This is a genomic window from Sphingomonas sp. 179-I 2A4 NHS (genome assembly GCF_045369135.1).
GTDB lineage: Bacteria > Pseudomonadota > Alphaproteobacteria > Sphingomonadales > Sphingomonadaceae > Sphingomonas.
This window is the reverse complement of the sequence record NZ_JBIQFL010000005.1, coordinates 224,197-279,624: the sequence shown is the minus strand read 5'-3', so window position 1 is coordinate 279,624 and position 55,428 is coordinate 224,197. Positions and strand designations below refer to the sequence as shown.

60 protein-coding genes (2 of these 60 cut by a window edge) are annotated in these 55,428 nt (G+C 66.3%); 30 read left to right on the top strand and 30 right to left on the bottom strand.

Annotation, left to right across the window (positions count from 1 at the left end):
* Together metK and lnt are read right to left on the bottom strand one after the other, a co-directional pair.
* On the bottom strand, window positions 1-614 hold the 5' portion of the coding sequence (metK, locus tag ACH0CP_RS11650) for a methionine adenosyltransferase (RefSeq protein WP_406888551.1). Its footprint begins 598 nt before the window's first position; the window shows 614 of its 1,212 coding nt (coding positions 1-614); it begins with the start codon at window positions 612-614; the stop codon falls past the left edge of the window.
* A 55-nt stretch (window positions 615-669) separates the two neighbouring features.
* Entirely contained in the window at window positions 670-2,196 is a 1,527-nt protein-coding gene (lnt, locus tag ACH0CP_RS11645) for an apolipoprotein N-acyltransferase (protein WP_406888899.1), read from the bottom strand.
* Window positions 2,197-2,390: 194 nt separating this feature from the next.
* Here lnt and ACH0CP_RS11640 point away from each other — a divergent pair, with 194 nt between their 5' ends.
* The gene (locus tag ACH0CP_RS11640) at window positions 2,391-2,834 is read left to right on the top strand and encodes a VOC family protein (RefSeq protein WP_406888900.1); all 444 of its coding nucleotides are present in this window, start codon (window positions 2,391-2,393) and stop codon (window positions 2,832-2,834) included.
* Window positions 2,834-3,136, top strand: coding sequence for a polyhydroxyalkanoic acid system family protein (locus ACH0CP_RS11635; protein WP_294444118.1), 303 nt, complete (start codon window positions 2,834-2,836; stop codon window positions 3,134-3,136). Before ACH0CP_RS11640 ends, ACH0CP_RS11635 begins: the two co-directional genes overlap by 1 nt.
* Window positions 3,137-3,160: 24 nt before the next feature.
* Here the strand turns inward: ACH0CP_RS11635 and ACH0CP_RS11630 are convergent, their stop codons facing one another.
* The 3 genes from ACH0CP_RS11630 to ACH0CP_RS11620 are packed head-to-tail and all read right to left on the bottom strand — an operon-like array spanning window position 3,161 to window position 6,068.
* Window positions 3,161-4,174 carry an inorganic phosphate transporter gene (locus ACH0CP_RS11630; protein ID WP_294444116.1) on the bottom strand — a complete coding sequence of 338 codons (1,014 nt, stop codon included), beginning with the start codon at window positions 4,172-4,174 and terminating at the stop codon, window positions 3,161-3,163.
* 13 nt (window positions 4,175-4,187) lie between these two features.
* Entirely contained in the window at window positions 4,188-4,838 is a 651-nt protein-coding gene (locus ACH0CP_RS11625; protein WP_294444115.1) for a DUF47 domain-containing protein, read from the bottom strand.
* A gap of 33 nt (window positions 4,839-4,871) precedes the next feature.
* Entirely contained in the window at window positions 4,872-6,068 is a 1,197-nt protein-coding gene (locus ACH0CP_RS11620) for a penicillin-binding protein activator (protein ID WP_406888553.1), read from the bottom strand.
* 10 nt (window positions 6,069-6,078) lie between these two features.
* On the opposite strand from ACH0CP_RS11620, the gene rsmI reads away from it, so the two are divergent.
* From rsmI to ACH0CP_RS11595, 5 genes are all read left to right on the top strand, one after another.
* Window positions 6,079-6,912 (top strand): 16S rRNA (cytidine(1402)-2'-O)-methyltransferase, encoded by an 834-nt coding sequence (rsmI, locus tag ACH0CP_RS11615; protein ID WP_406888555.1) that lies wholly within the window; start codon window positions 6,079-6,081, stop codon window positions 6,910-6,912.
* 177 nt (window positions 6,913-7,089) lie between these two features.
* Window positions 7,090-7,797, top strand: a complete 708-nt coding sequence (locus tag ACH0CP_RS11610) for a VIT family protein (RefSeq protein ID WP_294444112.1) — start codon at window positions 7,090-7,092, stop codon at window positions 7,795-7,797.
* Window positions 7,798-7,842: 45 nt separating this feature from the next.
* Window positions 7,843-8,223 (top strand): YraN family protein, encoded by a 381-nt coding sequence (locus ACH0CP_RS11605; protein ID WP_294444111.1) that lies wholly within the window; start codon window positions 7,843-7,845, stop codon window positions 8,221-8,223.
* A gap of 124 nt (window positions 8,224-8,347) precedes the next feature.
* Entirely contained in the window at window positions 8,348-9,301 is a 954-nt protein-coding gene (gene gshB / locus ACH0CP_RS11600) for a glutathione synthase (RefSeq protein WP_406888557.1), read from the top strand.
* A gap of 147 nt (window positions 9,302-9,448) precedes the next feature.
* The gene (locus ACH0CP_RS11595; RefSeq protein ID WP_406888559.1) at window positions 9,449-10,060 is read left to right on the top strand and encodes a DedA family protein; all 612 of its coding nucleotides are present in this window, start codon (window positions 9,449-9,451) and stop codon (window positions 10,058-10,060) included.
* A gap of 61 nt (window positions 10,061-10,121) precedes the next feature.
* Here ACH0CP_RS11595 and thiS read toward each other — a convergent pair whose 3' ends face one another.
* Window positions 10,122-11,129, bottom strand: a complete 1,008-nt coding sequence (thiS, locus tag ACH0CP_RS11590) for a sulfur carrier protein ThiS (RefSeq protein WP_406888561.1) — start codon at window positions 11,127-11,129, stop codon at window positions 10,122-10,124.
* Window positions 11,130-11,308: 179 nt separating this feature from the next.
* Between thiS and aroQ the strand changes: the two genes are divergently transcribed.
* The 10 genes from aroQ to bfr all read left to right on the top strand — a co-directional run bounded on the left by aroQ (window position 11,309) and on the right by bfr (window position 20,508).
* Window positions 11,309-11,740, top strand: a complete 432-nt coding sequence (gene aroQ, locus ACH0CP_RS11585) for a type II 3-dehydroquinate dehydratase (protein WP_406888563.1) — start codon at window positions 11,309-11,311, stop codon at window positions 11,738-11,740.
* A gap of 35 nt (window positions 11,741-11,775) precedes the next feature.
* The gene (gene accB / locus ACH0CP_RS11580; RefSeq protein ID WP_406888565.1) at window positions 11,776-12,255 is read left to right on the top strand and encodes an acetyl-CoA carboxylase biotin carboxyl carrier protein; all 480 of its coding nucleotides are present in this window, start codon (window positions 11,776-11,778) and stop codon (window positions 12,253-12,255) included.
* 1 nt (window position 12,256) lies between these two features.
* Complete coding sequence (accC, locus tag ACH0CP_RS11575; RefSeq protein ID WP_294444105.1) at window positions 12,257-13,606, top strand: acetyl-CoA carboxylase biotin carboxylase subunit; 1,350 nt, start codon at window positions 12,257-12,259, stop codon at window positions 13,604-13,606.
* Between the two features lie 49 nt (window positions 13,607-13,655).
* Complete coding sequence (locus tag ACH0CP_RS11570; protein ID WP_406888567.1) at window positions 13,656-14,345, top strand: hypothetical protein; 690 nt, start codon at window positions 13,656-13,658, stop codon at window positions 14,343-14,345.
* A gap of 11 nt (window positions 14,346-14,356) precedes the next feature.
* A complete protein-coding gene (arsC, locus tag ACH0CP_RS11565) occupies window positions 14,357-14,677 on the top strand; it encodes an arsenate reductase (glutaredoxin) (protein ID WP_406888568.1) in 321 nt (106 codons plus the stop codon).
* Window positions 14,674-16,110, top strand: coding sequence for a phospholipase D-like domain-containing protein (locus ACH0CP_RS11560; protein WP_406888571.1), 1,437 nt, complete (start codon window positions 14,674-14,676; stop codon window positions 16,108-16,110). The genes arsC and ACH0CP_RS11560 overlap by 4 nt, the downstream gene beginning before the upstream one ends.
* Window positions 16,111-16,172: 62 nt before the next feature.
* Window positions 16,173-18,395, top strand: a complete 2,223-nt coding sequence (gene purL, locus ACH0CP_RS11555) for a phosphoribosylformylglycinamidine synthase subunit PurL (protein WP_406888573.1) — start codon at window positions 16,173-16,175, stop codon at window positions 18,393-18,395.
* Between the two features lie 28 nt (window positions 18,396-18,423).
* Window positions 18,424-19,674 (top strand): DUF418 domain-containing protein, encoded by a 1,251-nt coding sequence (locus ACH0CP_RS11550; RefSeq protein WP_406888575.1) that lies wholly within the window; start codon window positions 18,424-18,426, stop codon window positions 19,672-19,674.
* A gap of 79 nt (window positions 19,675-19,753) precedes the next feature.
* Entirely contained in the window at window positions 19,754-19,924 is a 171-nt protein-coding gene (locus ACH0CP_RS11545; protein ID WP_294444922.1) for a bacterioferritin-associated ferredoxin, read from the top strand.
* A gap of 98 nt (window positions 19,925-20,022) precedes the next feature.
* Entirely contained in the window at window positions 20,023-20,508 is a 486-nt protein-coding gene (gene bfr, locus ACH0CP_RS11540; RefSeq protein WP_406875730.1) for a bacterioferritin, read from the top strand.
* 45 nt (window positions 20,509-20,553) lie between these two features.
* On the opposite strand, the gene ACH0CP_RS11535 is transcribed toward bfr, so the two are convergent.
* The 7 genes from ACH0CP_RS11535 to ACH0CP_RS11505 all read right to left on the bottom strand — a co-directional run bounded on the left by ACH0CP_RS11535 (window position 20,554) and on the right by ACH0CP_RS11505 (window position 26,397).
* Window positions 20,554-20,988, bottom strand: coding sequence for an Hpt domain-containing protein (locus ACH0CP_RS11535; RefSeq protein ID WP_406888576.1), 435 nt, complete (start codon window positions 20,986-20,988; stop codon window positions 20,554-20,556).
* A gap of 81 nt (window positions 20,989-21,069) precedes the next feature.
* Window positions 21,070-22,422 (bottom strand): ribosome biogenesis GTPase Der, encoded by a 1,353-nt coding sequence (der, locus tag ACH0CP_RS11530; protein WP_406888577.1) that lies wholly within the window; start codon window positions 22,420-22,422, stop codon window positions 21,070-21,072.
* Window positions 22,423-22,453: 31 nt separating this feature from the next.
* Window positions 22,454-23,776, bottom strand: a complete 1,323-nt coding sequence (locus ACH0CP_RS11525; protein ID WP_406888579.1) for a PQQ-binding-like beta-propeller repeat protein — start codon at window positions 23,774-23,776, stop codon at window positions 22,454-22,456.
* Window positions 23,776-24,522 carry a tetratricopeptide repeat protein gene (locus ACH0CP_RS11520; protein ID WP_294444917.1) on the bottom strand — a complete coding sequence of 249 codons (747 nt, stop codon included), beginning with the start codon at window positions 24,520-24,522 and terminating at the stop codon, window positions 23,776-23,778. Before ACH0CP_RS11520 ends, ACH0CP_RS11525 begins: the two co-directional genes overlap by 1 nt.
* 68 nt (window positions 24,523-24,590) lie before the next feature.
* Entirely contained in the window at window positions 24,591-25,451 is an 861-nt protein-coding gene (panB, locus tag ACH0CP_RS11515; protein ID WP_406888581.1) for a 3-methyl-2-oxobutanoate hydroxymethyltransferase, read from the bottom strand.
* 23 nt (window positions 25,452-25,474) lie between these two features.
* Entirely contained in the window at window positions 25,475-25,915 is a 441-nt protein-coding gene (locus ACH0CP_RS11510; RefSeq protein WP_406893915.1) for a hypothetical protein, read from the bottom strand.
* 128 nt (window positions 25,916-26,043) lie between these two features.
* Window positions 26,044-26,397: an ArsC family reductase gene (locus ACH0CP_RS11505; RefSeq protein ID WP_406888586.1), complete on the bottom strand. Its 354-nt coding sequence runs from the start codon at window positions 26,395-26,397 to the stop codon at window positions 26,044-26,046.
* 279 nt (window positions 26,398-26,676) lie between these two features.
* Between ACH0CP_RS11505 and ACH0CP_RS11500 the strand changes: the two genes are divergently transcribed.
* On the top strand, window positions 26,677-27,441 hold the full coding sequence (locus ACH0CP_RS11500; protein ID WP_406888588.1) for a Crp/Fnr family transcriptional regulator: 765 nt from the start codon (window positions 26,677-26,679) through the stop codon (window positions 27,439-27,441).
* A gap of 111 nt (window positions 27,442-27,552) precedes the next feature.
* Complete coding sequence (locus ACH0CP_RS11495; protein ID WP_406888591.1) at window positions 27,553-28,170, top strand: GFA family protein; 618 nt, start codon at window positions 27,553-27,555, stop codon at window positions 28,168-28,170.
* A gap of 589 nt (window positions 28,171-28,759) precedes the next feature.
* Here ACH0CP_RS11495 and ACH0CP_RS11490 read toward each other — a convergent pair.
* Complete coding sequence (locus ACH0CP_RS11490; RefSeq protein WP_294443936.1) at window positions 28,760-29,197, bottom strand: acetyltransferase; 438 nt, start codon at window positions 29,195-29,197, stop codon at window positions 28,760-28,762.
* A 155-nt stretch (window positions 29,198-29,352) separates the two neighbouring features.
* Window positions 29,353-29,979: a glutathione S-transferase family protein gene (locus ACH0CP_RS11485; protein ID WP_406888593.1), complete on the bottom strand. Its 627-nt coding sequence runs from the start codon at window positions 29,977-29,979 to the stop codon at window positions 29,353-29,355.
* A 202-nt stretch (window positions 29,980-30,181) separates the two neighbouring features.
* On the opposite strand from ACH0CP_RS11485, the gene aqpZ reads away from it, so the two are divergent.
* Entirely contained in the window at window positions 30,182-30,916 is a 735-nt protein-coding gene (gene aqpZ, locus ACH0CP_RS11480) for an aquaporin Z (protein ID WP_294443934.1), read from the top strand.
* Between the two features lie 62 nt (window positions 30,917-30,978).
* Here aqpZ and ACH0CP_RS11475 read toward each other — a convergent pair whose 3' ends face one another.
* The gene (locus ACH0CP_RS11475; protein ID WP_294443933.1) at window positions 30,979-31,935 is read right to left on the bottom strand and encodes a manganese catalase family protein; all 957 of its coding nucleotides are present in this window, start codon (window positions 31,933-31,935) and stop codon (window positions 30,979-30,981) included.
* Between the two features lie 243 nt (window positions 31,936-32,178).
* Here ACH0CP_RS11475 and ACH0CP_RS11470 point away from each other — a divergent pair, with 243 nt between their 5' ends.
* On the top strand, window positions 32,179-32,835 hold the full coding sequence (locus ACH0CP_RS11470; protein ID WP_294443931.1) for a YoaK family protein: 657 nt from the start codon (window positions 32,179-32,181) through the stop codon (window positions 32,833-32,835).
* A gap of 9 nt (window positions 32,836-32,844) precedes the next feature.
* Here the strand turns inward: ACH0CP_RS11470 and ACH0CP_RS11465 are convergent, their stop codons facing one another.
* The 9 genes from ACH0CP_RS11465 to ACH0CP_RS11425 form a co-directional block, all read right to left on the bottom strand.
* Window positions 32,845-33,384: an MAPEG family protein gene (locus ACH0CP_RS11465; protein ID WP_294443929.1), complete on the bottom strand. Its 540-nt coding sequence runs from the start codon at window positions 33,382-33,384 to the stop codon at window positions 32,845-32,847.
* 163 nt (window positions 33,385-33,547) lie between these two features.
* Complete coding sequence (locus ACH0CP_RS11460) at window positions 33,548-34,369, bottom strand: hypothetical protein (RefSeq protein ID WP_294443928.1); 822 nt, start codon at window positions 34,367-34,369, stop codon at window positions 33,548-33,550.
* Between the two features lie 88 nt (window positions 34,370-34,457).
* Window positions 34,458-34,664, bottom strand: coding sequence for a hypothetical protein (locus ACH0CP_RS11455; protein ID WP_406888595.1), 207 nt, complete (start codon window positions 34,662-34,664; stop codon window positions 34,458-34,460).
* 343 nt (window positions 34,665-35,007) lie between these two features.
* Complete coding sequence (locus ACH0CP_RS11450) at window positions 35,008-36,384, bottom strand: YeiH family protein (RefSeq protein WP_406888597.1); 1,377 nt, start codon at window positions 36,382-36,384, stop codon at window positions 35,008-35,010.
* Window positions 36,385-36,718: 334 nt separating this feature from the next.
* A complete protein-coding gene (locus tag ACH0CP_RS11445) occupies window positions 36,719-37,138 on the bottom strand; it encodes a GNAT family acetyltransferase (protein WP_406888599.1) in 420 nt (139 codons plus the stop codon).
* Entirely contained in the window at window positions 37,135-37,995 is an 861-nt protein-coding gene (gene bla / locus ACH0CP_RS11440; protein WP_406888601.1) for a subclass B3 metallo-beta-lactamase, read from the bottom strand. The genes ACH0CP_RS11445 and bla overlap by 4 nt, the downstream gene beginning before the upstream one ends.
* 69 nt (window positions 37,996-38,064) lie before the next feature.
* Complete coding sequence (gene leuD / locus ACH0CP_RS11435; RefSeq protein ID WP_406888603.1) at window positions 38,065-38,682, bottom strand: 3-isopropylmalate dehydratase small subunit; 618 nt, start codon at window positions 38,680-38,682, stop codon at window positions 38,065-38,067.
* Window positions 38,679-40,091 carry a 3-isopropylmalate dehydratase large subunit gene (locus ACH0CP_RS11430; RefSeq protein WP_294443937.1) on the bottom strand — a complete coding sequence of 471 codons (1,413 nt, stop codon included), beginning with the start codon at window positions 40,089-40,091 and terminating at the stop codon, window positions 38,679-38,681. The genes leuD and ACH0CP_RS11430 overlap by 4 nt, the downstream gene beginning before the upstream one ends.
* On the bottom strand, window positions 40,088-41,269 hold the full coding sequence (locus ACH0CP_RS11425; protein ID WP_294443922.1) for a CaiB/BaiF CoA-transferase family protein: 1,182 nt from the start codon (window positions 41,267-41,269) through the stop codon (window positions 40,088-40,090). The genes ACH0CP_RS11430 and ACH0CP_RS11425 overlap by 4 nt, the downstream gene beginning before the upstream one ends.
* 136 nt (window positions 41,270-41,405) lie before the next feature.
* Here ACH0CP_RS11425 and ACH0CP_RS11420 point away from each other — a divergent pair, with 136 nt between their 5' ends.
* From ACH0CP_RS11420 to ACH0CP_RS11405, 4 genes are read left to right on the top strand one after another with little or no spacing between them, the layout of a single operon-like run.
* Complete coding sequence (locus tag ACH0CP_RS11420) at window positions 41,406-42,338, top strand: hydroxymethylglutaryl-CoA lyase (protein ID WP_406888605.1); 933 nt, start codon at window positions 41,406-41,408, stop codon at window positions 42,336-42,338.
* Entirely contained in the window at window positions 42,335-43,015 is a 681-nt protein-coding gene (locus tag ACH0CP_RS11415) for an isochorismatase family protein (protein ID WP_294443920.1), read from the top strand. The genes ACH0CP_RS11420 and ACH0CP_RS11415 overlap by 4 nt, the downstream gene beginning before the upstream one ends.
* The gene (locus ACH0CP_RS11410; RefSeq protein ID WP_294443919.1) at window positions 43,015-43,938 is read left to right on the top strand and encodes a polysaccharide deacetylase family protein; all 924 of its coding nucleotides are present in this window, start codon (window positions 43,015-43,017) and stop codon (window positions 43,936-43,938) included. The genes ACH0CP_RS11415 and ACH0CP_RS11410 overlap by 1 nt, the downstream gene beginning before the upstream one ends.
* Window positions 43,938-44,861, top strand: coding sequence for a polysaccharide deacetylase family protein (locus ACH0CP_RS11405; protein ID WP_406888607.1), 924 nt, complete (start codon window positions 43,938-43,940; stop codon window positions 44,859-44,861). Before ACH0CP_RS11410 ends, ACH0CP_RS11405 begins: the two co-directional genes overlap by 1 nt.
* Before the next feature lie 49 nt (window positions 44,862-44,910).
* Here ACH0CP_RS11405 and ACH0CP_RS11400 read toward each other — a convergent pair whose 3' ends face one another.
* From ACH0CP_RS11400 to ACH0CP_RS11385, 4 genes are read right to left on the bottom strand one after another with little or no spacing between them, the layout of a single operon-like run.
* Window positions 44,911-45,768: an alpha/beta fold hydrolase gene (locus ACH0CP_RS11400; RefSeq protein ID WP_406888609.1), complete on the bottom strand. Its 858-nt coding sequence runs from the start codon at window positions 45,766-45,768 to the stop codon at window positions 44,911-44,913.
* Window positions 45,769-45,773: 5 nt separating this feature from the next.
* Window positions 45,774-47,237, bottom strand: coding sequence for an aldehyde dehydrogenase (locus ACH0CP_RS11395; RefSeq protein ID WP_406888611.1), 1,464 nt, complete (start codon window positions 47,235-47,237; stop codon window positions 45,774-45,776).
* 10 nt (window positions 47,238-47,247) lie between these two features.
* Window positions 47,248-48,000, bottom strand: a complete 753-nt coding sequence (locus ACH0CP_RS11390; RefSeq protein WP_406888612.1) for a hypothetical protein — start codon at window positions 47,998-48,000, stop codon at window positions 47,248-47,250.
* Window positions 47,997-49,187 (bottom strand): FAD-dependent oxidoreductase, encoded by a 1,191-nt coding sequence (locus ACH0CP_RS11385; protein ID WP_406888614.1) that lies wholly within the window; start codon window positions 49,185-49,187, stop codon window positions 47,997-47,999. Before ACH0CP_RS11385 ends, ACH0CP_RS11390 begins: the two co-directional genes overlap by 4 nt.
* Before the next feature lie 209 nt (window positions 49,188-49,396).
* On the opposite strand from ACH0CP_RS11385, the gene ACH0CP_RS11380 reads away from it, so the two are divergent.
* From ACH0CP_RS11380 to ACH0CP_RS11370, 3 genes are read left to right on the top strand one after another with little or no spacing between them, the layout of a single operon-like run.
* On the top strand, window positions 49,397-50,584 hold the full coding sequence (locus tag ACH0CP_RS11380; RefSeq protein WP_294443913.1) for a class I SAM-dependent methyltransferase: 1,188 nt from the start codon (window positions 49,397-49,399) through the stop codon (window positions 50,582-50,584).
* A 41-nt stretch (window positions 50,585-50,625) separates the two neighbouring features.
* Window positions 50,626-51,948, top strand: coding sequence for an MFS transporter (locus ACH0CP_RS11375; protein ID WP_294443912.1), 1,323 nt, complete (start codon window positions 50,626-50,628; stop codon window positions 51,946-51,948).
* A 30-nt stretch (window positions 51,949-51,978) separates the two neighbouring features.
* Window positions 51,979-52,746, top strand: a complete 768-nt coding sequence (locus tag ACH0CP_RS11370; protein WP_294443911.1) for an IclR family transcriptional regulator — start codon at window positions 51,979-51,981, stop codon at window positions 52,744-52,746.
* Between the two features lie 14 nt (window positions 52,747-52,760).
* Here the strand turns inward: ACH0CP_RS11370 and ACH0CP_RS11365 are convergent, their stop codons facing one another.
* Window positions 52,761-53,729, bottom strand: coding sequence for an alpha/beta fold hydrolase (locus ACH0CP_RS11365; protein WP_406888617.1), 969 nt, complete (start codon window positions 53,727-53,729; stop codon window positions 52,761-52,763).
* A 163-nt stretch (window positions 53,730-53,892) separates the two neighbouring features.
* Here ACH0CP_RS11365 and ACH0CP_RS11360 point away from each other — a divergent pair, with 163 nt between their 5' ends.
* Together ACH0CP_RS11360 and ACH0CP_RS11355 are read left to right on the top strand one after the other, a co-directional pair.
* The gene (locus ACH0CP_RS11360; protein ID WP_406888618.1) at window positions 53,893-55,317 is read left to right on the top strand and encodes an FAD-dependent oxidoreductase; all 1,425 of its coding nucleotides are present in this window, start codon (window positions 53,893-53,895) and stop codon (window positions 55,315-55,317) included.
* Window positions 55,317-55,428 carry the 5' end (the start) of an alpha/beta fold hydrolase gene (locus tag ACH0CP_RS11355; RefSeq protein ID WP_294443908.1) on the top strand. The gene runs 740 nt beyond the window's last position, so the window shows 112 of its 852 coding nt (coding positions 1-112); the start codon lies at window positions 55,317-55,319; its stop codon lies off the right edge, out of view. Before ACH0CP_RS11360 ends, ACH0CP_RS11355 begins: the two co-directional genes overlap by 1 nt.

Below are 55,428 nucleotides of genomic sequence, written 5' to 3'. Positions count from 1 at the left end.
TCATAGCCGGCGGCATGCTGCGTCGACACGACGATCGCGGTGCAGGCGACCGGCTTGCCGTCCTCGAAGCGCAGCGTGACTTGGCTCTTGGCGTCCGGCTCCAGGAACGGCGCCGCGCCCGAGTGACGATCGTCGGCCATGCGCTGCAGGATGCGGTGGCTGTAATACAGCGTCGCCGGCATGAGGTCCGGCGTCTCGTCGCAGGCGAAGCCGAACATGATGCCCTGGTCGCCCGCGCCTTCGTCCTTGTTGCCGCTCGCGTCGACACCCTGCGCGATCTGTACGGACTGGCCATGCAGGTTGTTCTCGAACCGGAAGGTCTTCCAGTGGAAGCCCTCCTGCTCATAACCGATGCGCTTCACCGTATTGCGCACGGTCGCCTCAATCTCTTCTTCCGCGCCCGGCGCCCAGGCGCCGTTCTCGTAGACGCCCTTGCAGCGAATCTCGCCCGCCAGGACGACCAGCTGCGTGGTGGTCATCGTTTCGCAGGCGATGCGCGCCTCAGGATCCTTGGACAGGAAAAGGTCCACGATCGCGTCGGAAATCTGGTCGGCAACCTTGTCCGGGTGGCCTTCGGAGACCGATTCGCTGGTGAAGAGGTACGACTGGCGCATGTTCACTCCGCCTGAATGAGGTGAGATAACGATATAAAGATAGCTTTATATGTCCCTAGTCCGCGCGACGTCGGATGGCAATGGCCACGGCAGCAAGACCGAATGCCACGATCACCGCCAGCCAGTTGCCGAGCCTAGAAAACAGGGTCGGCGGCAGCGGCTCCGGCATCGGCACCTCGATCGCCCCCGCGGTCTCGTGCGGCACGGTGCCGATCAGGCGCCCGTCAGCTCCAATCACCGCCGAAATACCGTTTGGCGTTGCTCGGATGATCGGCAGCCCTTCCTCGATCGCCCGCATCCGCGCCTGCGCCAGATGCTGCGGCGGGCCCCATTTACCGAACCAGGCATCGTTGGACGGGTTGAACAAGGCACGCGGCCGGTTGGCGCGATCCACCACCTGGCCGGAGAAGATGATCTCGTAGCAGATCTGGATGCCGATCGGCCCGAAGCCCGGCACGGTGAGCGCACGCGGCCCCGGCCCTTCCGCGAAATCCATCGATCCCGGCACCAGGCGATCGAGCCCGATCGGCTTCAGCAACCACGGCATCGGGAGATACTCGCCGTAGGGGACAAGGTGCGCCTTGTCGTAGCGGCCCACGATCCGCGCACGATGATCGACGGCAAACACGGAGTTTGTGGCGGTAACTGCCCTGCCCATCTGGTCGAACTGCAAGGCCGTGCCACCTGTCATCAACAGGTCGCGCGGCCCCAGCAGCCGCGCCATGCGCCAGCGCAGCCAGACCGGGTCGCTCATATAGGCGTAGTCGGGATAGCCATCCTCGAAATAGTCGCGGACCACCCCTTCCGGCCACAACACCAGGCGCGGCGCCGCGCCCGGCCTGCCGGACAGTTCAGACAGCTTGGCGAGCATCATCTCGCCATCGCTCTCGCCCCGCTCGTCCTGCGGAACGTTGGGCTGAACCGCGCGGACGCGCAGCGCGTCAGGCTTGGCCGGCGCGTCGATTCCGCGATAGCTAACCAGTTGCAGTCCGCCGAGAATCGCGCCGGCCACAACCCCGGCCACCGCGGCCCAGCGCAGCGGCAGGAGGAGCAGCAATCCTGCGCCCAGCACGGTCAGACCGGACAGCGCATAGGTGCCGATCCATGCCGCCAGCGCTGCGACCGGCTGCACCGGCACCCAGATGACGCCGAGCGGATCCCAGGCGTAGCCGGTGAACATCACGCTGCGCAGCCACTCCGCCACGATCCACGCCGCGGCGAAGATCAGCACATAGCCGGCATCAATGCGCGGCCGGCGAAAGCGCCAGGCAACCCAGGCAGCAGCAGCCGGATAAACAGCGAGGTACAGCGCCAACGCCAGCGGTGCGGCGTACCCCAGCACCGGCGGCATCTTGTCCTGGAAATCAAAGGCGTGCTGGAACCAGTTGTTGTTGATCGTGAAGTGGCCAACGCCAAAGGTCCAGCCCTGCCACAGTGCGGCCTTGCCGCTTGGCGCGCGGTGGATCAGCCACATGAAAAGCGCGAGCGACGCGACGGTCAGCGGCCACAGCTGCAACGGCGCAAAGCCGCACGCCGCGGCCACACCCAGCAGCAGCGACAGAAGAGCAGGCTTGCGAGACAATCGAGACAAGAACGACAACCGAAACCTCAGCGTCAGCGGCGCGCGCCGGAACAATGCCGCAAGGGCAGGATGCAAAACCCTTGAAGCAGCGCACCTCCCCCGGCAAGCCGCCCCTCCCTCAGGTATGATCCCGCGTGCCGATCGCAAGCTTCGTGGCGGGTGACGGCCACATCCACACGGTGTATCACCGGGCCATGACACTCAGGCCATTCCACCTCGCCTTTCCCGTTCACGATCTTGCCGAGGCCCGCACCTTCTACGGTGACGTGCTTGGGTGCCGCGAAGGCCGGTCGAGCGACCGCTGGATCGATTTCGACTTTTACGGCCACCAGATCGTCGCACACCTCAACGAGGCGGTGCGGCCGGCGGGTGCCAGCAACCCGGTGGACGGTCATGACGTGCCGGTTCCCCATTTCGGCGTCGTGCTGACGATGGATGATTGGCAGGCACTGGCCGACCGTGTCGCCGCCGCGGGAATCAGCTTCGGGATCGAGCCGCACGTGCGCTTCAAGGGGCAGCCGGGGGAGCAGGCCACGATGTTCTTCCGTGATCCCTCGGGCAACGCGCTTGATTTCAAGGCGTTTGCAGACGACGCGCAATTGTTCGCGACCGCGTTCGCGGCGAAGGAGACGTATTGATGACTGCCCCGATCGAGGTCGATATTCCCCACCAGCTCGGCGTCGCCGCCGCCAAGGAGCGGATCGGCAGCAGCTTCGGGAAACTGGCAGACTTCATCCCCGGCGGCGCCGTGACCGAGCATCGCTGGGATCGCGATACGCTTCATTTCACCGTCGAGGGTCTCGGGCAGCGCGTTGCGGCGCGGCTCGACGTGTTCGAGGCGAAGGTGCACGCCACCTTCGAACTGCCCGCGTTCCTGGCGATGTTCTCCGATAAGATCCGCGCGAAGCTCCAGAAGGAAGCGCCGAAGCTGCTCGAATAGCAGCGGCGGCGCGTCCGCCCCGGATCAGAACAACAGCGTCAGCGCGTAGAAGCCGGCCCCCACCACGGCGGATGCCGGGATGGTGATGATCCAGGCGATCACCACGCTGCTCGCCGTGCCCCAGCGCACTGCCGAGGTGCGCCGCGCAACGCCGGCGCCGATGATCGCACCCGTGATCGTATGCGTGGTCGACACGGGAATGCCGAGCGCCGACGCGGTGAACAGCACGATTGATCCGCCGGTCGAGGCGCTGAACCCCTGGTGCTGCGACAGCTTGGTGATGCGCGAGCCCATCGTCTCGATGATCTTCCACCCGCCAGAAAGCGTGCCGAGCGATATCGCCACGTAGCAGGCGATCGCCACCCAGTGCGGCACTTCGAATTCGCCGCTGAGATAGCCCGTGGAATACAGCAGGACGGTGATGATCCCCATCGTCTTCTGCGCGTCATTGAGGCCATGGCTCAGCGAATAGGCGGCGGATGAGATGAGATGGAGCGAACGGAAGCTGCGCTCCGCCTTGTTCGCGGTCGCACGCCGCAGCGCCCAGCTGCTCGCCAGCATCACGAACATCGCCAGGATCATGCCCAGCGTCGGCGAGATGACGATGGCCGCCAGAGTCTTGGTCAGGCCGCCGAGCTGCACGCTGTTCACGCCCGCATGCGTGATGCCTGCACCAACCAGACCGCCGATCAGCGCGTGGCTCGATGAAGAAGGAATACCCTTCCGCCAGGTCACCACGTTCCAGAACATCGCGCCGCCCAGCGCGCCGAAGATCACTGCGGGCGTAACCGCGTTCTGGTCGATCAGCCCCTTGCCGATCGTTTCTGCGACCGCGTGGAGGCTGGGAAAGGCAAGCGTCAGGAAATATGCAGCGAAATTGAAAAAGGCGGCAAAGATCACCGCCTTGACCGGGGATAGCAATCGCGTCGCGACGACGGTCGCGATCGAATTGGCCGCATCGTGAAGGCCGTTGAGAAAATCGAACGCCAGCGCGACGATAATCAGGCCGATCAGAAGCGGGAGCGCGAGCTCATGCATGGTCGTCGATCGCTCAGGCGTGATCGATGACGATACCGTCGATCTCGTTCGCGACATCCTCGAAGGCATCGGAGATCTTCTCCAGATGCTTGAAGATCTCGCGATCGATCACGAAGCGCATCGGATCCCCGCCACTGGCGCGGTGATGCTCGAACAGTCGCTTCAGGCCCTGTTCGTGCAGGCCGTCGACTTCTCCTTCGAGCCGAACGAGCCGCTCCGTCAGCACATGCAGGCGGGGTCCATTGCGCGCCACATCACGCAGCAGCGGCATCGCCTCGACGGTGACTTGCGCCGCTTCCAGCATCAGCTTCGACATCGCGTGCATGTCCGGCTCGAAGCTGCGGACGTCGTAGAGGCTGACCGCAGTCAGTGCCGCGTCCATCGCATCCATCGCGTCGTCCATGCGGACGATCAGGTCGGTGATGGCACTGCGATCGAACGGCGTCAGAAACGTGACGCGGACGGTCTGCAGCACGGTGCGGGTGATGTCGTCGGCCTGATGCTCGAGGTCCTTCACCTGCGCGATCAGCGCTTCCCGGTCGGCCTCGCCCGCGAACAGGCGGGTCGTGGCTTCCGCCGCCTGCAGCGTCACCGCGGCGTGGGCGTCGAACAGCTCGAAGAAATTACCGCGCTTCGGCAGGAGGCGCTGGAACCAGGCGAACATCAAGTAATCCTCAGAAGAATACGTGTCGGTTGATCAGCGACCGAAGCTCGCCGGCGCCGGAGACACGACGGCCGAACTGCCGCCGCGAATCTCCTGCACCTCCAACGCGCGCTCAGCCACGCCGTCGCGGCCGAAGCGGAACGCGCCGTCGATCCCGGCGTATCCCTCGCCCGAGCGCAGGCGCACCTCCGGGAAAGGTGCACCGACGCGCCAGTCGCGCGAAATACGGGCGGTCAGCAGCACCGCGTCATAGCCGAGGCTTGAAAGCCGATACGGCGCGGTGCCGAAGCGCGCCCGGTACTTGGCAGCGTACTGCCGGTAAAGACCATTCGACACGCTGGCGAACCAGGCGCCGTTCAGCGCCGGGCGCGTCGCGACGCTGCTGTCGCTGTTCCACAGCTCCGTACCCAGAATCTTTGTATCCGGGCTCGACTTGCGCAGCAGCGGCACGGCCGTCGCCGCCGTTGCGCTCGAATCGGCGATCAGAACGGCGTCGAACGGCGCATCCTTCGCCATCTTGGTGACGGCAGCGCCGATTGAGCCGTTGTTGCGATCATAGGTCTGCAGCGCAACCACCCGGCCGCCGGCCGATTCGACCGCGCGCAGGAACACCGTCGACGCGCGCGTGCCGTAAAGCGCGTTTGGCACCAGCCCACCGAAGTTGGTGACGCCGCGGCTGCGGGCATAGGCCACCACGCGCTCGATCGACTGGCTCGGCGTGTATCCCATCAGATACACGCCATCCCCGGCCACGCTGGTGTCGTTCGAGAAGGAAATGACGGGGACGCCTGCCTTGCGTGCGATCGGCCCCACCGCGCGAACGTCATCCGACAGCAGCGGGCCGAGGATCAGCTGCGCGCCATCGGCGATCGCCTGCTGTGCCGCCACGGCAGCACCGGTCGCGGTGTCGTAATTGGTGACTCGCACCTGCTGGTTGCCGGTGTCGAGCAGCGCCAGCTGGGTCGCATTGGCCAGGCTCTTGCCGACGCCGGCGTTGGTGCCGGACAGCGGCACCAGCAGCGCGACGCGGTTGCGCGCCGTATCGCGCGGGATGCCAGCTTCCACCGCGTCCGGGCGTGGTGCAGGCGGCGGCGCCTTCTTGGCCGGGGGCGGCGGTGCGGGCCCGCGGGGCACCACCGTCGAGCATGCGGACACGAGCAGCGCGGCAGCGACTGCAAAGCCACGGACGATCCTGCTCGCCCGTTGCGGATTGGTTACGGCCTCTGCCATTACACCCCTCGTGGAACCTCTAAGCCCCGGCCTCTACATCGTCGCCACCCCGATCGGCAATCTCGGTGACTTGTCGCCGCGCGCCGCAGACATCCTCTCGCGCGCCTCGGTGATCGCTGCGGAGGACACTCGGGTCACCGCCGGCCTGCTTCGCCACATCGGCACGAAGCGGCCGATGACACCCTATCACGATCACAACGCCGATCACGTCCGCCCGCACCTGATCGCTCGCATGGCAACGGAGGCGGTCGCGCTTGTCTCGGACGCCGGCACGCCACTGATTTCGGATCCCGGCTACAAGCTGGTGCGCGACGCGCGGGCGGCGGGCCACACGGTGGTGACGATACCCGGCCCCTGCGCCGCCGTCGCCGCGCTTACCCTCGCCGGCCTTCCCACCGATCGATTCCTGTTCGCCGGCTTCCTCCCGTCCAAGGCGAAGGCGCGCACGGAAGCGATTGCTGAACTGGGCGCGATCCGCGCAACGCTCATCTTCTACGAAAGCGGTCCCCGGCTCGGCGCCACCCTGACGGCGCTTGCGGAACAGCTCGGGGATCGAGAGGCGGCGGTGACGCGCGAGATCACCAAGCGCTTCGAAGAGGCTGTCACCGGCACGTTGTCGACCCTCGCGGCGCACTATGCCGAAGCGCTGCCGAAGGGCGAGATCGTGATCGTCGTCGGCCCGCCCGGCGAAGCACCGCCTGCCAGCATCGAGGACGCCGATGCAGCGCTGGCGGACGCGCTGACGCGGCTACCGGTCGCCAAGGCCGCTGGCGAGGTCGCCAAGAAATTCGGGCTCGACCGCAAGGAACTGTACGCCCGCGCTCTCACCATGAAAGACGAATGAAGCACCCGCAGGGCGCAACGTTATACAAGCTGAAAAGAAGGTTGCCTTCACCTCAAGGTCAGCAAGGCAGAAGCGCGCAACGATAACTTGCGCACTCTCTGCTCGCACGAACCTTCCTTTGCCGCTACGCCCAGCATGCCCGCCCCCGCGGCCGGCGATACGGACGGGTAAGGCGCCATGCGAACGCGCGCAAAGGAACCGCACAAGGAAACCCATCTGGTCACCCGAGTCGGGTGGCTGCGGGCGGCGGTGCTGGGTGCGAACGACGGCATCGTCTCCACCTCCAGCCTGATCCTCGGCGTCGCTTCCGCGGGCTCGAGCCACGCCGCGGTACTGACGGCTGGCGTCGCGTCACTGGTTGCCGGTGCAATGTCGATGGCAGCTGGCGAATATGTCTCGGTCAGCTCGCAGGCGGATACCGAACGCGCCGATCTGGCGCGCGAGCGGCGCGAACTCGTCACCTCGCCCGAAGCAGAGCTGCAGGAGCTCGCCGCCATCTATGTCAGCCGCGGTGTCGAGCCCGATACCGCCCGCACCGTCGCACGGCAGATGATGGCGCATGATGCGCTGGAGGCGCACGCCCGTGACGAACTGCACATCACCGATGATACCGTGGCTCGCCCCGTGGTCGCCGCCATGGCCTCGGCCGCCAGCTTCACCGTCGGCGCCGCGCTGCCGCTCGCACTCACTGCCGCGCTGCCGCTCCCGATCATCGCGCCGGGTGTCGCGGTCGGATCGATCCTGTTCCTCGCGCTGCTTGGTGCGATCGGCGCCCGCACGGGCGGCGCATCCATGCTTCGCCCCGCGATGCGCGTCGTCTTCTGGGGCGCGCTCGCCATGGCGCTGACCGCCGGCGTCGGCAAATTGTTCGGGGCGACGGTTTGACGACACCGGGGTTGCGCTGGACGAGCGCTCAGGCACATTCCGCTCGTGCCTGCTTCCCCGCCCAGCCGTAACAGCGAGGCCCGCCGCGCCGCCGATGCGGCCGGGCGGCGCGGTGAGCGTTACGCTGCCTGGTGGCTGCGACTACGCGGCTGGAGGATCCTCGATCAGCGCGTGCGGACCCCAGCCGGCGAGGTCGATCTGGTCGCCAAGCGCGGCAACCTCGTCGCCTTCGTCGAGGTGAAGACGCGTGCCTCCGTCGCCGAACTTGATTTCGCGATCGATCACCAGCGCCTCGCCCGCGTCGCCGCGGCGGCTGAGATTCTCATGTCCCGCTATGCCCTCAATGGCGAGGACGTCCGCGTCGACGTTGTCCTTCTCGCCCCGGGCACCCGCCCGCGCCACATCGAGAATGCGTGGATCGGGTGACAAGCCGGGGCCATCCCCTTACCTGAGCCCTTTCCGTGCTGACCTGGTCGACGCACTGTTTGTTCTACCGCTCACGAGGTGAAGGCCGAATCCTCGGCCGCCTCGGGGCGAACGGAGGTTGCTCGTGGCTCTCACCGTCGCGGTCCAGATGGACCCACTCGAATCGATCAACATCGCAGGCGATTCGAGCTTTGCGCTCATGCTGGCGGGTCAGAAGCGCGGGCACCGCATGTTCCATTATGCGGCGGAGGATCTGAACTGGTCGGATGGCCGGCTCTGGACCCGTGCGCGCCCCGTCGAGGTGCGGCGCGTCGAGGGTGATCATTTCACCGCGGGCGATCCCGTCAGCCTAGATCTCGGCGGAGAGGCCGATGTGGTGCTGATGCGCCAGGATCCACCGTTCGACCTCGGCTATATCACGGCCACCCATCTGCTCGAGCGAATCAGCGATCGCACCCTGGTGGTCAATGATCCGGCAAGCGTCCGCAACGCGCCCGAGAAGGTGTTCGTGCTCGATTATGCGCGCTTTATGCCACCGACTCTCGTCACCCGCTCGCTTGATGAAGCGCGCGCCTTCCTGAAGCAGCACGGCGCGATCGTCGTGAAGCCGCTCCACGGAAATGGCGGCAAGGCGATCTTCCGCGTCGGGCCGGAGGGTGAAAACCTGTCCGCGCTGATGGAGGTGTTCAACCAGGCGTGGCGGGAGCCGCACATGGTGCAGGCCTTCCTTCCGGACGTGGCGAAGGGCGACAAGCGGATCGTGCTGGTCGACGGGGAAGTCGCCGGCGCGATCAATCGCCTGCCGGGCGAAGGCGAGATTCGCAGCAACCTCGCGGTCGGCGGATCGGCGGAGAAGACCGAACTGACAGGGAAGGAGCGCGAAATCTGCGCCGCCCTTGGGCCCGAGCTCAAGAAGCGCGGCCTGATCTTCGTCGGAATCGATGTCATCGGCGGCCAGTGGCTGACCGAGATCAACGTCACGTCCCCCACCGGCATCGTCGCGATCGAGAAGTTCGACGGAACGGATGTCGCCAGCCTCATCTGGGATGCCATCGAACGCAGGGTGGCGGATAGATAAGGCCGCGCCGGACGTTTCATGATTAATCAGCCCGCGCTCCTGGCGGTGCGGGACGAACGCCAGCGATCCCTTCGATCGCCGGCGAAGGATCGGAACGCGCCTCGGACCAGACCGGGACGCTCGCCATTCAACGAGAACAAGGTGCCAATGACTGACATCATCATCGACTGGATCGCACGGGGCGGATATTTCGGCATTCTGCTGCTGATGGCGCTGGAGAACATCATCCCGCCGATCCCGTCGGAAGTGATCATGGGCCTGGGCGGCATGGCAGTCGCGCGCGGCGAGATGACGCTGCCGCTGCTGATCTTCTGGGGCACCGTCGGCACCACGCTCGGCAATCTGTTCTGGTACGAGATCGGCCGCCGCATGGGCATCCTTCGCTTCCGTCCGTTCGTGGAGCGGCACCAGCGCTGGCTGACGATGGATTGGGAGGATGTCGCCCGGTTGGACCGGTTCTTCCACCGGCACGGCCACTGGGTGATCTTTGTCTTCCGCTTCCTGCCCACGTTCCGCACCGTTATTTCGCTGCCGGCAGGCATGGCGAAGATGCCGATGTTGAAGTTCCTCGCGTTCACCTTCGTCGGCAGCGCGATCTGGAATGCGGTGCTGGCCGGCGGCGGCGTCGTGTTGGGCACGTATTTCACCCAGCTGGAGCGGTTCGTCGGCCCGGCCGCGGTCGCGGTCACCGTCCTTATCGTGATCGGCTATCTCTTCCGCGTCGCCACGTGGAAGCCGCGGAGCGAGCGGGCCAACTGAGGCCCGCCGCATTCATCCGCGCAATCCGCTTTGCCAGGAGCAGATGGCGCGGCCACCCAGGTCAGATAAGGCCCGCCAGCGGCGACGACGGGTCGGCGTAGCGGCGGATACCCATGCGGCCCGCGCGATAGGACAGGCGCCCCGCCTCCACCGCCGACTTCATCGCCGCCGCCATCAGGATCGGGTCCTTCGCTTCGGCGATCGCCGTGTTCATCAGCACACCGTCGCAGCCAAGCTCCATCGCCACCGCCGCATCGGACGCCGTACCGACGCCAGCATCGACCAGCACCGGCACCTTGGCGCCCTCCACGATCAGGCGGATCGTCACCCGGTTCTGGATGCCGAGGCCCGATCCGATCGGCGCGCCCAGCGGCATGATGGCCACCGCACCCGCCTCTTCCAGCTGCTTCGCCGCGATCGGATCGTCGACGCAATAGACCATCGGCTTGAAGCCCTCCTTCACCAGGACTTCGGTCGCCTTCAGCGTCTCGCGCATGTCGGGGTACAGCGTGCGCGCCTCGCCCAGCACCTCAAGCTTGACCAAATCCCAGCCGCCCGCTTCCCGCGCCAGCCGAAGCGTGCGGATCGCCTCGTCGGCCGTGAAGCAGCCGGCAGTATTGGGCAGGTAGGTGAAGCGCTTTGGATCGATGAAGTCCGTCAACATCGGCGCCTTGGGATCGCTGACGTTCACGCGGCGCACCGCAACCGTGACGATCTCCGCGCCCGACGCCTCGAGCGCCGCGGCGTTCTGCGCGAAGTCCTTGTACTTGCCGGTGCCGACGATCAGCCGCGAACGGAAGGTCTTGCCCGCAACCGTCCAGGTGTCGCTGTCGACCCGCGCGGCATGATCGCCGCCGCCGACGAAATGCACGATCTCCAGATCGTCCCCGTCCTCGACCACGACGTCCTTCAGGGTGGAGCGCGGCACCACCTCGAGATTGCGCTCAACCGCCACCTTCTCCGGCACCAGGCCGAGTTCGGTCGCCAGCTGGGCCAGCGTGATCCCGGCGACGACGCGGCGGTGCTCGCCGTTCACGGTGATGGAGATGGTTCCGTCGGAATGCGGCATGGGATCCTTTTGCGGGCGGGGAACCGCCCCCTCTTTGCGGGCTGCGCTGTCTGAACCCTGCCCCTTCCCTCGCCCGTTCGAGGAGGAAGCGGCAGCCCGGCGATCGGCAGGGCCCAGGGGATCGGAGATTTGCGTTCCAACTAGGGCTGACGCAGACAGCGTTCAAGAAAGGAAGCGCCTTGTCCCTCGTCTTCGTCCTGAACGGCCCGAACCTGAACCTGCTCGGCACGCGGGAGCCCGAAATCTATGGCCATGACACGCTGGACGATATCGCCGGCCAGCTCGAGGATCGTGCACAGGCGCTCGATCTCGAAATCGATATGCGCCAGTCCAATCATGAAGGGCATCTGGTCGATTGGCTGCACGAGGCGCAGGCCCGCAATGCCAAGGCAGTGATCCTGAATGCGGGCGCGTTCACGCATACATCGATCGCGGTTCACGACGCGATCAAGTCGATTCGCACGCCAGTGATCGAAGTTCATTTGTCGAACCCGCACAGCCGCGAAGAATTCCGTCATGTCTCGTTCGTGGGTCGTGCCGCACGCGGAACTATCGCCGGCTTCGGTGCGATGTCATACATGCTCGCGCTTGAAGCTGCCGCGCGCATCTGACAGAGCGCGCGCCCTGTTCAGGGAAGGGGTCGAACATGGCCGATAAGGATAATGGGGTGATGAAGGTCGACGTCGATCTCGTTCGCCAGCTTGCCGAGCTGCTCGATGCGACGCAGCTCACCGAAATTGAAGTGGAAGACGGTGATCGTCGCATCCGCGTCGCGCGTGAAGTGATGCATGCCGCTGCGCCGACCGTCTATCATGCGCCGCCCGCCGCGCCGGCGCCCAGTGCAGTCGCAGCGCTGCCGACGACGGACGCTGCCGCCCCCTCGCCCAGCAACGCCAATGCGGTCCGCTCGCCGATGGTTGGCACTGCCTATCTCGCCGCCGAGCCGGGCGCTGCGCCGTTCGTCACGGTCGGTCGCCAGGTCCAGGCTGGCGACACGCTGCTGATCGTCGAGGCAATGAAGGTGATGAACCCGATCACCGCGCCCAGCGCTGGCACGGTGACGGCGATCTTGGTCGACAATGGCCAGCCGGTCGAGTTCGACCAGCCGCTGGTGGTCGTCGAGTAATATGCCCGAAATCAAGAAGCTCCTCATTGCCAATCGTGGTGAGATCGCGCTGCGAATCCACCGCGCCTGCCACGAAATGGGGATCAAGACGGTCGCGGTGCATTCCACCGCTGACGCGGATGCGATGCACGTCCGCCTTGCAGACGAGGCGATCTGCATCGGCCCGCCGTCTGCGGCGGAGAGCTACCTCAACATCGCCAACATCATTTCCGCGGCCGAGATCTCGGGCGCGGATGCGATCCACCCGGGCTACGGCTTCCTCAGCGAGAACGCGAAGTTCGCCGAGATCGTCGAGGCGCACGGGCTGATCTTCGTCGGGCCCAAGCCCGAGCATATCCGCACCATGGGCGACAAGGTGGAGGCAAAGCGCACCGCCGGCGCGCTTGGCTTGCCGCTCGTCCCCGGCTCGGACGGCGCGCTGACCGATTCGGCGGAGGCCAAGCGCCTCGCGCGTGACATCGGCTATCCGGTGCTGATCAAGGCGGCATCGGGCGGCGGCGGGCGCGGCATGAAGGTCGTGCCGTCCGAGGATCAGATGGAAACGTTGATGGCGCAGGCCGGCAACGAGGCGAAGTCCGCGTTCGGCGACGCCACCGTCTACATGGAAAAGTACCTCGGCAATCCACGGCACATCGAATTCCAGGTGTTCGGTGACGGCAAGGGCAATGCGATCCATCTCGGCGAGCGTGATTGCTCGCTGCAGCGCCGCCACCAGAAGGTGCTGGAGGAGGCTCCCTCGCCCGTCATCACGGCCGAAGAGCGCGAGCGGATGGGCGGCATCGTCGCCCGCGCGATGGCCGACATGGGCTATCGCGGCGCCGGCACGATCGAGTTCCTGTGGGAGAACGGCGAGTTCTACTTCATCGAGATGAACACCCGCCTTCAGGTGGAGCATCCGGTGACGGAGGCGATCACCGGCCTCGATCTCGTCCGTGAGCAGATTCGCGTCGCCGAGGGCCACCCGCTGACGCTGCGGCAGGAGGATGTCATCTTCCGCGGCCACGCCATCGAATGCCGCATCAATGCCGAGGATCCGCGCACCTTCGCGCCGTCGCCCGGCCTCGTCTCGCTGTACCATGCGCCCGGCGGCATGAACGTGCGCGTCGATTCGGGTCTCTACGCCGGCTATCGCGTGCCGCCTTATTACGACAGCATGGTCGCCAAGCTGATCGTGTACGGCACCACGCGCCAGGGTGCGCTCCGGCGCCTGCGCCGCGCGCTGGAGGAATTCGTGATCGAGGGAATCACGACCACCATTCCCTTGCATCAGGCCCTGCTCGACGATCCCGAGTTCCAGGAAGGCGATTACACCATCAAGTGGCTGGAGGAGTGGCTCGCACGCCAGGCGTGACGGCGCTCTTCACTTGACCTAAGCCTCTCTCCTACGGGGGAGAGGCTTCATGTTCATCGGGCATTACGCACCGGCATTGATCGCCGCGGCCTGTCCCAAGGCCCCCCGTCTCGGCGCCCAGTTCGTCGCAGCACAGCTCGTCGATTTCGCGTTCTTCGGTTTCGTCGCGCTCGGCATCGAGCACGCGCGTCTCGTGCCAGGCTTCACGGTGATGAACGCGCTCGACCTTTACGACATGCGCTACACGCACAGCCTCGCCGGAACGCTTCTGTTCGCGCTCGGCTGGCTCGCGATCGCGCGGCTCGCCGGCAGCGCCTGGGTGACGGCGATGATCGGTGCCGCGGTCGTGGCATCGCACTGGTTCCTCGATCTTCTCGTCCACGCGCCGGATCTCACGATCGCCGGCTCCGGCAGCCGCTACGGCTTCGCGCTCTGGAACCACCCAATGATCGAGATGCCGCTGGAGATCGCCCTCACCGCCGCTGCGCTCGGCTTCTATCTCGTGAGAACAAGGCCGCACGGCCGCGCCGGCATTCTCGCCCCGTCAATCCTCTCCACCGCGCTGGCGTTCGTCCAGGTGATCAACTGGGCCGAGCCACAGCCTGATCGCGTCATCGATCCTGCGCCACTCGCCCAATCGCTGCTCGCGCTCGCGGTCTTCACCGCTCTTGCCCTGCTCGCCGCGTGGACGGGTCGCAGCCGCATCCCAAGGCTTGGTCCGCGGCTGCGGACGCTATAGACGATGGCGCCATGAACGCGACGATCTGGCATAACCCCCGCTGCTCCAAGTCGCGGGAGGCCTTGGCTTTGCTCCGCGATGCCGGGATCGAGCCGATCATCGTCGAATATCTCAAGGAGCCGCCCAGCCGCGCCGAGCTCGCGCGCCTCTATGCCCGCGCCGGCATCGCCCCGCGCGACGCGATGCGAAAGGACGCGCCCAAGGTGGCGAACGACGAAGCCGCGCTCGACGCCATGGCCGCCGACCCCGCGCTGATCGAGCGCCCGCTGATCGAGACCGACAAGGGCGTCGTCCTCGGCCGGCCGCCAGAACGCGTCCGCGACATCCTGTGAGCCTTCCGGAAAAGGCCCGCTGGCGTGTCGAGCGGGCGAGCCGTGCCGCGGTCATCGTCGATGCGGATCCCTATTTCCGCGTCGCGCGCGAAGCGATGATGAATGCGGAGCATCAGATCCTGCTGGTCGGCTGGGATTTCGACGCGCGAATCAAGCTCGCCTGGGACAATGAGCCGCCGGGCGTGCCCGCCACCGTCGGCGATTTCATCAGCTGGCTGGTCCACCGCAAACCGGGTCTCAGCGTCCACATCCTGCGCTGGGACAAGGGCGCGCTGAAGACGCTGTTCCGTGGCAAGACGCTGTGGACGCTCACCAAGTGGCGCTTCTTGCGCAAGCGGATCCACCTGAAGCTCGATGGCCATCATCCGATCGGCGCCTCGCAGCATCAGAAGATCGTCGTGATCGACGATTGCCTCGCCTTCTGCGGCGGCATCGACATGACGGACGAGCGCTGGGACACGCGCGCTCACAGCGACGACGACGAACATCGCCGCTCGCCCAGCGGATCGCCCTTCAAGCCATGGCATGACGCCACCACCGCGCTCGAAGGCCCGGTCGCGGCCGCGCTCGGCGAACTCTGCCGGGCACGGTGGGAGATCGCCGGCGGCCGCCCGATCGAGCCCCCGCCCCCCTCGAACGCCTGCTGGCCCGAGAGCCTGGAGCCGCACTTCCGCGAGGTTGATGTCGCCATCTCGCGCTCGCAGCCCGAACATGGCCCACAAGAGGCCGTGCTCGAGATCGAGGAACTCTACCTCGCGCTCATCGCCCGCGCGAAGCGGCGCATCTATGCCGAAAGCCAGTATTTTGCCTCGCGCCGCGTGGCCGAGGCCATGGCAAAGCGCCTTGAGGAGCCGGACGGGCCCGAGATCGTCATCATCAACCCGGTGACCGCGCAGGGCTGGCTGGAGCCGATCGCCATGGACACGGCGCGCGCGCGCCTGTTCCAGGCATTGAAGCAGCGCGATCGACACGATCGCCTGCGCATGTATCACCCGCACACCGCTGGCGGCGTCCCGATCTACGTTCACGCCAAGGTGCTCGCGATCGATGACGATCTGATCCGAGTCGGCTCGTCGAACTTCAACAATCGCTCGCTCCGCCTCGATACCGAGTGCGACGTCACGATCGAGCATGAGGGCGACTGCATTTCAGCCATCCGCGACGATCTGATCGCCGAGCATCTCGGCGTGGAGCCGGCGGAAGTGACCGCGCAGGTCGCCGCTCACGGCCTGATCGGCGCGATCGAGCGCCTGCGCGGCGAGGGAAAGACGCTCGTGCCCTACGAGGTGCCGAACCTCTCGGAGGTGGAGAAATGGCTCGCCGACAACGAGATCCTCGATCCCGAAGGGCCAGAGGGAATGTTCGAGCCGCTGACACAGCGCGAGGGGCTCGTCGCGCGGATCAAGCGGCGCCGCCTCGCACGGCGGCACTGATCGACGCGCGCAGCGCCGCCGATGTGGTGACACCGGCGGCCACCAACGCTATCGGCGCGGGCATGACCGCCATCACGCCAGAAGTCGTCGCCGAACACGGCCTGTCCCCCGAGGAATATGATCGCGTCCTCCACGCGCTCGGCCGTGAGCCGAACCTGGTGGAACTCGGCATCTTCTCGGTGATGTGGTCGGAGCATTGCTCGTACAAGTCGTCGCGGATCCACCTGAAGAAGCTGCCCACGGAAGCACCCTGGGTGATCTGCGGCCCGGGCGAGAATGCCGGCGTGATTGACATCGGTGATGGCCAGGCCGCGATCTTCAAGATGGAATCGCACAACCACCCCTCGTACATCGAGCCGTATCAGGGCGCGGCGACCGGCGTCGGTGGCATCCTGCGCGACGTGTTCACGATGGGCGCACGCCCGATCGCGAACATGAACGCGCTTCGCTTCGGCCGTCCCGATCACCCCAAGATGCGTCACCTCATCTCGGGCGTGGTCCATGGCATCGGCGGCTATGGCAATTGCGTTGGCGTACCGACCGTGGGGGGCGAGGTGAACTTCCACCCCGCCTATGACGGCAACATCCTCGTCAATGCGATGACGGTCGGCGTCGCTGACCAGGACAAGATCTTCTATTCGGCCGCCAGCGGCATCGGCAATCCGATCGTATATGTCGGCTCCAAGACCGGCCGCGACGGCATTCACGGCGCCACCATGGCCTCCGCAGACTTCGGCGAGGACGCGGAGGAGAAGCGCCCGACGGTGCAGGTCGGCGATCCCTTCACCGAAAAGCTGCTGATCGAGGCCTGCCTCGAACTGATGGCCTCCGACGCGATCGTCGCGATCCAGGACATGGGCGCCGCCGGCCTCACCTCCTCCAGCGTCGAGATGGCGTCCAAGGGCGGCGTCGGCATCGAGCTGATCATGGACGACGTGCCGCAGCGTGAGGAGGGGATGACCCCCTACGAAATGATGCTCTCCGAATCGCAGGAGCGCATGCTGATGGTGCTGAAGCCGGGCCGCGAGGCCTTTGCCGAGGCGATCTTCCGCAAGTGGGAGCTCGATTTCGCGGTCATCGGCCACGTCACCGATACCGGGCGCATGGTGCTCAAGTGGAAGGGCGACACCGTCTGCGACATCCCGCTCGCCCCGCTCGCGGACGAGGCGCCGCTCTACGATCGCCCGCACGTCCCCACCCCGCCCGCCAAGGCGCTGGTGAACGTGCCCGAGTGCAAGGACATCGCCGCCGATCTCGTTACGCTGATGGGCTCGCCCGACATCGCGTCGCGCCGCTGGATCTGGGAGCAATATGACCACATGGTCGGCGCCGACACGGTGCAGCGCCCCGGCGGCGACGCCGCGGTTGTGCGCGTCCACGGCACCGACAAGGCGCTGGCGATCACCACCGATTGCACCCCGCGCTATTGCTACGCCGATCCGGTCGAGGGCGGGAAGCAGGCCGTCGCCGAAACCTGGCGCAACCTCACCGCGGTCGGCGCCAAGCCGCTCGCGATCACCAACTGCCTCAATTTCGCCAACCCGCAGCGCCCGGAGATCATGGGCCAGATCGTCGGCTGCCTCGACGGCATGGCGCAGGCGTGCCGCGCGCTCGACTACCCGATCGTCTCCGGCAACGTCTCGCTCTACAACGAATCGAAGGCGACCGGCGGCGGTTCGGCGATCCTTCCCACCCCCGCGATCGGCGGCGTCGGCCTGATGGCGGACTGGTCGAAGAGCGCCACGATCGCCTTCAAGGGCGCGGGCGACGTCATCCTCGCGGTCGGCACCCGCCGCGGCGATCTCGGCCAGTCGCTCTGGCTGCGCGAGGTCCATGGCCGCGAGGAAGGCCCCCCGCCCCGCGTCGATCTGGCGCAGGAGAAGGCGACCGGCGATCTCATCCGCACCGCGATCGACCTCGGCCAGCTCTCCGCCGTTCACGACGTCTCCGACGGCGGCATCGCCGTCACGCTCGCCGAAATGGCGCTCGCCGGCAACATCGGCGCGATGATCGATCGCAAGCAGCCGTTCGGCTGCGCGGCAAGCTTCTTCGGTGAGGATCAGGGCGTCTACATCATCACCGTCCACGATCACGCGCTGGCCGATTTCCTCCAGGCCGCGCTCGAGGCCGGTGTTGAGGCGGAGCCGCTGGGCCGCACCGGCGGCAAGCGCCTGATCTTCGAGCGGCCGGATCGCGACGATGTCGTCACGCTCGACACGCTGCGTGCGGCGCACGAGGGCTTCTTCCCGAAACTGATGGGCGGCGAGGTGTCGCTGGAGGGCTGATCCGCCCGCCGGCACCCCGCCACGCCCGATGCGCGCCGTCCCGACCGAAGCGTCCGCCCGGCTCGTCACGCTTGACGTGATCCGCGGCGTCGCGGTGATGGGCATCCTGCTGCTCAACATCGTCGATTTCGCGATGCCGAGTTACGCCTATGTCGATCCCACCTTCTATGGCGGGGCGACAGGGGCGAACTGGTGGGCTTGGGCGATCGCCTTCGTTCTTGCCGACGGCAAGATGCGCGGCCTGTTCACGATCCTGTTCGGCGCCTCCACGATGCTGATCGCGGAGCGCGCACTCGCCGCCGGCCAAAGCCCGGCGCGCGTCCATTATGCGCGCATGATCACCCTGTTCCTGATCGGTATGGTGCACGCCTATCTGATCTGGTCGGGCGACATCCTCGTTCCGTATGCGATCGGCGGCGCGATCATCTTCGCCGCGCGACGCTGGCGAACCGAGGCGCTGCTCGCCCTGGCCACGATCATCATGCTCCTGCAACTCGTCGCCGGCATCGCCGATCACGCCGCCGCACGGCACTTCGAGGCGCGCGCCACCGCGGCTGATGCGCCCGTGGCGCTGCAGGACAAATGGTCGCGCTATACGGGCGGCATCGCGGAACTGCGCGCCGAAATCCCGGCGGAGATCGCCGCTTTCCGCGGCGGATGGTCGGATGTGCTGCCCGCCCGCATTGCCCGCACCTATGAGGCGCAGACCGAGGTCATGCCCTCGCTGCTCCCGGAAACGATCGCACTGATGCTGCTGGGCATGGCGCTGTTCCGCAGCGGCTTCTTCGCTGGCGAATGGCCGCGCCGGCGCTACCGGCAGCTGATGCTGCTCGGCTACGGCATCTGCCTGCCGCTGTACCTCCCGCTCGTCTGGTGGATCTCCAGCACGAACTTCGATCCGCTCACCTTGCTGCTGGCAGATCCGCTCCACCTCGTCCTGCTGCGCCCGGGCCTCGCGCTGGCCTATGCAGCGACGATCATCCTCCTGATGCAGCGCGGGCCAGCCGGCGCCCTGACCCGGCGGATCGCCGCGGTCGGGCGGATGGCGTTCAGCAACTATCTCGCCACCAGCCTCCTCTGCACCTTGCTCTTCTACGGCTACGGCCTCGGCTGGTTCGGCCGTCTCGAGCGGTGGCAGCTCTATCCCATCGTCGCCGTGATCTGCGCCGCGATGCTGCTTTGGTCGAAGCCATGGCTCGACCGGTTCGCCTACGGGCCGTTCGAATGGCTGTGGCGCAGCATGGCCCGGCTCAAGCTGCAGCCGATCACGCACCGCTAATTTGCGAATAAGACGCAAAAGGACTTGCGACACATTCGCATTAGCCCTACCCCATGCTCAGCCGTGAGGGGAGATCAACATGGTCGTTTGCGTCTGTAATGCCATCCGCGAAAGCGACGTCCGCAACGCTGCACGTTCCGGATCGAAGACGGCATGTCAGGCCTATCGCTCGCTCGGTCGCCAGCCCAAGTGCGGCCAGTGCGTCACGTTCGCGCGAGCCATTATCGATGAAGAGCGCGCTGCTGCGTAGCGTTCGCAATCCCAGGAATCCGCAGAAATCCGCCATTTTTTAGATGGCGCTCACGCCCCACCGACGATACAAGCCGGCCCCGTAACGGAGGCACTGCAATGAAGGGCGACGCACGCGTCATCGAGTTCTTGAACGAAACGCTCAAGAACGAACTTACCGCGATCAACCAGTATTGGTTGCACTATCGCCTGCTCGAGCACTGGGGCGTGCGCAAGCTCGCCGAATTCGAGCGGCACGAATCGATCGACGAGATGAAGCACGCCGATTGGCTGGCGGAGCGCATCCTGTTCCTCGATGGCCTCCCCAATTTCCAGCTGCTCGGCCGCCTGCGCATCGGCGAGACCGTCGAGGAAGTGCTGAAGGCCGATCTCGCCATGGAGATCGAGGCCGTCGCGCAGCTTAAGGCCGCGATCGCCTATTGCGAGGAAGTGAAGGATTTCGTCAGCCGCGATCTCTTCACCAAGATCCTGCTGAGCGAGGAAGAGCATGTCGACACGCTCGAACGGCAGTTCGAGATGATCGAGCGCATGGGTCTGCAGAATTATATCCAGCTCAACGCCCAGCCGGAGCAGGCGGACGGCTGATCGTCCGGTGCCGGCCGGTGGCCGGCGCCTTTCACCGGGGCACGATCAGGATCGGCCGAACGTCCCGCCAGCCGGGCGTCGGCCGAACCCGGTCACTGGCCGGCGTGCAGCCATCGGGCCGGCTTCACGCTCCAGCAGCGCCAGCGTTTCATTGAACAGCGGCCGCAGCCGAGCGACGTCCTCCACCGCGGCCTCAGGCGTCTCGCGCGCCTCGACGCAGTCGCGCGCAATCACCTCGATCGCTTCAGCCAGATCAGCGAGCGGCGTCGCCCCGAACTGGCCCGCCTCGCCCTTCAGCGTATGCGCTGGAATCACAATCGCCGCGGCATTGAGCGCGCGCATGCCCGCCTCGATCGCCGCAACGGATTTCACTCCGTCCTCGCGGAAATAGCCGAGGATCCGCACGAAGTCGGCACCAAGCTCCGCCCGCGCCTTCGCAAAGGCTGCCCAGTCGACCAACGCGCTGCCTTCGAACGACACGATCCCATTCCCCTGCGCGCTGTGGATGACCACAGCGCAAGTAAGATCATCTATCGCCGTGAAGTAAATAGCGGGTAAGCGTCAGCTACTGTAAGGGTTCTTAGGTGCTCGCAACGTCAGACGGACCGGAACGGCACCAAATCCAAGATCTTTACGCATCGAATTGACCAGATAGCGTTCGTAGCTCGCCGGCAATTGGTCGACGCGCGTGCCGAAGATCACGAAGCTCGGCGGCCGTGTCTTGACCTGCGTCACATAGCGCATCTTGATCCGCTTGCCGCCCGGCGCGGGCGGCGGATTGGCTTCGATCGCCCGTTCGAACCAGCGGTTGAGCTCGCCCGTCGGCACGCGGCGCGACCATGCCTCCCGCGTTTCGAAGGCTGCGCCGATCAGTTGGTCAATACCCTTGCCGGTCATCGCCGATACGGTGATCAGCGGCACGCCCTTCACCTGGCTCAGGCCATCACCAAGCGCCGCCTTCACGCCGTTGAACAGTGACGAGGGGTCTTCGGCGACATCCCATTTGTTCAGCGCGATGATCAGCGCGCGCCCTTCCTCCAGCACGCGATCGGCGATGCGCAGATCCTGCGATTCAAGGCCAAGCGTCGCATCCAGCAGCAGCACGACGACTTCGGCGAAGTCCACCGCGTGCAGCGCATCGGCGACGGAAAGCTTTTCCAGCTTGTCCTGCACCTTGGCGCGCTTGCGCATCCCCGCGGTATCGATCAGCCGCACAGGCCGCCCGCGCCATTCCCAGTCGATCGCGATCGAATCGCGCGTGATCCCCGCCTCGGGCCCGGTGATCATGCGATCCTCGCCCAGCATCCGGTTGACCAGCGTCGACTTGCCCGCGTTCGGCCGCCCGACGATCGCAAGCTTCAGCGGCGCGTCAGGGTTCTCCCCCTCGTCATCCGCCTCCTCGTCCTCCGCCTCCTTGTCGAGATACGGAAGCAGCGCGTCGAACAGGTCGGCGACGCCTTCGCCATGTTCGGCCGACAGCTGGACGGGATCACCAAAGCCCAGCGCCAGCGATTCCAGTATGCCTTGTTCGCCGGAGCGCCCCTCCGCCTTGTTAGCGACCAGCACGATCGGCGTGGTCGATCCCCGCAGCCAGCGCGCGATCTCCTCGTCCAGCGGCACGATCCCGGCACGCGCGTCGACCATGAACAGCGCGACGTCCGCCGACGCCACCGCCGCCTCGGTCTGCAGGCGCATACGGCCCGGCAGCGAGTGCGCGTCATGGTCTTCGTAGCCCGCGGTGTCGACGACGCGGAAATCCAAGCCCAGGAGGTGCGCATCGCCCTCGCGCCGGTCGCGGGTCACGCCGGGGCGATCATCCACCAGCGCCAGCTTCTTGCCGACGAGACGGTTGAACAACGTGGACTTGCCGACATTAGGGCGGCCGACGATCGCGACGGTGGGGAGACGTGCCATCGCGCCCCCCTACCCGCTCGCCGCCCCCGCGTCACCTGTACGCGGACATGCGTCCCTTATGATCGAGCGTGTACAGGGTCTGGTTCGCCACGATCGGCGGCAAGGTGAAGCTGTCGGACGCTTCGATCGTCACCTGCACGCTGCCGTCGGCCGGCGACACGCCGACCAGTTCGCCGCGCGAATTGGTCAGCCACAGCCGGTCACCGGCGAGAACCGGGCCGAACCAGGTGTAGGGGTTCGATTTCTTCTTCTCGTTCTTGTACGCGCGCAGCTGGCCGATCCAGCGGACCTTGCCGTTGGCGCGCGACAGGCACACCAGCCGCGCATCATCGGTCACGACGAACAGCCACTCGCCCGCGATCCACGGCGTCGTGATGCTGGCGAAATTCTGCTCCCACAGGCGTTGGCCGGTTGCGATCTCGATCGCCACCATGCGTCCGCCCTGCCCCACGGCATAGACGCGCCCGTCAGCGATCACCGGATCCGCGTCGATATCGGCCAAGCTCGAAACCGAGGTGGAGATGCTGGTGCGCGACAAGGCGTCCTGCCACAGGGTGCGGCCGTTCTCGTAGCGATAGGCATTGAGCTCGCCCGAGGAGAAGCCGGCGACGATCGTGCCCGCTGCCGCAGCCGGTGCCGCGACGCCGAACACGCCCTGCGTCTCGACGCTGGCGGACGCGGTCCACTGCACCTTCCCGTCAGCCTCGCCCAGCGCATAGAGCTGGTTGTCCTGGCTCAGCACATAGATCTGGCCGTTGGCGATGGTCGGCGCGCCGCGCAGCGGCCCGCCCGGCTTGGAACGCCACACTTCGCTGCCATCGGCGGCGTTCAGCGCCACCACGTCGCCAAGCCCGCTCGTCGCATAGACGCGGCCGCCGTCGACGCTGGCGCCGCCGCCGAACAGCGCGGACTTGTTCGATTCGTCCTTGGCCAATGCCGTGGACCAGATCGAGCTTCCGGTGTCCGCGTTGAACGCATGCACCCGCGCCTCGACGTCGACGACGAAGAGCTTGCCGTCCGCAATCACTGGCGTGCCGCCGAGCTGCTGGCGGTTCGATCCGCCGTTGATCGACGCGCCCCAGATCCGCGCCGGCGATCCGCCAAGCGCCAGATGGCCCATGTCCTTCGCGGCATTGCCGCCCGGCTGGGTCCACTCCGCGTTCACCTCGGCCGCCGGCAGCAGCACCTGCACGCCCGACAGCGACGGATCCACCTCCGCCTCATTCTCCGATACCAGGATCGGCACGCGATTGCCGACCGTCGGCGTCTTCTTTTCCTGGCCCTTGAAGATGCCGCAGGCGCTCAGAGCCATCAGGCTCGCCACTGCGATCGGGGCGGCAATCGACTTTTTCATTACTGTGCCTTGCTCTGTGCCCCGCCCGCAGCCGGGCCGGTGCCGCCATCACTCTTCGTGCCCGCCTCTGCCGGCACGGCGTCGACACCAAGTACGCCCGCCATCTGAACCGCGCGTTGACGGATCGTCGCCGGCACCTTCTCGTCCTGCGCGATCTGCCCGAACAGCTTGCCGGCAAGATCGCGGCGGCCCTGCTTCAGGTAGGCCAGCGCCACCAGTTCACCGGCGCTGCCGAAATAGGGGTTCTCCGGCACCGCCAGCCCACGCAGCCGCGTGACCACCTGGTCGGGCTTGATCGTGTCGAACTCGGCCATCGTCTGGCGCACCAGCGCCAGCTGGCGGAACGGCGCGTCCAGCGACTCGTCGGCCGCGATCTGTCCGAACTTGGCCGCCGCGCCCTTCAGGTCGTCCTTCTGCAGCAGCAGGTCGGCCTGGGTGAACAGCGCCACCGCGCGATAGCCATCGGACTTGGACTGGGCGAGCTCGGCCAGCGGCGCGGTCGTCTTCTCCAGCCGATTGGCGGCCAGATCGTCCCACACCAGCTGCAACTTCTCACCCTCGCGTCCGGCTTCCTCGCGCTTCTGATGCTGCCAGAAGAGGTATCCACCGAAGGCCGCGAGCGTCACGACGATCACGGCAGCGATGATGAGGCCCCAGCGCTTCGCCAGCGCCGCAGCCTGTTCCTTGCGCAGTTCCTCGTCGACTTCGCGCAGGAATGCCTGGTTGTTCTGCGGCGTGAGCGCCACGACCTACTCCGATACTAAAGGAAATCGGCGGCGAGCTTTACGGCCTGCCGGCGGAAAACGAAAGCGGCTCACGTTTTGGGGGCGTAAGTCTGCTCCGCCCCCGGAAATGCGCGCGTTTTCACTTCCTCGGCATAGGCCGCGGCGTGATCACCGATGAAGCTCGCCATGTCGCCATAACGCTTCACGAACCGCGGCACGCGCTCGAACAGGCCAAGCATGTCCTCGGTCACCAGCACCTGGCCGTCGCATTCCGCCGACGCGCCGATGCCGATCGTCGGCACGCTGACCGATCGCGTGATCTCGATCGCGATCGGCTCCACCACGCCTTCGATCACCACCGAGAAGGCGCCGGCCTCCGCCACCGCCACCGCATCGCCCACGATCTTGCGCGCCTCGGCCTCCGATCGGCCGCGCGCGCCATAGCCGCCCAGCGCATTCACCGCCTGCGGCGTCAGGCCGACATGCCCCATTACGGGAATGCCGCGCTCGGAAAGGAACGCCACGGTCGACGCCATCGCCGTTCCGCCTTCCATCTTCACCGCCGCCGCGCCGGTCTGCTTAAGCAGCCAGGAAGCGCTCTCGAACGCCTTTTCCGGGCTGGCTTCGTAGCTGCCGAACGGCATGTCGACGATCACCATCGCGTGATAGCTGCCGCGTACCACCGCCGCGCCATGTGCCGCCATCATCTCCAGCGTCACCGGCACCGTCGAAGGCAGGCCGTAGATCACCTGTCCCAGGCTGTCGCCCACCAGCAGCATGTCGCAATGCGGGTCCAGCAGCTGCGCCGTACGCACGGTATAGGCGGTCAGCATCACCAGCGGCTCCTTGCCCTTGCGCTGGCGCACGGCAGGAACGGTCACCCGCTTCATCGGCGCCGAAACAGGCGTCGCGCGGCTGGTGGAGCTGTCGATCGTGAAAGTCGTGGACATGGGGGCCGCTTAGCCGGTTCGCTTCACACGATCCAGCCGCCTGCCTTGGCGGTCATCGCGAACCACAAGGTGAAGGCCCCGATCGCGAAGATCGCCGCGGGGAAATATGTCGTCCACCAGCCCTTCATCGCGATGATGTCGGTCGCCAGGAACATCCAGCCAAACATCACCACGATCGCGGCGAGCGAGACGATCGCCAGCGGCACCGCGATGGCGCGCCGAAGCACCAGCGCGATCCCCGCCGCCAGCCCGCCCCACGTCGCGACCGCATAAACCCAGTCATACCAGCGCGGCAGCGACGCGATCAGTTGCCGGTCATAATCGCTCGGCACCGCGCCCATCGCCTCGGCACCGTTCGTCACATGCTCGTAGAAGGACAGCAGCCCCATCGCCTGCCAGAGCAGCAGCAGCAACGTGACGATCCAGAACCACGGCGGTGCACGACGAGCCAATGCCATCTTCATCCTCCCCAGCCTTGTCGGAAGGATGCTGCGCCTTTCGTTGCGATCACGCAATGGTCGGCATCAAAGGCGGCGTCTCGCCGAGGCACGCCGCCCCGTGCCCCGAGTCGCGCCTTGCTCCCCCTGGAACGTCAGCCCTTGTCGAACAACGCGACGTAGCGATCCGGCTTGAACCCGGCCTCCATGATGCCGTCGCCCACCAGCAGCGGGCGCTTGATCGTCGATGGATGCGCTTCCATGATCGCCATCGCACGCACCGCATCCAGATCCGCCCGCTCCGCCTCGGGCAGCTTGCGGAACGTCGTGCCCTGCCGGTTCAGCACCGTCTCCCAGCCGAGCGCATCGACCGCCTGCGTCAGCACCGCCACGTCAACGCCCGCCTTCTTGTAATCGTGAAAGCGGTACGGGACGCCGTGCTCGCCTAGCCACACCCGAGCCTTCTTCACGGCGTCGCAATTGGGAATTCCGTACATGGTAAGCGTCATTGTGGCCCTCATCGTGCTCCCGGCGGCTGATGGATTGCACGAGCCGCGCAGGTATTCACCCTTATCGGAATGGCGGATACGCGTGCCGGTGCCGGACTGCCTCCGCCTTGGTAACGCAGCTCAGGATCGGAGCGTAACGAAATGTGCTCCACGCTGATTTACATCAGAGCGCGCTCCTTCGCTGGCGCTATGGCCGGATTTATCGTCAACACGTCGCCCGCAAGCGTTGACGCCTGAGAGTTGTTACGTGCTCCCGCCTGCAGTTTCGGAGCACCGGCCATGAACTACTCGGCCGAGAACAGCCTGCAGTCGTTCGTGGATCGTCTCACATGCCGGTCAATCCTCACCGAAGGGGAAAAGCAGGCCGTCTTGTCGCTCCCCACGCACTTGGTCAAAGTTCGGGATCGCCAGGACTTCGTTCACATCAACGAACATGTGACGTACAGTAGCTTCATCGCCTCGGGTCTTGCGGGACGTTTCGGCCAGACCGCATCGGGTGCACGGCAGTTCACCGCATTTCATATTCCCGGCGACATGGTCGATCTCCACGCAGCGGTCCGCCCGATCGGGCTGGGCGGTTTGACGGCGCTTTGCGACACGACAATTCTGCGTGTCCCCCACGCTGAAATCCGCATCCTCGCGGCAAGGTTTCCGGCTCTTGCGGAGGCGTTCTGGCGAGACTCGTTGCTGGATTCAGCGATCTTGATGCAGTGGGTGATCAACGTGGGCCGGCGCGATGCGCGAACAAGGATCGCCCACGCCATCTGCGAAATGTCGATCCGCTACGGCCGGGACCGCGAGGTACTGTCAAAGTTCGACTTTCCCGTGACGCAGGAGCAGCTGGCCGACGCCACCGCGTTGACCGCCGTGCATGTCAACCGATCGCTGAAGGCGCTTCGCGAGACTGGTATCGTCGATCTTTCGCGCGGCAGAGTGCACATCCACGATTGGCGCGCGCTTGCCAAAACGGGCGATTTCGACCCGAACTATCTGATCGCCGACACCAAGCCGGAACGGCAGAAGCGGCTCCTCTCACAATCCTGATCGGTCGGCACACGAAAGCGTCAGCGACAGAAGGCTGCCGCCGCGCTCGACATCGCCCAAGTCGACAGCATCTGGACGCTAGCCATTGCCGCGCTAAGTAATGGCCTCAAAGTGACGGAGCCGATCATCAACAATCGTCACAAAAGGAAAGGCTGCGACGATCGCTATCGCGCCCGACCTGAGAGGGAATTGGGCCTTCTAGGACTCGCGGAAATGCGCGCCCGCAGCGAAGGAGTTCTCCGCGACGGCGCCCAAAAAGCGGTCCGGCAGGAAACGCCCCATTTGCGGACCTGCCATCGGTGTGGGAAAGTGTTGCCGGAGGGATCGCCAATGAAGGCAAAGTGTCAGTGTGGCCAGTTGGTGGTCAAGCTTCCTGGCCCAGCCCCCGCCGTCGTCGCTTGCCATTGCACTGCTTGTCAGCGCCGCACCGGATCGCCCTTTGGTTTGATGGCCTATTATCCCGCCGACCAACTGACCATTGACGGAAAGGCGCAACGCTATGAGCGGCCTACCGATGAGGGGAACACCTTCGAGACATTTTTCTGCCCGTCGTGCGGCTCGAGCGTTTTTGCGCGGGCGGGCAAGCACCCAACCATGATTGGCGTCGCCGTGGGGGCAATCGCCGATCCCACTTTTCAACCGCCCGTGCGATCGGTGTGGGAGCAGACGATGCACCATTGGATTACGGTGCCCGGCGATGTGCAGCACTTCCCACGAGGTCGAGAATAGGATCCTAGCTTAAGTCTACTGTGAGGAAAGCGGCTTGACCGCTTCCCACCCACTCTCCGCCAGTCGAAACCGCGCCAACGCCTTCCTAAAGCTGCCCGACAGGAAGCGCCCCAATTGCGGACGTTCCTTTGACGCGTTCACAATGCCGCTATGAAGCCGAACCGCTACGAGTGACTGCACGCCGAGCAGCAAACCATAGCCACTGAAGGTTCTGAAGTCCGTCGCGCTTGGCGCATGTATCCGCAGATGACTGGTGGCGCTTTCATCGTTACGGCAGTCTTATTTTGTATGCTCGCCCTTGTTGGGCGGTTCCCGCGTGATCCTGATGGGACGACGCAACTTCGCTATTTCGCGGCCGCTTGCGCGGTCATCGCGCTGGTATCAGCGGCGATGCTGTGGAAGTGGCGCGTCCGGCATCTTTCACTTCGATTGTCTGCATGGGTTCTATTGTGCCTTTCGGTCCTGGCCCTAACGATAGGGGCGCTTCCCTAAGCAAAGCGACCGGCAGCTTTCCACAAACCCTTAACCACTCATATTCGCCGCGAGCGCACCCAAGAGCGATCTCCCCGCGATCCGCAACGGCTAACGATCAGGGCCGGAAAGCCAGGTGCAGGAGGGGATAGGGCCTCCCTTGGCCATCGATCGGCGAGCGGCCGGTCTGGTTGAAGCCCATTCTCTCGTAAAACCCGACAGCCTGGCCATTCTGCTCGTTAACGTCGGTGGTCATGGCCGGGTGGAGGCTCAAGCCGTGCCGAACGAGGGCGGCACCGATCCCGCGGCCGCGAACGGCGGGGTCGACGAACAGCGCCTCCATGTGCCCGTCCTCCACCAGCATGAAGGCCAGCGCCCGGTCGTTCTCGTCTGCGGCGATCCAGAGCGGAGCCTGTGGCAGAAAGCCTGTAATAAGGTCGTCGAGCGCAAGACGATCGGCGGGGGTGAGAAAGCCGTGCGTCGCGTCGACAGCACCTCGCCAGATCTCAACAACGCGCTCGCCCTCATCGGTGCGGGATGGCCGGATCGTTATCATCCGGCACCGATGCTGCACCTTGGCTGCTGCGCGCAAGTTGCAAAGGAGCAGGCATCTGCGCGGCGGGCGCGAATGGACAATGGAGACGCCGCCTGGTGTTTACCCACGCCCCATATCGAAGCTCGACCGCGATATCTCTCGCCCAGGGCGAGCAGCTACGCCTCCAGCCCTTCATGCGATCGCGCCATCGCCCGCTGGTACGCGTCCCGCCCGGTGGTGCGCGCGAGATAGTCCTGTTCCGCGTCACCCAGCATGATGCCGCACGTTCGCAGCCCCAGCGTGAGCGCGTAGGTGACGGAAATGTCCGCCGCCGTGAACGCGTTGCCCGCCAGATAGGGCGATTTAGCGAGCCGGTCCGCCACCAGCCGCAGCCGCTTCCCGAACGAGTGCAGGCACCATGTCGCACCCCAATTGTCGCGCTCGGCCTCGGGTGCGAGGAAGCGGCTGACGATCACCGGCATCATCAGAGTCGCCAGCCCGGCTTCGCCAAGATGCAGGAACTGCTGATAGGCCGGGAACGCGGCGTCGTTTGGCGCCGGCGCGAGCGGCGTCGGCCCGTAGCGGCCGAGGAGATATTCCATGATCGCGATCGATTCGACCATCGTCACATCGCCATCCTGGATCGCGGGGATGTAATCCGCCGGATTGAGCGCCAGGAACTCGGGCTCGCGATTGGGCGCAAGCATGTCCACCTGCCTCACGGTGTAGGGAAGGCCCATCTCCTCCAGCAACCACACCACGCGGATCGATCGCGAAACCTGCCCGCCCCAGACGGTGATCATACGCCCTCCTCCCCATCCTCGACGGTCAGGCCCAGCGAAGCACAGCCTGCGCGCGTGTAAAAGGCATGTGCGACGGCGCGGCCCCGATCGCCCCCGCTATTGAACCGGGCGTCTGGCTCCGCGCTCCGGCAAACCCCGTATTTCCGCCGCCGCCGATCTGGTGTCTCACCGTCTCACGACAGGCCGTGGACGGAGAGAGAAGGTGGAGAACACCCGAAAGCTGACTGCCGAACTGATCGGCACCTTCTGGCTCACCTTCGGCGGCTGCGGCTCGGCCGTGCTGGCGGCGGCCTTCCCGGAACTCGGCATCGGCTTTGCCGGCGTCTCGCTCGCCTTCGGCCTTACCGTGCTGACGATGGCTTATGCGATCGGCCACATCTCGGGCTGCCACCTCAATCCCGCAGTCACGGTCGGGCTGGCGGTCGGCGGCCGCTTCCCGGGCAAGGACGTGGTGCCGTACATCGTCGCCCAGGTGGTCGGCGCGATCCTCGGCGCTTTCATCCTGTACCTCATCGCCAGCGGCGCGCCCGGCTTCGACGCGCCCGCCTCGGGCTTCGCCGCCAATGGCTATGGCGCGCATTCGCCGGGCGGCTATTCGCTCGCCTCCGCCTTCACCGCCGAGGTCGTGCTGACGGCAGTGTTCCTGTTCATCATCATGGGCGCGACGCACGGCCGCGCGCCGGTCCAGTTCGCGCCCATCGCGATCGGCCTGGCGCTGACGCTCATCCACCTCATCAGCATCCCGGTCACCAACACATCGGTGAACCCCGCGCGCAGCACCGGGCCCGCACTGTTCGTCGGCGGCTGGGCGCTGGCGCAGCTCTGGCTGTTCTGGCTCGCGCCGCTGATCGGCGGCGCGGCCGGCGGCATGATCTACCGCTGGATCAGCCCGATGCCGCAGCAGGACGTGGTGGGTGACGCGGCGCGCCCGCACTGAAGGCGCCGCTCCGCTGAACATCGAAAAGGCAGCGCCCGGTTACCGGACGCTGCCCTCCCACGTCATTTTCCCTGCGTTGCTTCGGCCATCGCCGGCGCGGATTCGATATCCGGCGCGCCGCCCATGTCACCGTTCTTGGTCCGCCCTGCACCCGGCCCGGCGCCAAGATCGGCGCCCGTCGTGGGGTCCGATGCCGGGTCGGACATCGTGCGCTCGGCCATCTTCGCCGCGACCTTCGTGTCCTTTGCCGGCAGCTTCACGCTTGCCGTCCCGTCGCCGCCGTCCGCCGGCATCACCTGCTGCAGGTCGTCAACGCGGTCCCATTCCTCGCCGCTGTTCCACGGCCCGGTCGTGTCACCCTCACCCTGCGAGGTGTTGACGTACATGCTGGCGTATTTCTCCACGCCCGGCAGCTTGCCCGACGGGAAGTTGTTCTCGATCGCGTACAGCGCCTTCTCGAACGATTTCTGGTGCGCCACCTCGCGCGTCATCAGGAAGCCCAGCGCATCCTTGATGCCGGGATCGTCGGTGATGTTGATCAGCCGCTCGTAGACGATCTTCGCGCGCGCCTCGGCGGCGATGTTCGATCGCAGGTCGACGGTTGGCTCGCCGCGCGAATCGACATAGGCCGCGGTCCAAGGCACGCCCGCGGAATCGCACAGCGCCGGCCCGCCGCCGAACAGGATCGATTCCTTCGCGCTGCTGCCGGTCGATCCGATCAGCTGGTACAGCTCGGCCTCCTTCATCTGTCCCTCGGCCAGCTGCGCCTTCACGCCCTTCGTGAGCATGGCGACGATCGATCCGATGATCTCGAGGTGGCTCAATTCCTCGGTGGCGATGTCGAGCAGCATGTCCTTGCGGCCGGGATCATCCTCGCCCAACCCTTGCGTGAAATAGCGCATCGCCGCCGCCAGCTCGCCATCCGCGCCGCCGAACTGCTCCATCATCATCGTGGCGAGCCGCGGGTTCGGCTCGGACACGCGCACCGTATATTGCAGTCGCTTGTTGTGCATGAACATGATCGCTTCTCCGCAGGGATGACTGCGGGGTCCAGCGCACCAGCACGGCGCCCGTTCCTAACGAATTCAGTTGTTTGACTAAAATGGGTTAAGTTAGCGGTCGGATCGGCCGGCGCGGCGGCTGGACTGCTGCGACCGGGACCTGTGGTAATCCGCAATTGCAGGCCTGCCCGGCTATTCTACTCTTCCGGGCAGGATAGCCGCCGGCATCATGCCACGGGCTGATCCGAACGGAGCACGGCGATGCTGGAATATGGTCGAAACCTGCGGAACCTTGCCGGCGGCTACGCCGCGCTCGCCGGCGCGGTCGACGCCATCGGCTTCCTGAAATCGGGCGGCCTGTTCGTGTCGTTCATGAGCGGCAATTCCACCCTCCTTGCCGTCGGCTTCGCACAAGCCGGCGCGTTCGCAGCGGCGGCGACGGGCCTCATCGCACTGTTCGTGACGGGCGTGATCCTCAACGTCATCGTCAGCGAAGGCGCGCCCAGCGGCCACCGCAAGGTCGTCGCCACGATCAGTGTCGCGCTCCTGCTGCTCGCCGCCGCGGTGTTCGACAGCTTCGGCCAGGAGGTGCCCGCGATCGGCTTCCTGTGCCTCGCGATGGGCGCCGCCAACGCGATCTTCCGCCGCGCGGGCGACGTCGGCATCGGCGTCACTTACATGACCGGCACGCTGGTGAAGTTCGCCCACCGCCTTGCGGACGCGATCCGCGGCCAGCCTGATACGCAGTGGCTGCCCTTCCTCCAGCTCTGGCTCGCGCTGGTCGCTGGCGGCATCCTGGGCGCCCGCACCTTCCTCTGGTCCCCCAACGGCAGCCTGTGGTGCGTCGCCGCCGCCGGCAGCGGCCTCTCAGCCCTCACATGGTGGATCATGAAGAGCACCCGCCGGGCAGAGCACTGAGCCGCAGGATCAGGTCGCCACACCCAGCACCATCGCCACGGCTGCCGCTAGCAAGGCGAGAACGCTCGGATAAAAGGTAAGCGCAAACCCGAACGCCCGCGCCCGCGCGCCCTTCCTGTACCCGATCCAGAACAGCAGGCGCCCGGCTGCGAACAGGCACGCCAGCATTATGATCGCCGTTCCGGCGCGCGCGAACGTCGCCGCAACGATCAGATGGGTGACGATCGCCAGCACCGCCTGCTCGAACGTGTTCTGAAGGATCGCGCCGGCCACCCGGATCTTCGCGGACGCGTCCTCCGCGCTGCTGCCGCCAATGTCCTGTTCGGAAAAGAACCGCAGCCGCGCCACATTGCCGATCGCCGCGGCCAGCCACACAATGACGATCAGGTCCGCACGAAGCGTCAGCTGCAACCGGTCGGGGAACGGCAAGGCCTCCCCCGGCCAGGCAAGTGCCGTGGCGCCAAGAACGATGACGGTCGTCGCCAGCGCCGCCGCCATCCCCGCCGCAACGCCCCGCTGCTCCTGCCTGAACGCCCGCCCGCCTGCCATGGCTTCTCACTCCAGTGCCCCGATCCCGCATGGTGGCTGGTCGGGCCGGCGTTGACCATCGCTGGATCGTCGAGCGGTTGGTGAAACCATCAGGCCCTAGTTCGGAACTGGTGACGGTTCCTCGCCTTGCCCCCGCCCTTGACGCACCGCGAATGGCGAGCCGTCACTGAGGCGGAGGGGGCGCGGCCTCCGCAACATTCGCCGGCGGGGTCTCCTCGGCATCACCGGCCGGAGGAGATGGCGAGGCTTCGGGTGCGCTCGCTACCGCATCACCGCCGTCCAGCGTCGCCACCGCGGCCGGCGGGGTCACCACAACCGGCGCCTCGATCGTCCTTACCACCTGTGGCGGAACCACCGGTGGCGGCGCCGGCTGGTAATAGTCGCGCCACGCATCATAGGCGGCGAAGAACTCCACGAACGGCCGGTCGAGCCGCAGCAGGGACTCTCGCGCGAAAGCCGGCAGGTCGTCATCCTCCACCTGGATGACTTTCACGACCTCCTCTCGCGCCACTGCGCAGAAGGCCGCCCGGATCGCCGGCTGGGCGTAGAAATTGTAGATGCGCGTCTGATTGTCGTCATAGACCCGCTGCCAGTCCCACCAACCGGGCGCTTGCCACTCCCGGATATAGGCCTTGTAGTAGCGATCGATCGCGGCGGCGCGGGTCCTGAGCCACGCATTGTAATGCTCGAGCACACCGCCACCTGCCTGGTCGCACCCCAGCGCAGCGACGTTCAAGGCGTTGCGCAGATGCCAGACGGCGGCCTGATCCGTGTTGTCGAGGTTGGGCGTGAAATACTTGCCGTCCGCCCGCTTCTTCGGGCTTTGCATGCCGATATACCCACCCGGCGGCATCTTCGGCGGCGGCGGCGTCACCGTCGCGACAACTGGCGGCGGTTGCACGGGCGCAGTTGGCGTGGCGCAGCCGGACAGGGCGGCAGCCAGTCCGCCCAGCAGGCCCCAGCCAAGATTCGCACGCGATATCATCGTATTCCCCACGTCATCCGCCGCATGCTTGGCCATTATCGTACGCACACCACAAAGATGGCTGATCTTCACTCTCCCCTCCCAACCGTCAGCCGAGATGGCCGCCATTAGGCTGGCTGGCAGCAATCGGGCCGTATGCGGTGGCGCGGCCCCCATCCAGCGCTTCGCCACCACGGATGGCCGCCGCCGGGCAGAGCAGCGCCATGATCCCGCCCGGGGCCTCATCTTGCCCATCGATGCCAGCGGAGCAGCCGTCGGTTCGGCCACGCAATAATCTATCCATCGGATTGTTCATGAACGGTCTCCTGCGCGCCCATAACGCACGAACCGACCGAACGGCATCGGCGCAGAGTCCCCCTTCGCGCCGGTCTCCGTAATCAGCCTGACCCTGGCTTGTGCTCAAGGCTGGTGCACGGCGGGGGAAAAGGCAGGGCAGCGGCGTCGGCCGTTGATGATCAATCCATGGCGCAGGCATAAACCGTCCTGGTCGCGGACCGAGGCGCTGGTTGAAGACAGCGCCGTCAGTCCGGGCAGTTCACGTTCCTGGCGCGCGGGATCGTCGCAGAAATGGGTGCATGGGCGGCAGGGCTGCCCTCTTGCCGCGGCCTTCAGAGTCTCGCGCAGGATCGTAACGATCCTCATTGGCCCAGCGCCGCCCAATAGCCGCCGAACACATAGACCGAGAGGATGAAGCCCAGGATCACGTTGACGACGACGCCGGTGGTGAACGCGCTGAACGGTGTTCGCCCGGCGGACGCCAGATCACGGAAGCGCGTCGTCAGCCCGATGCTGAAGAAGCAGAAGATGAACGCCCAGGTACGCAGATCCTTGAGCGGGTTCGTCAGTGCCGGCGAGACGATGCTGTTATATTCCTCGAGGCTGTAGTGCGCGGTCGCCAGCGTGATGATCGCCGAGGCGATGAACAGCCCGATCACGAATTTCGGGAAGCGCCGCCAGATCTCGCCCGCGTCGGGCGCGCTGCCGCCGGGGTGCGCCTCCCAGCGAGTCGTCGCGACGATCGCGAGGCCGACCGCCCACACGCCGATCCACATGTCCCGGCCGACGACCTTCATCAGCGTGAAGGCGGTCAGTGCCTGATCGGCGGTGCCGGCGATCCCCGGCACCTTGCCAGCATAGCCGCCATAGGGCTGCGCGGCGGCAAAGCCCGCCGCGTCGGCGAATTCGGACGTGCCGATCCACGCCCCCGCCACCCCCGTCGGCAACCCCAGCGCGCGGGCGACGAGCGGAAGGGCGAAGACCATGATCACCGCCCAGATCACGACGATCGTGATGACGACGGCAGTATCTTCCTTCTTCCCGCCGACCGCCCCGGCGACCGCGATCGCTGCTGAGACGCCGCACGCCGCGCCGCCAACGCCAAGCGTTGCGGCGAAGCGCCGTTCGAGACCGAACTGCACCGCCACCGTGTAGATGACCGAGAAGGTCACGATCGAGACGATCGCCGCCTGCAGCATGGCCACAGGCCCCGCCTGCACGACGAGCGAGAGCGGCAGGGTCGCGCCGAGCAGCACGATGCCCGTCTTGACGTAGAATTCCGTCTTGAGCCCCGCTTCGAACCAGGACGGCAGGCGCACCGTGTTGGCGATGAGCAGGCCGATCAGCAGCGCGAGCAGCGGCGGCTCGAGGTTATAGGACGACGCCTCCTGCCACTGGCCGATGACGAAGATCGCAAAGGCGGCAAGATACAACAGGGTGAAGGCGGGCACGAAGGCGCGCACCCGCTGCCCCATCACTGCAAGGCCCAGCGAGAAGGCCGCCAGCCAGAGAAGATACAGGCCGATATAGCGAAGCCATTTAGCCGCGAGATCCTCGATGACCTCGCGAAAATCCGTCCACCGCGGCGGCACGACCGCAAGCCAGCGCAGGCTGCCCCCACTCCAGAACAGGGCGCAAGCGACGAGGACGATCGCGAGGCCGATCCACGTCGCCCACCAATCCTCCTTCGTCCAGAGCTCGCGCCAGCCGGACTGGGGCTTGATGGTGTCCGCGGGCATCAGCGCAACGTCGGCGTCGTGCGCGAACGGCGCGCCTGATGGGCGGCGGGGCGGTATGGCGGCGTGGTAGGACTTCCGGTCATGTGCCCGGCCTCCGACTTGGTGCTGGATCGCTGCTTGTCGTGACCTGTCCAGTCCAGTCCAGTTTTTGCCGATCCCGATCAAGCTGGGGATTAACCTACTTGTAATTCCGGTATTACTCTGGCGCGATCACTGCCAAGCGGCCCCTCGGACCCGCGTGATTTTAGGGAATTCAACACCCGCATGAAGACGTTGATGGCCGGTCGGGGCGAATTTTGCCTCGCGCCCGAACCCCCGCAGCCGGGGCCGTCGCTCAACCCAGGAAGCGCCCGAACACCGTAACCGGCTGCACGTCGAAGCCGAGCGCCTCGTAGAACCCGCGCGCCGCATCGTTGCTGTCGCGCACCATCAGCTGCAGCTTCGGCGCGCCTCGCACGCGCAGCCAAGTCTCCGCCGCCGCCATCAGCGCCCGCCCCGCACCACCGCGTCGCCGATCCGGCGCGACGGCAAGATAATAGACCCAGCCGCGATGACCATCGTCGCCCACCATCACGCTTCCGGTGATCGCGCCATCCTGGCGCAGCACCAGCACCGCGGACGTATCCCCGCTCAGCGCGCGGCGGAAATCCGCCGCCGGCGGGTTCCACGGCCGCGTAAGCCCGCACGCCTCCCACAAGCCGATCACGGCCGCCTCGTCACTGGCGCTAGCTTCCGCGATGCCGTCCCCGGTCATTGGCGCTGCTTGGCGAGATCCGCATCGAAAGCCGTGCGCGCGTCCGCCACCATCTTCGGCAGGACGGCGCGATCGACCAGCGCACCGCGCTTTACCCGCCCGAGCAGGTCGACCGATTCGGGGTGGAACGGCAGCACCACGTCCGCCTTCATCGCGCCCAGCGTCGCGAAGCTGCGGCGGAAATCCGCCTCGATTCCCGGATAGCGCTTGTTGCCGACCAGCTTGTTGCCCGCCACCGTCACGCTGCACGCGAACAGCACGTCGAGCGTTCGGCCCTGATGCGGCAGCTTCATCGACCAGCTGGTGCAGCCCGGCGTATGCCCCGGCGTCGCCACCGCCGTCAGCGTCACACCGCCCAGCGTCACCTGCTGCCCGTCACGGATCGCCCGGTCCACCTTGGCAGCCGGGAAGCGGACGACGCCGTAGCTCGTCTCGCCCGGCGGCGTCCCGGTGTTCACCGCGGCGGCGTCCCCGGCGCCGACCACCAGCTTCGCGCCTGTCGCCTTCTTCAATGCGGCCAGCCCGCCGGCATGATCGAAATGCGCATGGCTCAGCAGGATCAGCTTCACGTCGGGAAGCTTCACCCCGCGCGCTGCGATCGACCGTTCGATCGCGGCCGCATTCTGCTCCATCGGCGCGTCGATCAGGATCGCGCCGGCCGGGGTGCGGATCAGATAGGCGGCCAGCCCCTCCGTGCCCACATAATCGATCGGCCCCAGCACGTTGAACGGCGCGATCGGCCGCGTCCACGCCGGCGGATCACCTTGCGCCACGGCCGGCGCTGCAACGAAGAGCGCAGCGGCGCCAAGCACCGCGGGCAGAAGCCGCCTGCCGGCAAAGGAACAAAGCAATGTCATCGGCGCCCCCATCAAAGCGGGGGTTTGTGCGCGCGCGACGCCGGCCGCGCAACCGCCATCCGCCCGATGCTAGCCCAGATACGCCCAGCCGCGCGTGGCCCGATCCCGCTCGGTAAAGGCGCGGATCTGCTCCGCCCGCTGCAGGGTGAGGTCGATCGCATCGAGCCCCGCGAGCAGCATCTGCCGCGCCTCGTTCTCGATCGCGAATGTCCAGCGCCGGTCGCCCCCACTTACGACTTGCGCCTCCAGGTCGACGGTGATCGCCGCCCCCGCCTCGCTCAGCTGCGCAAGCTCCGCGATTGTCGCCGCGTCCAGTTCCACCGGCACGATGCCGTTGCGGATGCAATTGCCGCGAAAAATCGGGTTGAAGCTCGTCGCCACGATCACCCGAAAGCCGTATTCGGCCAGCGCCCAGGCGGCATGTTCGCGGCTCGATCCGCAGCCGAAGTTGGCGCCGCCCAGCAGGATCTGCGCACCCGCAAAGGCCGGCTGGTTCAGCACGAATGCGGGATCAGGATCGCGCCCGCCCACCGCGGTATAGCGCCAGCCCGCGAACAGCCCGTCCGCCAGCCCCTTCTTGGAGACGGACTTCATCTCGCGCGACGGGATGATCGCGTCGGTATCGACATTGTCGCGCACCAGCGGCGCGGCGATGCTGGTCAGGCGATCGAACGGCGCGGCGCTCATGCGCGAAGCTCCCGCGGATCGACGATCCGCCCGGCGATCGCCGCTGCCGCCACCGTCTCGGGCGAGGCGAGGTGCGACCGTGTCTCCGGCCCCTGCCTGCTCTCGAAATTGCGATTGGTGGAGGTGATCACCCGCTCGCGATGGCCGAAGCTCTCGCCCCCGGCGAAGAAGCACATCGAGCAGCCCGCCTCGCGCCATTCGAAACCGGCCTCGCGGAACACCGCGTCGAGCCCCTCGGCCTCCGCCGCCGCCTTCACCTTGGTCGATCCCGGCACGCAGATCGCGCGCACGCCGTCGGCCACGCGCTTGCCTTTCAGCACCCCCGCCGCCCGGCGCAGGTCCGACAGGCGTGCATTGGTGCACGATCCGATGAACGCGCCCTGGATCGGCAGCGCGTCTAGCCGCTCGCCCGGCGCCAGCCCCATGTACTCCAGCGCCCGCTGGTGCGCTTCCGCCGTCCAGCGCCCCTGCCCCTGCGCGAATTCGGGCACCGGATTGCCCAGCGGCACCGCCTGCTGCGGGCTCGTCCCCCAGGTCACCATCGGCGCCACGTCCGCCGCGTCGATCACATGCTCGGCATCGAACGCCGCATCGTCATCGGTGTAGAGCGTCTGCCAGAAGCCGACCGCCTCGTCCCACGCGGCGCCCTTGGGCGCATAGGGCCGCCCCTCGAGATACGCGATCGTCGTCTCGTCCGGCGCGATCACCGCGGAGAAAGCGGACAGCTCCGTCGCCATGTTGCACAGCGTCAGCCGCCCCTCGATGTCGAGCGCGCGCACCGCCTCGCCGGCATATTCCACCATATGGCCGACGGCCCCCGCCGCGCCCAGCTTCGCCACCACGTGCAGCGCGAGGTCCTTCGCCGTCACCCCGGTGCCGAGCGTACCGTCCACCCGCACCCGCATCGTGCGCGGCTTCTTCACCCGCAGCGTGCGGGTGGCGAGCGCATGTTCCGCTTCGGTGGATCCGATGCCCCAGGCCAGCGCGCCCAGCGCGCCTTGCGTGCAGGTGTGGCTGTCCGGGCAGACCAGCGTCGCGCCCGGCAGCACGATGCCGTTCTCGGGCGAGATGACATGGACGATCCCCTGCCGGTCGTCACCGATGTCGAACAGCGTGATCCCCGCCGCCTGCGCGGCGGCGCGGGTGGCGGTGATGAACTGCGTGCCCGTCGGCATGATCGTCTTGTCGCTGCGCCCCGGCAGCGTGTCGACGATATGGTCCATCGTCACGAACACATGCTGCGGAGAGGCGACTGCCCGGCCGGCATCGCGCAGGCTCTCCAGCGCCACGCTGCCGGTCCGCTCGTGCAGCAGGATACGGTCGATCAGCAGCAGCCAGGTGCCGTCACCCAGATCATCGATCGCGTGCAGATCCCACAGCTTGTCGAAAAGCGTCTGCGCCATCGTCAGGCGACCTCGCGCCGTTCGCGCATCGCCGCGATCGTCGCCGCGTCGAACCCGGCCTCCGCCAGCACCGAATCGGTGTCCCCGCCCGGCTGCGGAATGTCGCGGAGCAGGCCCATCCGTGCGCCATCCACCTCGACCGGCAGGCCCGGCAGGCGAGTGGTCCGCCCGTCCGCCAGCGTCACGTCGACGAGACCGCCGGCATTCAGCTGCGCGTCCTCGAACAGATCCTCCGGCCGCGTGATCGGCGCGAACGGCAGGCCGGTCGTTTCCAGCTTCGCGATCAGTTCCTCGCGCGTCATGGTGGCGAACAGCGCGCGCACCTGCGGCAGGATGGTATCGCGCGCCAGCACGCGCTGGTTGTTCTTGGCGAAATCCGGATTGTTGCCCAGTTCGTCCAGCCCGAACGCCTTGCAGAAGGAAACCCACTGCGAATCGCTGACGACGCCGACGAACAGTTGCTGGTCCGGCTCCTTCGTCTCGAACACGTCGTAGATCGCCCAGGCGGAAATGCGCACCGGCATCGGCTTGGCCGCCTGCCCCGTCACTGCCGACTGCGCCATGTGCTGGCCGACCAGGAATGCCGTCGTCTCGAACAGCGAACAGCGGATATCCGCGCCCTCGCCCGTCCGGTGCCGCCGCTCCAGCGCCGCGAGCACGCCGATCACGCCGAACATGCCGCCGGTAATGTCGATCACCGAGGATCCGGCGCGCAGCGGACGTCCCGGAGGGCCCGTCATGTAGGCAAGGCCGCCCATCATCTGCGTCACTTCGTCCAGCGCGGTGCGCTTCTCGTACGGCCCGGCGAGAAAGCCCTTGGCCGAACAATAGATCAGGCGCGGGTTCTCCGCCTTCAGCGTCTCATAGGACAGGCCCAGCTTGTCGAGCGTGCCCGGCCGGAAATTCTCGATCAGCACATCGGCATCCGCCAGCAGCTTCTTGGCTGCGGCAACGCCGCCCTCGCTCTTCAGATCCAGGCAGATGCTGCGCTTGTTGCGGTTGAACATCGGGAAATATCCCGCGCCCGAACCCAGCAATTCGCGCGTCTGATCGCCCCCGATCGGCTCGATCTTGATGACCTCGGCGCCCAGGTCCGCCAGGATGACGCCAACGGCAGGGCCCATCACCATATGGGTGAACTCCACGACCTTGAGGCCGGCGAGTGGTAGCGCGTCAGCGTTCATATCTTTCCCGAAGCTGGTGTCCTGCCTTGAACGGCGTCTCCTATTTGATATAGGCTTAGTACAAATAAGGCAACGGCCAGCATGATAAACCGGAACGGGGGCGGCGCGTAACGTGACAGAACCAATCGATATTTTGGTGAGTGAAGTCGGCCCCCGCGATGGGCTGCAGAGCATATCACCCATTTTGCCGCTCGAGGCAAAAAAGGCCTGGATCGCCGCTGAAGCGGCCGCCGGCGTGCGCGAGATCGAGGTCGGCAGCTTCGTGCCCGCCAAGATCCTGCCACAGCTCGCCGACACGACAGAGGTGGTCGCCTTCGCGCGCACCATCCCGGGCCTCACGGTCGCGGTGCTGGTGCCGAACGCGCGCGGCGCCGCCGCCGCGATCGAAGCCGGCGCACACAAATTGACGCTCCCCTTGTCGGTCTCGGAAACCCATTCGCTGCGCAACCTGCGCCGCACGCACGATCAGGTGCTGGCGGAAGCACGCGAGATTGCCGCGATGGTCGCCGCCGTGCCGCAGGACAGCCGCCCGCATTTCGAAGGCAGCCTCTCCACCGCCTTCGGCTGCACGCTGGAAGGTGCTATCCCCGATGCGCAGATCGCGCGCCTTGCCGAGGGGCTGATGGCCGCCGGCTGCGACGAGGTCGGCATTTCCGATACCACCGGCTATGCTGATCCGGCGTCGGTGAAGCGCCTGATCAAGCTGGTGCGCGGCGTGGTGGGTGAGGAAGCCGTCACCGGCATCCACCTCCACAACACCCGCGGCCTCGGCCTTGCGAACGCGCTCGCCGCGCTCGACAGCGGCCTCACCACGATCGACAGCTCGCTCGCCGGGCTGGGCGGCTGCCCCTTCGCCCCTGGCGCATCGGGCAATATCGTGACGGAAGATCTTGTGTTCATGCTGGAGGCGATGGGCCTTCGCACCGGGATCGATCTCGAAAAACTGAACGCCGTGCGCGACATCCTGGCCAAAGAACTGCCAGGCGAGCCGCTCTACGGTTTCACGCCAGATGCCGGCCTGCCGCTCGGCTTCCGGCCGGCACATGAACAAAAGCTGGAGGTAGCATGACGATCGTTGGCACGCGCATGGTGTGCGAAGACAAGACGGCACGCCAGCTGTTCGACGAGGTGATGGCGAACCCGGCCCGCAAGAAGTTCGGCTTCGGCGAGCGGCTGGCGATCGTGAACGTCGATTTCCAGCAGGCCTATACCCGCATCGACATGTTCAAGACGGCCTATGAAACCGATCCCAGGCAGATCGACTACGTCAACCAGATCTCCGATCTCGCCCGTGAAAAGGGCATGCCGGTGATCTGGAGCCACGTCGCCTACAAGGACGATGCGGGCGACGCGGGCGTCTGGGGCACGCGCACCAACACCGAGGATTCGCTCCAGAACATCAAATACGGCAGCGAGCGGCACCAGTTCGATCCGCGCGTCCGGATCGATCCCAACGATCTCGTCTATACGAAGCGGATGCCCTCGGCCTTCTTCGAAACGCCGCTCAATTCCTATCTGCGGTGGCACAAGGTCGATACCGTCATCGTCACCGGCGGCAGCACCTCGGGCTGCGTCCGCGCGACCGCAGTGGATTCGCTTTCCTACGGCTTCCGCACGATCGTCCCGATCGAAACCTGCGCGGACAAGCACGAAAGCTATCACTTCGCGAACCTCACCGATCTTCAGCTGAAATACGCCGATGTCGAACCCGTGCAGACGGTAATCGACTGGCTGGAGGCACGTTAATGCGGGAAGGCGAAGGCGATCCCGGGCTCTACGATTTCCGCCCTTATCGGGATCGCGCAAAAATCGAATGGCCCGATGGCAAGACCGTCGCGGTGTGGGTGTCGCCCAACATCGAGTTCTACGAGCTCGATCCCCCGGCGAACCCCCACCGCAAGAGCTGGCCGAAGCCGCATCCGGACGTCGTCGGCTATTCGCACCGCGACTACGGCAACCGCGTCGGCCATCGCCGGCTGGCGGATGCGATGGAGCGTCACGGCTTCAAGGGCTCGGTCTCGCTCTCGGTCGCGATGTGCCAGCATCATCCCGAAATCGTGTCGGAAGTGAACGACCTTGGCTGGGAGTTCTTCAGCCATGGCGTCTACAACACCCGCTATTCCTACGGGATGGACGAGGCGCAGGAGCGCCAGCTGATCGAGGACGCGATCAACACGGTTCGCGATGCCACGGGTCAGACGATCAAGGGCTGGCTCGCACCCGCCCTCACCCACACGCCCCGCACGCTCGATCTGATCGCGGAATATGGGCTCACCTACACCTGCGATCTCTATCACGATGATCAGCCGGGGCCGGTGCATGTCGCCAAGGGCCGGCTCGTCTCCATGCCGTACAGCCTGGAGGTGAACGACCATTACGGGTTCCTCGTCTATAACATGAGCCCGCGCGAATATGCCGCGACGCTCATCCGCCAGTTCGATCGGCTGGCCGAAGAAGGCGCGCAGTCCGGCACCGTGATGTGCATTCCGCTCCACGCCTATCTCATCGGCCAGCCGCATCGCATGGCGGCGTTCGAAGAAGTGCTGCGGCATATCGCCGCGGACGGGCGGGCCTGGATCACCCGCTCGGGCGACATCGCCGATCATTTCCTCGCCAACGGCTATGACGCGGCGACCGCCGATGCCGCGCGCTACAAGGAGGCGCGCTGATGGCGCTCGATCAATCGTATCTGACCTATCCCAAGCGCCGTCACGGCATGGACCATGATCATTACGGCTGGTCCAGCATCGACACCCGCGCGCCGATCGCCTGGCCGAACGGCAAGCAGGTCGCGGTATGGACGGTGGTCGATCTCGAATGGTTCCCGATCGTCGCGGGCGACAAGCCGTTCCGCGCGCCCGGGCACATGCAGACGCCCTATCCCGACTATCGCCATTACACCGCGCGCGATTACGGCACGCGCGTCGGCTTCTACCGGATGCTGGACGCCTTCGCCGCGGTCGGCGCGAAGGTGTCGGTCGCCGCGAACAGCGCGATCGCGGAACGCTATCCCTCGATCATCGCTGATATCAACGCGGCGGGGCATGAGATCATCGCCCATTCGACCGACATGAACGGCACGATCGCCTCGGGCCTGGACGAGGCGGACGAGCGCGCGCTCATCACGCAGTCGCTCGACACCCTGGAGCGCGTCTCGGGCAAGCGACCGCGCGGCTGGCTGTCGATCGCCCGCTCGCAGTCGTTCAACACGCCGCGCCTGCTGGTCGAGGCCGGCGTCGAGTATATGTGCGACTGGGTGAACGACGAACTGCCCTATCGCTTCACCACCAGCGCCGGCGCCATCGTCAACGTGCCGCTCAGCCACGAACTGTCAGATCGCCAGATCATCGTCGCGCAGCAGAATTCGGCGGAATCCTACGTCGAACAGATGATTGACGCTTTTGACCTCATGGAGCGTGAAAGCGCGGACGGCAGCGGCCGGATGCTGGCGCTCAACGTCACGCCCTACATCCTTGGCCTGCCCTATCGCATCGGCGCCTTCGAGACGCTGCTCGGTGAACTGGCGAAGCGCCCGAGCGCGTGGTTCGCCACCGGAAGCGAAATCGTCGACGCCGCCAACCCGGTGATCTGATCCCGGCTGCACGCCCGCGTTTCAGATGCGGGCGTGCAGCAGGCGACCATCACTCTCCATTCAATGCCAGGAAGCGACCAATCACCGCCGCTTTCGCGCCAGCATCGCCCGCAACCGGCACGATGGACGACCGCGAAAGCACGGCCGAAATCGCCTCCACCGCCGCCTTCAGCGCCGGCAGCTCCCCTTGCGCGCGCAGCAGCAATGTCGGCGCCATCACCTCCGGCAGCCGCTCCATCAGCGGATAGGCAAACGCCGCGCGATACGCTTTGTGGTATGAGGTCAGCGCCTTCAGCAGGTCCAGCGTCGACGCGTGAAGCGACGCTGCATCCGGCACCGCACGCGTCATGATGCGGTGTTCGGGATCACGCAGGAAGTGCGGGAAGTGTACCGCCTGATCGCGTATGTAATTGAACGCCCAGGCGAATTGCCGGCCGTAATCGTCCGGCTCCATCGCCGGCGCATAGCGCTCAAGGAACAGCGCGCGCGTCTCCGGCGGATAATCGATCAGCCCGTCGAGGATCAGCGCGCCCACTCGCTCGGGCGCCTGCGCCGCTACCTCCACCGCGATCCGCGCGCCCGTGTGGGTGCCGTACAGGTCCACTTCGTCGACCCCCAGCCGATCGAGCAGCTCCACCAACGCAACCGCATACCACGCCACGTCCGGCGCTTCCGGCGCGAGGTCATCCGAATCGCCATTCCCCGGCGTATCCGCCGCCAGCACCCGGCGGCCATCGCGCGCAAGTGCCTCAATCAACGGCAAAAGATTGCGTGACGAGCCCGGCGAGGCGTGGATCATCACCAGCGCCCGCCCCGCCCCGCCGGTCGAGCGCCGCAAATGGATCTCCCCGCCCGCGACGCGCACGAACGATCGGTCGATGGAGACGCTGTCGCCCGGCGTGCGCACCCTCGTCAGGCGCCGAGCTTGCGCAGCGGCAGCGGGCGGCGCGGGATGCTGACCGTCTTCGCATGGGTGAAGAACGCCTCGCATTCCAGCCCGCCGTCCGATCCGATGCCCGATTCCTTCCACCCGCCGAACGGCGCGCGAAGCTCGCGCATCATCGGCGTATTGCACCACACCGTACCCGCGGCGAGCCGCTCCTGCGCGGTCATGATCCGCTGCACGCTCTCGGACCACACATAGGCGACCAGCCCGAAGCGCGTGGCATTCGCCATCTGCCACGCCTCTTCCTCGGTATCGAAGACGGATAGCGTCGCGAACGGCCCAAAGATCTCCTCCTGGCACACCCGCAGGTCCTGCCGCTCCGCGCGCACCAGCGTCGGCTCGACGTAGCAGCCCTGCTCCAGCCCCGGTGCGGCGCGCCCGCCGGTCAGCACGGAGAGCCCCGTTTCGCCAGCGGGCACGAAGCCAAGCACATGCTCCATGTGCCGCCGCGACACGAGCGGGCCGATCTCGGTCGCCGGGTCGCGCGGGTCGCCCACCCGGATCCGCCGCGCCCGCTCGACGAAGGCCTCGACGAAGCGGTCCGCTATCCCGCGCTGCACCAGGATGCGCGATCCGGCGAGGCACTGCTGGCCGTTGTTGGTGAAGATGCCCAGCAGCGCGCCGTCCACCGCACGCTCGAAATCGGCGTCGTCGAAGATGATGTTCGCGGACTTGCCGCCAAGCTCCACCGACGCGGGCTTCAGCAGTTCGCCCGCCGTGCGCATGATCAGCCGCCCGGTCGGCGTTCCGCCCGTGAAGGAGACGAGATCGACATCGGGGTGGCGCACCAGCCGGTCACCCGTGGTCGCCCCGCGCCCGTTCACCAGGTTTACCACGCCGTCGGGCAGGCCCGCATCGCCGAGCAGCGCGGTCAGCTGGGTGATCCCCAGCGGCGCCTGCTCGGAAGGCTTAATGACGCAGCTGTTGCCGAAGGCGATGGCCGACGCGATCTTCATCGAGCCGAGCGCGATCGGCGAGTTCCACGGGCTGATCAGCGCCGCAACCCCTACCGGCTCGCGCCGCACCATCGTCAGGTAATCGGGATGCTGCTCGTACAGGCGGCCGGTCGCCTGGCCGATGTAATCGGCGAAGAAGCGGAAATTGTCGGCCGCGCGCGGCACCGAGCGCCCGCGGATCTGCGAGAGCGGCAGGCCGGTATTGGCGCATTCGATATCGGCCAGCTCGTCCGCCGCTGCATCGATCAGGTCGGCCGCACGGCGAAGCACCGCCTGGCGCTGCTCGACCGAGGCGAGCCGCCAGGCACCGTCCTCGAACGCGCGCCGCGCCGCCGCCACCGCCCGGTCGACCGTGGCGCCATCCGCCTCCGGCAGCTCCGCGATCAGCGTATCGCTCGCCGGATCGATGACCGCGATAGGCGCTTCCCCGGTGGTGATCGTCTCGCCCGCAATCAGGGCCGTGATCGTCTTCATGCAGAACCTTTCAGTGGGTAACGGCCGCGCGGCAGCGTGCTGCCCAGGGCGCGGAATCGGTCAGGGGATCGCCCTGGCCCAGCAGGTCGCAAAGCGCCGCGGCAAGGCACAGGTTGGACGACAGCATCGGCACGCCGCTCGTCTGGCTGGCGAGGAGTGGCAGCGAGGGCATGCCGGTGCCGCTGAACAGCACCACCTCTGCCCCAGCGAGGTCGAGGCCTAGAAGCGCCCGCCGGGCGTCCTCGCTGCCCAGCGCATAGATGCCTCGCGTGTCCGCACCCGGCAGCAAGTCGCCGGCTGCGGCCACCGCCGTCACCTCGAACCCGCGCCGGCGCCAATAGGTGGTCGCCGCTTCGGCGAGCGCAGCGGGATACGGGCTGATAATCGCCATCTTCTTCGCGCTCAGCCGGTCCAGTGCGCGAACGATCGCGTCCGCCGCCGTCACGATCGGGCAGCCGCGCCGGATCATGCAGCGGTCGACGATGACGTCTGCCACCTTGATGTCGACGAGATAGGACGAGGCCGTGCAGGCAAAGCCGAAAGCGTCCAGCTTCAGCGTATCGAAGCTGTCGAGGAAGGTCTCCAGCCGGCACAGATAGTCACGCAGCCGGTCCTCGGGCTTTGCGGCAAGGCTGGTCAGCCGGGTGACGGACATGCCAACCGCTGGCGGCAGCAGGATGCGCAGTTCATCCTCTACCGTCGGATTGGCCTGCGGCGTACCGATGCCGATCCGCCCGCGCGGCGCGTAATCATAACCGCTCATGCCACCGCCGCGGCACGGCGCAGCCCGGTGATCATCGACGTGCGCAACAGATGCTCCCGCGCGAGATCGCGGTCGCCGGCGATGCGCTGCAGATCCGCCAGCAGCGCGCGGCGCCGCTCGGGATCGCGCTCCTGCATCCGCGCCCGATTGCGATCCGCCTGCGCCAGCATCTCCTGCTCCGCCACCGGCCGGCGGCGGCGCGTATAGCGATCGAGCAGCGCCTCCGGCGCGCCCCGCAATACCTCGCCCAGCGTCGCGGCAAGCTCCGCCGCGTCATGGATGCCGCCGTTCATGCCCATCCCGCCCGCGGGGGAATTCACATGCGCGGCGTCGCCGGCGAGCAGCACGCGGCCCGCGCGATAATCATCGGCGATCCGCATGTGCACACGATACGGCCGCACTTCCATCGGCGTGCGGTCCGCTGCCTCGGGCACGATCGCGCGCAGCTTCTGCGCGATGCTTTCGGGCTGCAGCGCCTCTTCGATCGTCTCACCCTGATCGGGGTAAAGGCTGCACCGCCACAAATGCCGAAGGCGCAGGAGCGAAAAGGTGCCGCCGTCCTTCCACACGTAATTGACGTTCGACAGGCCCGGCAGGTGATCCTGGAACGGGAAGTCGCTCGTCGCCAGGATCGTCGTCTCGGGATAGGTCATCCCCTCGAAGCCAATGCCCATGGCGCGGCGGACGACGCTGCGCGATCCGTCCGCCCCGATCAGGTAGCGCGCCCGGAAGGTCTGCGGATCGGCCCCAGTCGCATCCACGGGGCGGGCTGTCATCGCGACGCCCGTCTCGTCCGCGGTAACACCATCCACCGTCCAACCGAGCATCAGCGTGCCCTTGGGATCCGCCTGCAGCCGCTCCAGCACCATTGCGCACAGGCGGGATTGCTCGCACTGCAGGCGGAATGGATGGTCGGTGTCGTCGGCGATGACGGACAGGTCGAACTCGGCCCGCTCGCCGGTCGCATGCAGCCGCACCTGCCAAGTCGGGCTCACCAGCCCCTCCGCGATCAGCGGCTCCGCCAGCCCAAGCCGCCCCAGCAGATCGAGCGTTGGCGGATGGAAGGTCGATGCGCGCAGATCGCCGGCCAGAACCGGCTCGCTCGCGATCAGCCGCCACTCGATGCCCTGCTCGGAGAGCAGCAGCGCCGTCATCAGGCCGACTGGGCCGGCACCGACGATGATCACGCCCGCTTCAGACGACTGAATCCCCAACCCTGACCTCCGCAACAGATTTGTTCTAACTCTATAATGAATCGCTACGTGGCAAGGGTGTTTCCGCAACAGGATTGCGTGCAAGGCACCAGCGAGAGCGCGTTGCCACGCTTATAGTAGCATGGTACAGCTAGATTCGAAACGGCGTATCGTATTTTGATACAGATGGCGAGGAGGCGATGATGGCGGAAGCGGCACCGACGAACAGCGCGATTGCGGACATCGAACTGGTGACGCAGCCGACGCATGACGAGATCGCGCGCCAGAAGTTCTGCAGCACGCTTCGCCGCCATGCCATTCAGGATTTCGTCAACGCGCTCGAGACCGACTGGAAGACCCGCGTCGAGCCGAAGCTGGCCGGGCCGGTCAAGCATTGGCGCGAGATCGATCGCGCCATGTCGAAGGAGCCGAGCTACCGCTTCTACAGCACGCTTCGCTACAATGCGCAGGAGATGTGCTTCCAGTCCGTGCAGCCGCAGGTGGAGCGCGCCCTTCCCGATCTGATCGCGGTCGCCCGCGACGCCGCCGAGCGCAATCCCGCCGGCGGCTCGCTGCGCACCGATCCCGCCTTCGAGGTGCCGGCCTATGTCAGCACGCTCGACGTTCACCTGACGCCGGGCTGCTTCCACACCGAATGGACCGAGGATGACGTGGCGCAGGGCGCGGTCGTCAGCCTCGGCGCGCGGGTCTTCACGGCGCAGCAGAGCCATCGTTCATGGGGCGGCGTGGCGCGCGTCGTCAGCCGCTGGATCAAGGCGACGTGGCCTGATTTCCAGCCGCAGCGGATGCTCGATATTGGCACCAGCTCGGGCAAGAACCTCATTCCCTATGTCCCCGCCTTTCCGGGCGTGGAGGCGCATGGGATCGATGTCGGCGCGCCGCTCCTTCGCTACGGCCATGCCGTCGCCGAGCATGAGGGCGTGCCGGTCCATTTCAGCCAGCAGAATGCCGAAGCGACAGACTTCCCCGATGGCCATTTCGACCTGATCGTCTCCAGCTTCTTCTTCCACGAAATCCCGGTCTGGGCGACGAAGAAGGTGCTGGCGGAATGCCACCGCCTGCTGCGCCCGGGCGGCATCATGGTCCATCAGGAACTGCCCGCGCACGATCTGGTCGATCCGTGGGAAAACTATTTCTGGAATTGGGATACGCGCAACAACAACGAGCCCGCGTACACCGCCTGGCGCGATCAGGATCCGATCGCGCTGATGGAGCGCGCCGGCTTCGATCCTACGGCAAGCTTCGCGCACATCCTGCCGGATATCGGCGCCTATCCCGATCGTACCGCCGCCTTCGCCTGGGACGAGCCCGGCCGGCCGCGTCACGGCAAGGGCGGCTGGTACGTCTTCGGCAGCCGCAAGCCGGGCTGATCGGCACGCAACTCTGACGACACGAGCGCAAGGGGGGAATTGTGATACTGGATAAGAACGGGCCAGCGTACCGCTGGTACGTGGTCGCGCTGCTGCTCGTGATCTTCATCCTCTCCTATTTCGACCGGTTCATCCTGTCGTTGCTGGTGGAGCCGCTGAAGCGCGACTTGTCGCTCAGCGACTTCGAGATCGGGCTTCTGCTCGGGCCGGCCTTCTCGACCTTCCACGTGCTCGTCGCTATTCCGCTCGGCTGGTACGCGGACCGGTCGAACCGCAAGTGGCTGCTCATCGCCGGCATCGTCATCTGGTGCACGATGACGGTCGGCAGCGGCCTTGTCGCAACCTTCCTCCCCTTGTTCCTGATGCGGCTCGGCCTCGGCCTTGGCGAAGCAGTGGTCAGCCCCTGCTCCGTCTCGATCATCAGTGACTATTTCAATCGGCGGGAGCGGCCGCGCGCGATCAGCGTCTATATGGCGGGCCCTTATCTCGGCGCCGGGCTCGCCTTCCTTCTCGGCGGCCTGGTCGTTGCGTGGCTGGAGAAGCTTGGCCCCACCGTCTGGCCCGTCTTCGGCCTGCTGCAGCCCTGGCAGGCGACCTTCGTCGCCGTCGGCCTCCCGGGCTTCCTCTTCGCCGGCCTGATGCTGTCGGTGCAGGAGCCCAAGCGTCAGGAGACGACGGCTGCGCCGCCGCGGGCAAGCGCCGCCTTCCGCTACATGGGCAAGCGCTGGCGCGGCTACGGCTCGCTGATCACCGGCTCGACCTGCAATTTCGCGCTCGCTGCGCTGACGCTGTGGAACGTGCCGCTCTTCTCCCGCGTGTGGGGGTGGAGCATTGCGCAAACGGGCTTTGTCACCGGCCTGTTCTATTTCACCGCCGGCCCGATCGGCACGGCGTTGGCCGTTTGGGCGCAGAAGAAGTTCGCCGGGCAAGCCGATGGCACCATGCGCGTGCTGATCCTCGGCCTCCTGATCTGCGTGCCCGCGAGCGCAGTCTATCCGATCATGCCCAACGCCTATCTCGGCATCTTCTTCATGTTCATCGCCTTCATCGGCAAGTCCGTGGCGACGGCGGGTGGCCCCTCGTCCATGGCGCAGATCACGCCCGGTGAGATCCGCACCCAGGCGCTGGCGATCTTCAACACCTGCATTTCGCTGATCGGCCCGCTGCTCGGGCCCCCGATCATCGGCCTCGCGACTGATCTGACGGGTGATCCGTCGATGATCGGTGTGGTACTGTGCGGTTATGTGCTGCTGATTGGCATCCCTTCGATCGTAATTACGTTCATTGGGTTGCGTCATTATCGCGAAGCCGTCACCGAACTGGAGACGGCACTGGCAAATGGCAGCACGTCGACCCAGAATTGAGGGTGGGGCGCAGGATAACCGGGGTAGAGGATGGATAAGACAATCGTGAAGGGCATGGCCGTGCTTGAGGCACTGGTCGCTGCCCCGGAGCCCGTCGGCGTGTCGGAACTCGCGCGCCAGGTGGGTCTCACCAAGAGCAATATTCACCGCTACCTTCAGACGTTCATGGCGCTTGGTTATGCCTCCACCACCGGCGGCCGCTATTCAGCAACGCTCAAGATCTGGCAGGAAGGCGCCAAGGTTATCGAGCGGCTGGATCTTCGCCGCACGATCCGCCCGATCATGGAACAACTGGCGCGCACGACGATGGAGACGGTTCATCTCGCCATCCCGGCCGGACGCGAGGTGATCTACGTCGACAAGGCCGAAGGCGTGCACTCGATCCGCGCCTTCTCGGAAATCGGCGAGCGGGCGCCGGCGCATTGCTCGGCGACGGGCAAGGTATTCCTCGCCTTCCATCCCGGCGCGCTGCGCGAAACGCTGGCCGTGCCGCTGCGCGGCTATACGCCGCGCACCATCACCAATGCCGACGCGCTTCAGGCCGCGGTGGAGGAAGTGCGCGAGGCCGGCATCGCGATCAATCGCGGCGAATGGGAACCGCAGGTCGGCGGGATCGCCGCGCCCGTCTGGGGCCCGAACAATCAGATCGTCGCGGCGATGGGCCTTGCCCTCCCGCTCTCCCGCTTCGGCGAGGAACAGACGCCGTCGCTCGTCGCGCATGTGCGCGGTGCCGCGGCCGATGCGTCGCGCGCGCTTGGCGCATCGGCCCTCGATCACGCGGCCCGGCTGGTTGCCTGAACCGCTGCCGGCGCTCAGCGCGCCGGCAGTTTCCTGACGAACGTACCCACCGTCTCGGCCCAGCGCGCCGGCTCCACGATCAGCCCGTGCGCCGAACCTTGCGAGAAGGTCTGGTACGAGAAGTTCGGCTTCATCTTGCCCGTGCGCTGGTCGATCGCATGAAGCGCGTCGCCGGCGTCGGACAGCACCAGCAGCGGCACCTCGATCTTGGCGAGGTCCGCGCCCATGTCATTGTTGTACACCGCGGCATGCGCCACGTCCGCCGCTCCGGCGAGGAAGATGTTCAGCGTCGACCAGGTGATCGTCGACAGGTGCCGCGGCACCTCGCCCTGCGCGCGGTAGAGCTTGCCGAAATAGTTGCTGAGATGGCTGCCGTCGGGGCGCAGCGTCAGGTCGGGATGCGGCAGCGCCAGCCGCTGCGCCCGTTCCTGCGCGTTGTAGTTGGGCGCGCCGTGCAGCACGACGCCGGCCACGCGATCGGGGAATTGCGCGGCGAAGGCGGCGGCTGTCGCGGCGCCGGTGTGATGCCCCGCCACCGTCACGCGGGAAATCCCCAGTTGATCCAGCACCGGCGCGAGGTTCGCGGCATATTGCCTGATCGTCGGCTTGCCATCGGGAACGTCCGACATGCCATAGCCCGGCGCATCAATGGCCAGCGTGCGAATGCCACGGGCCGCCAGGCAGGGCTGGATATCCGCCCATTCGATCAGCGACCAGGGCGTCTGGTGGAGCAGCAGCACGGTCGGCCCGTCGCTGGGCCCCATCAGCCGGTAATGCACTTGCCCCATCGGCGTCGTGACATAGCCCTTGCCGCCGCGAACGACGCCGATCCCGTCCCAGCCACTGTCGGACTGGAGGGGCGGCTTGCACGCTGCGGCACGCGCAGCCAGCGCCGTAACCGGCGCATTCGCCGCGCTGGCCGAATCACTCGGCGAAACCACGCCCGAGCCCAATGCAGACGCAATCATCAACCAACTCAGCATCCTCATACCCCCTGTTCTGAATATTGATCCAGCGTATCGCATTATGATTGTTGCGGCTTTCTTCTCTGTCAATCATCGATCCACAACCGCTCTTGACCCTCGTTCGAAACCTCGCTTAGCTCTGCAAATCGGAACACCGTTCTATATTTCGGAAAGGCAAAGGTTGTACGATCTCATCATCGTTGGCGGTGGCTCCGCCGGCCTGGCTGCCACCATCTTCGCGGCGGAAGGTGGCGCGAAGGTTCTGCTTCTCGAACATGCCGATGTGCTCGGGGGCACCCTGTGGGTGGCGACCGGCCAGATGAGCGCCGCGGGCACCCGCCTGCAGCGCGAGCGCGGCATCAACGACACGCCCGATGATCATTTCGCCGATGTCGTCCGGATCAGCCGCGGCACGATCAACCAGGGGCTCGCCCGCCTCGCCATCGATCATGCCGCCGGCACCTTCGACTGGCTGATGGAGCGCGGCTTCGCCCCCCTGCCCGAACATCCGATCAAGGGCTTCGGCCACGAACCTTATTCGCAGGATCGCTATTACTGGGGCGAAAAGGGCGGCGTCAGCGTCAAGGACGTGCTCGTGCCGATTGTCGAACAGCTCGTCGCCGACGGCCGCGTCGATCTGCGCCTCGAACATGAAGTCGTCGCGCTGACCACCGATGCGAACGGCGCAGTGACTGGCGCCACTGCCCGTGATGCTTCCGGCGCCACCCACGATTTCACCGGCGCGGCCGTCCTTCTCGCCTGTGGCGGCTATGCCTCGAACCCGGAGATGTTCGCCGAGCTGAACGGCTATCCGCTCTACAATGCCGCCCCGTGGCGCTTCTCCAAGGGCGCCGGCCTCGGGCTCGGCCAGTCGGTCGGCGGCTACCTGCGCGGCCAGGAGAATGTCTTCAACAACTTCGGCACGCTCTACAACAGCGACACCTTCCCCGCCCGCGCCTTCGCGACGGTGGAGCATTTCCCCGAGCGCCGCGAGCCGTGGGAGATCTACGTCAACGCCAACGGCCAGCGCTTCGTGCGCGAGGACGTGCGCAGCATCGACGCACGCGAGATGGCGCTCAGCATGCAGCCCGATCGCCGCTACTGGATCGTCTTCGATCAACGCATACTCGATGAGGCCCCGCCGCTTCTCGCCGGCTGGAGCCGTGACGAGGTGAAGCGCGCCATCGCCGAAGGCGGCCCCGCCTTCACCCGCGCCGACACGATCGAGGATCTCGCGGTCGCCACCGGCATCGACGCGGCCGGCCTCGCCAATGCCATCGCCGGCTACAATTACGGCGTCACCACCGGGAACGACTTCTTCGGCCGCCAGCACCTGCCGGCACCGATCGAGAACGGCCCTTTCTATGCGATCCGCATGCAGGGCAGCGCGATCTCGAGCGCTGTCGGCCTCGCGGTGGACGATGATCTTCGCGTCATCCGCAAGGACGGAAGCGTGATCGACGGGCTCTACGCGGCCGGCGAACTACTCGGCTCCAGCCAGACGATGGGCAAGGCCGCGTGCGGCGGCATGATGGTAACCCCGGCGCTCACGTTCGGCCGCCTGATCGGGCAGCGCGTCGCCAGCACCGCGAAGGTGGCCGCCTGATGCTCCCGTCCGTCAACGTCCTCCCCGGTGAGCGCCGCGGCTATGTCGATGGCCCGGACGGCCTCGTCCATTACCGCGAGCTTGGCACCGGCACGCCGATCGTGCTCGTCC

Coding starts and splice junctions, on each gene's coding strand:
- ACH0CP_RS11475 (WP_294443933.1), bottom strand. CDS start 31,935: ATGTTCATGCACAACAAGCGACTGCAATATACGGTGCGCGTGTCCGAG.
- ACH0CP_RS11485 (WP_406888593.1), bottom strand. CDS start 29,979: ATGATCACCGTCTGGGGCGGGCAGGTTTCGCGATCGATCCGCGTGGTG.
- thiS (WP_406888561.1), bottom strand. CDS start 11,129: ATGCCGCATTCCGACGGAACCATCTCCATCACCGTGAACGGCGAGCAC.
- ACH0CP_RS11545 (WP_294444922.1), top strand. CDS start 19,754: ATGGTCGTTTGCGTCTGTAATGCCATCCGCGAAAGCGACGTCCGCAAC.
- ACH0CP_RS11505 (WP_406888586.1), bottom strand. CDS start 26,397: ATGACGCTTACCATGTACGGAATTCCCAATTGCGACGCCGTGAAGAAG.
- ACH0CP_RS11630 (WP_294444116.1), bottom strand. CDS start 4,174: ATGCATGAGCTCGCGCTCCCGCTTCTGATCGGCCTGATTATCGTCGCG.
- ACH0CP_RS11425 (WP_294443922.1), bottom strand. CDS start 41,269: ATGAACGCTGACGCGCTACCACTCGCCGGCCTCAAGGTCGTGGAGTTC.
- ACH0CP_RS11390 (WP_406888612.1), bottom strand. CDS start 48,000: ATGAGCGGTTATGATTACGCGCCGCGCGGGCGGATCGGCATCGGTACG.
- der (WP_406888577.1), bottom strand. CDS start 22,422: ATGGCACGTCTCCCCACCGTCGCGATCGTCGGCCGCCCTAATGTCGGC.
- ACH0CP_RS11370 (WP_294443911.1), top strand. CDS start 51,979: ATGGATAAGACAATCGTGAAGGGCATGGCCGTGCTTGAGGCACTGGTC.
- ACH0CP_RS11625 (WP_294444115.1), bottom strand. CDS start 4,838: ATGTTCGCCTGGTTCCAGCGCCTCCTGCCGAAGCGCGGTAATTTCTTC.
- ACH0CP_RS11550 (WP_406888575.1), top strand. CDS start 18,424: ATGCGCGCCGTCCCGACCGAAGCGTCCGCCCGGCTCGTCACGCTTGAC.
- accB (WP_406888565.1), top strand. CDS start 11,776: ATGGCCGATAAGGATAATGGGGTGATGAAGGTCGACGTCGATCTCGTT.
- ACH0CP_RS11490 (WP_294443936.1), bottom strand. CDS start 29,197: ATGATAACGATCCGGCCATCCCGCACCGATGAGGGCGAGCGCGTTGTT.
- ACH0CP_RS11525 (WP_406888579.1), bottom strand. CDS start 23,776: ATGAAAAAGTCGATTGCCGCCCCGATCGCAGTGGCGAGCCTGATGGCT.
- ACH0CP_RS11445 (WP_406888599.1), bottom strand. CDS start 37,138: ATGACCGGGGACGGCATCGCGGAAGCTAGCGCCAGTGACGAGGCGGCC.
- ACH0CP_RS11465 (WP_294443929.1), bottom strand. CDS start 33,384: ATGGCAGGCGGGCGGGCGTTCAGGCAGGAGCAGCGGGGCGTTGCGGCG.
- panB (WP_406888581.1), bottom strand. CDS start 25,451: ATGTCCACGACTTTCACGATCGACAGCTCCACCAGCCGCGCGACGCCT.
- bla (WP_406888601.1), bottom strand. CDS start 37,995: ATGACATTGCTTTGTTCCTTTGCCGGCAGGCGGCTTCTGCCCGCGGTG.
- ACH0CP_RS11380 (WP_294443913.1), top strand. CDS start 49,397: ATGGCGGAAGCGGCACCGACGAACAGCGCGATTGCGGACATCGAACTG.
- ACH0CP_RS11460 (WP_294443928.1), bottom strand. CDS start 34,369: ATGATATCGCGTGCGAATCTTGGCTGGGGCCTGCTGGGCGGACTGGCT.
- ACH0CP_RS11395 (WP_406888611.1), bottom strand. CDS start 47,237: ATGAAGACGATCACGGCCCTGATTGCGGGCGAGACGATCACCACCGGG.
- ACH0CP_RS11470 (WP_294443931.1), top strand. CDS start 32,179: ATGCTGGAATATGGTCGAAACCTGCGGAACCTTGCCGGCGGCTACGCC.
- ACH0CP_RS11570 (WP_406888567.1), top strand. CDS start 13,656: ATGTTCATCGGGCATTACGCACCGGCATTGATCGCCGCGGCCTGTCCC.
- ACH0CP_RS11405 (WP_406888607.1), top strand. CDS start 43,938: ATGGCGCTCGATCAATCGTATCTGACCTATCCCAAGCGCCGTCACGGC.
- accC (WP_294444105.1), top strand. CDS start 12,257: ATGCCCGAAATCAAGAAGCTCCTCATTGCCAATCGTGGTGAGATCGCG.
- ACH0CP_RS11620 (WP_406888553.1), bottom strand. CDS start 6,068: ATGGCAGAGGCCGTAACCAATCCGCAACGGGCGAGCAGGATCGTCCGT.
- ACH0CP_RS11365 (WP_406888617.1), bottom strand. CDS start 53,729: ATGCTGAGTTGGTTGATGATTGCGTCTGCATTGGGCTCGGGCGTGGTT.
- ACH0CP_RS11635 (WP_294444118.1), top strand. CDS start 2,834: ATGACTGCCCCGATCGAGGTCGATATTCCCCACCAGCTCGGCGTCGCC.
- ACH0CP_RS11510 (WP_406893915.1), bottom strand. CDS start 25,915: ATGAAGATGGCATTGGCTCGTCGTGCACCGCCGTGGTTCTGGATCGTC.
- arsC (WP_406888568.1), top strand. CDS start 14,357: ATGAACGCGACGATCTGGCATAACCCCCGCTGCTCCAAGTCGCGGGAG.
- ACH0CP_RS11450 (WP_406888597.1), bottom strand. CDS start 36,384: ATGCCCGCGGACACCATCAAGCCCCAGTCCGGCTGGCGCGAGCTCTGG.
- ACH0CP_RS11415 (WP_294443920.1), top strand. CDS start 42,335: ATGACGATCGTTGGCACGCGCATGGTGTGCGAAGACAAGACGGCACGC.
- ACH0CP_RS11595 (WP_406888559.1), top strand. CDS start 9,449: ATGACTGACATCATCATCGACTGGATCGCACGGGGCGGATATTTCGGC.
- purL (WP_406888573.1), top strand. CDS start 16,173: ATGACCGCCATCACGCCAGAAGTCGTCGCCGAACACGGCCTGTCCCCC.
- leuD (WP_406888603.1), bottom strand. CDS start 38,682: ATGAGCGCCGCGCCGTTCGATCGCCTGACCAGCATCGCCGCGCCGCTG.
- ACH0CP_RS11610 (WP_294444112.1), top strand. CDS start 7,090: ATGCGAACGCGCGCAAAGGAACCGCACAAGGAAACCCATCTGGTCACC.
- ACH0CP_RS11455 (WP_406888595.1), bottom strand. CDS start 34,664: ATGAACAATCCGATGGATAGATTATTGCGTGGCCGAACCGACGGCTGC.
- ACH0CP_RS11410 (WP_294443919.1), top strand. CDS start 43,015: ATGCGGGAAGGCGAAGGCGATCCCGGGCTCTACGATTTCCGCCCTTAT.
- ACH0CP_RS11640 (WP_406888900.1), top strand. CDS start 2,391: ATGACACTCAGGCCATTCCACCTCGCCTTTCCCGTTCACGATCTTGCC.
- bfr (WP_406875730.1), top strand. CDS start 20,023: ATGAAGGGCGACGCACGCGTCATCGAGTTCTTGAACGAAACGCTCAAG.
- ACH0CP_RS11500 (WP_406888588.1), top strand. CDS start 26,677: ATGAACTACTCGGCCGAGAACAGCCTGCAGTCGTTCGTGGATCGTCTC.